This is a genomic window from Halapricum hydrolyticum (genome assembly GCF_025517535.1).
In the GTDB taxonomy this organism is placed as follows: Archaea; Halobacteriota; Halobacteria; order Halobacteriales; family Haloarculaceae; genus Halapricum; species Halapricum hydrolyticum.
Genome location: NZ_JAOPKC010000001.1, coordinates 55,566 through 113,236 on the forward strand (window position 1 = coordinate 55,566; position 57,671 = coordinate 113,236).

Here is a 57,671-nt window from a genome sequence, read left to right on the forward strand (position 1 = left end):
TCGGAAACGATCGACCCCGTATCGATCTTGTCGTCCAGTTTCGCTTCGAGTTCGTCCTCCGTGGACAGCTCGACGCCGAACACCTTACTCAGGGACCTTTGCGGGACGCGCTCGAAGTTCGGCACGTCCTCCGGGCCGGCCTCTCCGCCGCTCTCGTATACGTGCTCGGTCCCGAGATCGTCGACCTGCGTGCGCTGGCTGTGCTTGGCGTCGATGTCGACGTCGGACTCGAAGGTTACGTTACGCGTGGCCGTCGTTGTGGTGGTGTTGACACGAACGTTCTGCCCGTTTCCCTCCATACGCCGCCACTTTCGGACGTGCTTAAGCTCGTTTTCTATCGTAGCGGCCACGTTGCGCAGGTCTGACCACCTGTCTCCCTCGATGTTCGTATCGGGACCCCGCTCGGTCGTGACTTCCACATCGTCCGCATCGACGACCTCGTAGCGCCGCTCGCTTTCGACCTCCGTCCAGTTGTCCCCGGGCGGTTCCGGTGCCCAGGGTCGTGGCCCGTCTCTGCTTACGTCTTCGGAGACGTCGACCTCGACATCGTAGACGTGGCCGATCACCTCGTCAAATCTCGTGTCAGGGTCAAGTTCCATCCCGCTCAGCAGGTCTTCACTGTCTTCGCCGGATCCATCGACGTTGTCTTTGACGTCGCTCCACGCGTCGTCGCCTTCAGGATCGGTCTCGCCAGGCGGCCAGTCCACGCTGATATCATCGCGATTATTGAGATCAGTCAGCGACTCCGCTCGATCGCCGTAGCGTATCCCGTAGTAGGACGCATCGGCGAAGGGATTGACCTCGATCTCGACCGCTCCTCCGACGTTCCCGGCCTTGTCTTTGATGAACCCCTCGGTCATCTTCCGGATACTCGGTGGATCACCGAGTCCGCCCTCGGAGTTACCCATCATGTACCGTGTCGCCCGACAGAGCGTGTCTTCGTTTACTTGTATTCTTCCGTCATCGGACGACGCATCGGTTGCGTTTTCGAGTGCGGCCTCGCTGACGTCCCCAACATCGGATACGTCACTCGTGGTTGTGCCGTTTTTCGATACGGCATCGTACACCTTGTAGCCGGTCGATAGCGCGAAACACGTCATTCGCTCGCGCCTGATTCGATCGACGGCGGGATCCGCCGTTCCGAACGTCGCTTGCTGCACGTCGAACGCGGCGAGGTTGGCGAGGATCTCGGTCGATCGGTCGTCGTGGATCGGTTCGAAAGCGCGGTCCCATTTCTTCGGCCCGAACCGATCGAAATACGTCTTCGCCCAGGAGACGGGATACTGTCGGACCGCGAACTTCCTGCCGAAGCCGTAGTACAGCCGGTCGCCGTCGAAACCTGGCTCGAAGAAGCCGACGTTGAGTCGCCGCTCGTACTCCTGGGTTTTCTCGTGCATCTCGAAGACTGTCGTGGGGACGGTCAACTCGAACGTCCGCTGTGCTGTCTCGCGTCCGGCGTCGCTTTCGACTGTGAGAGTGACGTTTTCGATCGTCACGGCGACGACGCCGGTTTCGAGATCGCTGTCGTAATAGCCCGCGCTCATTTCGACGCGGTCGAGCGCTGCCTCAATACTGTCTGCGCCGCCTTCGACCGGCGGGAGCGACGCGCTCGCGGTCACGCCGTTGCCGACCGCTTGATCAGTTCGTGCGAGTTTCTCTCTGGCAGCCAGGTAGATCCGGAGCCTGACGTAATTCCTGAACGTATCGTCGGCACTGCCTCCCTTAATAGCATTTCCCAGGGCTGTATCAGCCGTCTCGGTCACTGGAGCGGCTGCTGCGTCCCTGAGCCCCGTCGTGGCCGCCTCTCGGAGGGTCACGTGCGTCGTCGTCTCTATCCGATCGAACGCCGTCGCGACGTCAGTGTCGGCTCTGGGATCCGTTCTGGTCTGGAGGGACACGACGGCGATGGAACTCGTTGCAAGCAGGACGACGCCGATCAGTGCGAACGGAATCCGGCCGCGATCGCTCTCTGCGATCGTGACTGTCGACGGTCGCTCGTTCGTCATGCGCGCCACACCCGAACTGTGATGACTATCTCTTCGATCGACGAAGATTCGTCGAAGGATTTCATTTCTTCATGGGAAATCGTTTCTTTGAGATCGTCCTCGATGACACCTCTCAGTCCGTCAGCCTCGCCCGCAGCCGACGGACCCAGCCCGTCAGTCCCGCGAGCGAGATACGCGTTCGCTTTCGTCGCGTTGGCTCCGCTTCGACCCAGCACGTTCTCGTCCGTCGCGGGATCAAAGTGGTAATACTCGTCCCCCCAGTCGGAGTCCGCCTCAGTCTCCGCCAGTATGGATTCGATTCGGAGGTATCTGTAGACGGCCAGATCTCTCCTGAACCACTGTCCTTCGAGTGCGACCTGCGTCTCGCCGGCCGGGAGATAGCGTTCGACGATCGTTTCGGCGAGGACACCCGCGGCTCGTTCGTACTTCTGATCGCTGCGCCCCGTACCGTATCCATCCTCGTATGCGTCTTCGACGTCTTCGCTGACTGGCTGCACCCCGCTCGGAACGCGCAGCGTCGCGAGTTGTACGTCTGCGTCTCCCGGGGGCGGGGACCCGTACGTCCCCGTGGCCGCGATAGACGCACCGTCGTACGGCTGCCACCGGCCAGTGACGTACGCGTCGTATCCCAGCCCCGTCAGTGCTTCCATGAGAGATCCTTCGACAGCGTCGGCGTAGATCTCCCCCTCTCTGGTCAACTGCCGCCCCTCGATCGTGACGTTGAGCATCGTACTGCTCGCGACCAGGTCGGCGACCGATCCGTACCGCTGGCGCTGGAAGACGCTGTTACTGTACGCATCGTCTTCGAAGTCAACGTCGTCGATGTCGTCGACGACGGGTCTCAGCGAGTAGCTCACGTTCGCAGTCGAGATGGATACCGTTTCGGAAACGTGATCGGACGCTTCCAGATCCATCCCGGGCTGGTCGGCCGCGAGCGAGGTCGCGACGACGAGGATACTCGCGGAGATGAGCAACAACGCGAGCGTCGCATCCACGACTGTCGAGATACCGCGCTGGCTCATGGTGGCTGCTGTATCGATTCCCCGATCCGACCTGTTTCGACACGGTCCATACCGTGCCTCCTTCCGTGATGGTATTTAAAATCTGACTTCGGGGTTGCTCGAAACGCGAGCGTGCTGAACGACGGGTATCGTCTGCTCTCGGAAGGGTCCCCTCGAATCGCTGGATATCTCGCTTCTAGTACGTTTCAGTGATCCGGTCCAGTAGCGGCGAAGACGTCGCAACCGCGGGTGGAGAACAGACGCTTATCGGCCGCCCTTGGCGTGTTCAGGCGGACCGCGTCGACGGCCGTCGTCCTCAGCTTCGTCGTCTTCGTCGTCGGATGGACCAACGTCCTCAGGCGGACCCTGAGTCGTGTTCCCGGATGGTCCGGCATGCTCGGGTGGCCCCTGAGTCGTGTTTCCGGATGGACCGGCATGCTCGGGCGGGCCCTGAGTCGTGTTTCCGGATGGACCGGCATGCTCGGGCGGACCCTGGCCGGGGTTGAACGTCGTCACGAACGCTGAGACGGTCTGTCCCATCGGACCGGAGACGTTCTCGCCCATGATCGTGTGCACGAATGAACTGACGTACAGCCCGAACGGCTCGCTGTCGTCGACAGTGACGTTACTGTAATCTGCCGTTCCGTTGTCGACGGTGAGATTGAGGTCGATGTCGAACGGCCGGTCGGTCTCGTTCTCTTCGAAATCTTCTTCAGTCTCGTTTTCGTCGAGGTCGGTCTCGTTCTCCTCCTCAGTCTCGTTTTCTGCGATCGACTCGGCGATTAGATCGGCCGTCGCTGACGCCGAGTCGTTGTCTGCGTAGGCGGTGACCGTCACCGTCACGTTCTCCTCGGGAGCCGAAAGCTCGACGAGTCCCTCGTCGTCGGTGGTGTAGTTCCCGGCCTCGTCGTAGGTTACATTACCGTCGTCGACGGTGACGTTGGCCCCGGCGACGCTGGTGTTGTTCGCTGTCACTGTGACGGTGACGTCGTCACCGTCCTGGGTGACTGACACGTCCAGTCCGTCTGCGGCTGCTGCTGGCCCGATAACAGACAGGGCCACGACAGCGGCCACGGCGACTGTCAGAAGCTGTTTCGCGTGCATCTCGTACGCCACTCCCCTCTGTATCTACATAAACCCGGAATCCCGTTTACTCCGTTCAACCGAACCTCCTTTCTGATACGGCCCTCTCAAAACTGTTTTTATCGTTCAAAATTCTCTCTCGATGTTTATTTCGGCCACTCCAACAGCCGCCGTAGATGTCGTCACGTTTTTGTTCGTCGATAGGTCCTGACTAACTAGTCAGTATGTTGGTCGCGAGTCGATGGTGTCGACGGTCAGGAGGTGACAGACGTGGAAGCTGACGAATCCGGGCACTCGGTCAATCTGACTGAGGGACCGCTGTTGCGGCCGCTGATCGCGCTGTCGCTGCCGATCGTCGCCTCCCAGTTGCTGCAGGTGACGTACAATCTGGCGGATACGTTCTGGGTTGGACGGCTGGGTCAGAACGCGGTGACTGCGCTGTCGCTGTCGCTGCCGTTCGTCTTTCTGATGGTCAGTCTCGGTGGCGGGTTGACCGTCGCCGGCACAGTACTGGTCTCACAGAACACCGGTGCGGGCAACACCGAGCGAGTGAGTCACGTCGCCGGCCAGACCATCGCGTTCGTCTCGCTGGTCTCGATCGGGCTGGCGTCGCTCGGGTTCGTCCTCTCGCCGGTGCTGTTGCCGCTGATCGGTGGTTCGGCCGACCCCGAGGCGATCCGGCTGGCGGTCGTCTACACGCGGATCATCTTCGTCGGCGTCGTCTTCATGTTCGGTTTCCAGATCTTTCAGGCGCTGTTGCGGGGGTACGGCGACACGGTGACGCCGATGTACCTGATGGGCGCGAGCGTGACGCTGAACGTCCTACTCGATCCGTTCCTCATCCTGGGGTTCCGAAACAATCTCCTGTTCGAGTGGGCACAGTGGCTCCCCGTCGGCGTCGACTTCCTCGCGCTGCAGACGGACCTCTACGCGGCGACGGGCTTTGCCGGACTGGGCGTGACGGGTGCGGCAGTCGCGACGGTCGTCTCCAGGGGAATCGCTGCGGCGATCGGGTTCTGGCTGATCTTCACCGACCGGGTCGGACTGACGGTCTCGCTGTCGGATCTGCGCCTCCAGCTCGACACGGTCAAGAAAATCATCGACATCGGCGTGCCGACGGCCGCGGAACAGAGCGCCAACTCCCTGGCCTACACCGTCATGACGGCGCTTGCGGCGATGGTCAGCGGCCCTGCCGTCGCCGCCTACGGGATTGGCAACCGAATCAACACGTTCGTCTTTCTGCCGGCGATCGGGCTTGCCCGCGGGACCGAGACGGCTGTCGGGCAGAACCTCGGTGCCGGGAAGAACGACCGGGCGAAACGTGCGGTCCTGCTTTCGACGGGGATCGTCGGCGTAGTCTTCGGGGTCGTGAGCGTGCTCGTGTTCCTGCTCGCGCGTCCGCTCGTGACGGCTTTCATTCCCGGCGACCCCGGGGTCATTCGTCTGGGGACGGACTACTTCAAGATCATCGGCCCGACCTACGTCTTCATGGGCGCGTTCCAGGTCATCAACGCCGGGTTCCGCGGTGCCGGTTCCACGCGGACGGCGATGGTCTTCTCGATCATCTCTCAGTGGGGCGTTCGCATCCCGCCGACGTATCTGCTGATCACCGTCGCCGGCATCGGCGCGATGGGCGTCTGGGGCGGCATCGCCTTCTCGCACGTCGCCGCCGCGGCGGCCGTGGCCGTCTGGTACGTCTACGGCGACTGGGCGGAGAACGTCTTGGAAGAAGACGAATCATCGCCGGGTATGACCGACGACGAACAACTCTCCGAACCAGACGGCGACGAACTGCCTATCGAGGAAGAACCGTCCGTCGATGACTGATCACTTCCGACTGTGGTGTGAGTCCCGCAACTCACCGTCACACTCAGGGCACGCTGCCCAGTAGGACGCTGGAACGACCGATTTCCCACAATTAACATACTCGAAACGCGGTCGACTGGACGTATGTTTCGAACTCACGCGAGATCGTCCGACGTTGCCCGTGATAAGCGTTTTCGGAAAATAGGTATATCTGGTAATATCCCCTAGTATCCTACTCGGCACGTTCGACAAGCGCACTCGCGCGCTCGCTCGCCCGTTCCCGGACGGCCCGTTCGTCGAACACCTGGACGTCGCGATCGCGCATCAACACCTGCCCGTCACAGACGGTGTGTCGGACGTCACTCCCGCGGGCAGCGTATGTGAGGTGGCTCACGAGATCGTGAGCGGGGGTCAGGTGCGGGGCGTCGAGATCGATCACGGCCAGGTCGGCGTTCGCCCCTCGCTCTATTCGCCCGGAGTCGAATCCGAGAATCTCGGCACTGCCGCGGGTCGCCATCTCGACGACGCTTTCGGCGTCGACCGCGCTGGCGTCGTCGGCCGCGAGTTTGCCGAGCATCGCGGCGTCGCGCATCTCGTCGAACATATCAAGATCGTTGTTCGAGGCCGCGCCGTCGGTGCCGAGCCCGACCGGCACGCCCGCATCGAGCAAGTCCTGGACGGGTGCCATCCCGGAGGCGAGCTTCATGTTCGAGGCTGGGCAGTGGACCACGCCCGTGCCCCGGTCGGCAAGCAACTCGATCTCGCTGCCGTCGAGGTGGACGCCGTGTGCGAGGTAGTCACCCGGTTCGAGCAGTCCCAGACGGGCAGCGTATTCCAGCGGCCGCTCGCCGTGTTCGTCGACGATCGGATCGACCTCGTCAGTCGTCTCGTTGGCATGGAGGTGGACCGGTACGTCCGCTTCACGGGCTTGTGGCACGAACTCCCGGTAGTACTCTGCACCGACAGTCGTCAGCGAGTGGGGCATGAACGCGGTTCGAATCCGTCCGTCGGCCGCACCGTCGTACTCGCGAGCGAACGCGAGACCGTCGCGCATCTCCTCGCGAGCGGCGTCGTCGTCCTTTCCGACTGTGATCGCTCCGTACCCCAGCCGCGCGCGCATGCCGGCCGACTCGACGGTCTCGACGACCTCCGGCATGAAGAAGTACATGTCGTTCAGGGCGGTCGTCCCCGATTTGAGCATCTCGATCAGTCCCAGTTCCGTGCCGACGCGGACGTCCTCGGCGGTGAGTTCGGCCTCGACCGGCCAGATGTCCTCTTGCAGCCACGCGTCCAGCGGTTTGTCGTCGGCGTAGCCGCGAAGCAGCGTCATCGCGACGTGGGTGTGGGCGTTGACGAGCCCGGGAATGACGAGTCCGCCCGACGCGTCGAGTTCGTCGTCGCCGGAGAGATCACCCACGTCGACGATCTCGCCGCTGTCCTGATCGAGCAGTACGTCCGCACGCTCGACTGAGTGGTCCGGGAGCAAGACCTGACCGCCCGAAACGAGGAGTTCGCTCATAGCCGTTCGTTCGTCGGGGGAGGCTTTGACCGTTGGGTTCGTCGCTCGCCGACGCCGCCGGAGGGAAAAGCAATTGCCCTCCCGTCTCTACGTTCCGGTATGCGCATCGCCGTGCCCAACAAGGGCCGCCTGCACGAGCCGAGCGTTGAGTTGCTCGAACGCGCGGGACTGCACGTCGTCGACGGGGCCGACCGCAAACTCCACGCCGAGACTGTCGATCCCGAGGTGACGATTCTGTTCGCCCGCGCCGCCGACATCCCCGAGTACGTCTCCGACGGCGCCGCCGACGTGGGCATCACCGGCTTCGATCAGGTCGTCGAAGCCCAGCGGGAGAACCTCGTCGAACTGCTCGACCTCGAGTTCGGCCGCTGCAAGCTCGTCCTCGCTGCGCCCGAAGACGGCGATATCGACGCCGTTTCTAACCTCGACGGCGGGAGAATCGCGACCGAGTTCCCGAACGTCACCCGAGAGTTCCTCGACGAGCAAGGAGTCGACGCCGATATCACCGAGGTCTCGGGTGCGACCGAACTCACGCCGCACGTCGACATCGCCGACGCCATCGTCGACATCACCTCGACTGGAACGACTCTGCGGATGAACCGCCTTTCGGTCGTCGCCGATGTTCTCGAATCGTCGGTGCGGCTGTTCGCCCGCGAAGACGTTCGTGCCGACGAGAAAGTCCAGCAGATCGAGACGGCACTGGGTTCGGTGCTGTCCGCCGAGGGGAAACGCTATCTCATGATGAACGTCCCCACGGACGCACTCGACGAGGTCGAAGAAGTGCTCCCCGGCATGGGCGGACCGACCGTGATGGACATCGCCGGAAAGGAAGACGTCGCCGTCCACGCCGTCGTGGACGACAGCGAGGTCTTCGAGACGATCAACGCGCTGAAATCGGTCGGAGCCAGTGACATCCTCGTGACCGAGATCGAGCGTCTCGTCGAGTGACGGCTCCCGCACCGACGATCGGCCACTCGACGACGTCCGTCGACGCGGCGGTCTCTGTCACTCGACGATGTCGGTCGATGCCGTCGTATCTGCCTGAACGTCGGTGTCGAGGTCGATATCCTGGATGAGTTCGACCAGCTCCCGCAGGCGGGGAAACGTGTACGCGGTGAGTTCGACGTTCGTGTCTTCGGCGACGATGTCCGAGTCGACGACGAAGACTATGTCCTCGTCGGGCCAGCCGCCCATCTCGTCGACGATGTCGCTGGCGGGCCCGTACACGAACGACGGCGTCGAGATGTCGATCGTCGTGTCGAGGACGTTCGCCCACCCGTCGATGTAGCCGGAGGTCATGATGTTGCCGATCTCTTGCATGGCCGATCGCTCCATATCGGTGAACAGGCCGTCAGCGGGCTCCCCGCCGCCCATGTCGCCGACGAGTTGCCCGACGAGTTGCTTGCTGTCGCGGGGCTCCAGCAGGAAGAGCACGTATCCGTGGGGCGGATCGACCAGTTCGACGAAGATGCCGACCTGTTTCTGGGAACCGAGATGCGTTCTGACGTCCTCGATGTCGAGAAAGTTGATCTTCGAGACCTCGATCCCGGCGTCGAGTCCGGCCATCTGGTTGAGGTGTTCGGTGACCGTCTCCGAGCCCTCCCTGGCCATCTTGTTGAACAGATCCAGCTTCCGCACGTCGACTCGAAGGCTCATACCGACTACTCCGACTGCAGGATTGTAATACTGCCGCCCGGTCTACGGGCGGGGCGGGATCACGGGCGCAGGTCGTCGGCCTCGAGTCGCCTGGCCGTCCGCCAGTAGTGATCGAACGTGTCGCTCGCCCACGAGCGGACGGCCTCGTCGTCGGTGTCGATCGACGCGCGCAGGACGCCGGTTTCGTCGCGCAAGAGCATGTGAACCGTGTCGTCGGCGATGGTGACCGCGAGCGGGATCCCCTCTTCCCGGACGTGAATTTCGGTGTCCGGCGCGTCGAGCAGCGACAGCAGCCGATCGCGAAGGTCGGGATCGTCCGCCAGCGCCTCGATCGCGTTCCGCGAGAGCACGCCCGAGAACGCCAGTTCGCCGTCGCTCGCTCGCCGTTCGACGACTGTCAGGTTCTGCTCGTTGAACGCGTGCGAGAACGCCTTGACTTCGCTGGCTCTGCCGACGAGATCGAGCAGGCGCTGGACGGGCGCGTTCGGCCGCGTCTGAGTGGGCGTCGTGATCGTCGCGTCCGCGAGATGGCGCAGATCGAAGTCCATCGCGTGCGTGGGGAGATACCGCACCAGGCCCCGGAGTTCACACTCCGTTTCGAGGATTTCGAGGAGGTCGGTCAGTCCCCGGGCGACGAGTTTGCCGGTCGCGGTGGCGACGTACTCGCTGCCGTCCTTGCGGACCCACGACCGCTCCTGGAAATCGCCGAGGATCCGCCCGAGCGTCGCCTGCGACGCGTCCGTCTCGGCTTCGAGGTCGCGCCGTGTCCGGCGCTGTTCTGCCAGCGCCGTCAGCACCTCCACGCGGTTCTCCGAGCGTGCGAGGAATTCGATCTCTTCCAGCACCGAGTCCATATCCGTTGGTCTGTCTACGGAGCAAAAACGCTGTCCGTTCCGACAGTGATCGCGCCGTTCGTGTTCTCCCTTCGCTGTACCTGCTCAGCTTTTCCTCTCGGCCCGTATCCCACTTCAGTCCGTGCAATCGTTGCACGCCGCGTTCGTCCTTGCAACCCCTGCGGTGGCTGCACAGAATCGGCCGATTCAGCCCCGTGAAAGCCTTTCTGAAGCCATCTATGGGGTTCCAGCACGTCTAGATAGATATGATCTCAGTCTCAGTTTCGGAGGTGTCGCGCTGAATGGTCGGCCGCCGCACGCTCGCGCTATTTGCCGCCGCAAGTCTGCTGTTCGGCGGAACCTTTGTCGCCGCGAAGGCCGGACTGGCGTACTTTCCGCCGCTTCTGTTCGTCGCCTTTCGGTTCGACATCGCCGCGCTCGCGCTGGCCGCGTTCGCCATCGCGACGATTCCGCGGTCGGAACTCGTCCCGCGAACCCGCGGGGATCTGCTCGGTATCGTCGCGACGGGCGCGTTCGTGATCGGACTGGCCAACGCGCTGCTGTTCGTCGGCCAGCAGTACGCGACCAGCGCAGTCGGGGCGATCGTCTTCGGACTCAACCCGATCCTGACGCCCGTGTTCGCCGCCGTCCTGCTGTCCGACGAACGCCTCTCGGCCCGCGGTGCGGCCGGGATGGCGCTCGGACTGCTCGGGGTCGTCCTCGTGGTCGATCCCGATCCGGCGACGCTGCTCGCTGGCGGGGTCGGCAAGCTCCTCATCCTCGTCGGGGCCGCCAGCGGCGCGCTCGGGACGGTGCTCGTCCGGCGGGCGGACGCGACGCTCTCCAGCACGGCCCGGACCGCCTGGGGGCTGCCGCTGGCCGCGCTGCTCACCCACGGGATGAGCCTGGCCGCCGGCGAGTCCGCGTCGACGGTCGTCTGGTCGAGCGAAGCGCTGATCGCGCTCGGGTACGTCGGAATCTTCGCCGGCGCGGTCGCCTACATCGCCTACTTCGGTCTCATCGACGCCACGGGCGCGATCAGGGCGAACCTGATCTTCTACGTCGTCCCCGTGGTCGCGACGCTGGGCGGCTGGCTCCTGCTGGGCGAGACGGTCTCGACGATGACGGTCGCCGGCTTCCTGACGATCTTCGCCGGGTTCGCACTACTGGGCAGTGAGTCGATCGCCGCCTGGTGGGGGTCCGTCAGGCCCACGTCCGCCGGCGGCGACAGCGAGTCGGTGTCGTTCCCATCGCGCGCGGACTGACCACAGTCACTCTGCTGTCGCAGGTGTAGCAGTCGCTCCGCTCGTTGCTCGGCACGAAAAATGTCGGCAGTTCGGAAACGACTCGTCGAGCGGCGTACCGTCGCTTAGACCTGCTCTTCGATGCGGATGAGTTCGTTCAGCTTGGCGGTGCGTTCGCCGGCGACAGTGCCGGTCTTGATGAAGTCAGCGGCGGTGCCCACGGCGAGGTGAGCGATCGTCGTGTCTTCGGTCTCACCGCTGCGGTGTGAGACTGCCGCCACGATGCCGTTCTCCGCACCGAGTTCGATCGCGTCGACGGCGTCCGAGAGCGTCCCGATCTGGTTGGGCTTGATCAGGATGCTGTTCGAGGAGCCCTTGTCGATACCTGTCTGCAGGCGTTCGACGTTGGTGACGTAGAGGTCGTCGCCACAGATGACTGTCTCGTCGCCGACTTCGTCGGTGAGCTTCGCGAACCCTTCGAAGTCGTTCTCGTCCATCGGGTCCTCGACGAACTCCAGATCGTACTCGCGGACCATCTCGGCGACGTACTCGATCTGCTCGTCAGTCGACTTGACGCCGTCGTCGTAGACGTAGCCACCCTCGTCCTCGTCGTAGAGCTCCGCGGCGGCCATGTCCATCCCGAAGCCGATCTCGAAGCCCAGCTTGTCACTGATCTCGCTGGTGGCCTGGTCGACGATCTCGAAGGCTTTGGCGTCGCCGATCGGCGGCGCCCAGGCACCCTCGTCGCCCTTGTTCGTCGGGATGTCCTCCTCGTTCAGCAGTTCCTTGATCCGTGCGTGGACCTTGGCGTTCGCGAAGACCGCCTCGGTGACGCTCGGTGCACCGACCGGCGCGGAGAGGAACTCCTGGATGTTCGTCGCTTCTTCGGCGTGTTCCCCCCCGCCGACGACGTTCCCGATCGGTGTCGGGAACTGATCGCCGCGGAAGGTTCCGCCCAGGTGCTGGAAGAGCGGGAGTCCGAGTTCGTCGGCACCGGCCTTGGCGGCGGCCATGCTGATCGCGACCGCGCTGTTGGCACCGATTCCTGAGAAGTCGTCGGTTCCGTCTACCTCGCGCAGCGTGTCGTCGACCGCGCGCTGGTCGGTCGCGTCGACCTCGCCGACGAGGGCGGGGACGGCTTCGGCTTCGGCCTTCTCGATGGCTTCCTCGGCCGGTAGTTCGAGCGCTTCGTGTTCGCCCGTGCTCGCACCGCTCGGGGCGGCACCGCGACCGAAACCACCGGCTTCGGTGGTGACTTCGGCTTCGACCGTGGCGTTACCTCGCGAGTCCAGTATCCGTCGGAGCGTGATGTCCGTGATGAGTGTCATCTGTGTTCGCCTCCGTTTGTCGCGTTGCCGTCGTCCGGCGGTCCGTCCTGGGACCGACCGGTGCACGTCGTCCGGCACCGGCGTCGCATCCGGGAGTACGGGAGCGGACTGCCCCAATCCGGGACGTGACCCACGTCCGTACTCCACCGGACCCGACGAGACGTTCCGGCACACCTACCTGGTTTACTCGCCTCCGAAGTAAGATTATCTATTTCGTTTTGATCGGTTCGTTTACTGTCATTACTTGTGGGCATACTTCGTTGGGTTATCCTTCCACGCGATCCTCTCGTCGATTCCGCAGAATGTTCGAGCCGGTCCAGTGAAACGCTCAAGGCCGTCGCCCCCGAACCCGCAGGCATGACAGGCGGCGACGGGGTGGAGTTGACAGTTGCGGGCGCGCGAAAACGCGACGCCGGTCGCGGGATCGCGCGCCTTCCCGAATCGGTGCGCAGCAAACTGGGCGTGTTGAGTGGTGACTCCATCGTCATCGATGGAGACCAGCAGACGGTCGCGAAGGTCTGGCCCGGCAACGGTGACGACGACGCCATCAGGATCGACGCCGACACCCGGGCGAACGCGGGCGCGACGATCGGCGACACCGTCCGCGTTCGCCCGGCGACGGTGTCTCACGCCCGCTCGGTCACGGCCCGGCCGACCGAGGATCTGGGCGAGTTCGGCGGCGAGTCAGTCGCACCGCTCGTCAAAGACGGGCTGCTCGACCGGCCGCTGCGCCAGGGTGAACAGTTCCACGTCGAGGGGGTCGGCGGGTTCGAGGTGCTCGATACCGAGCCTGGTGGATCGGTCCGGGTTGAGGACACGACCGACGTCACGGTCGCCCCGCGAGAGTCAGACGACGGCACGAGCGGCGACGAAGCAACGGCCGACGAATCCACCGACGACGCCGAGGCAGAATCGACGACCTACGAGGACATCGGCGGGCTGGACGACGAACTGGAGAAGGTGCGGGAGATGATCGAACTCCCGCTGTCGAGACCTGAAATCTTCCAGCGGCTCTCGATATCGCCGCCCAGCGGCGTCCTGCTGTACGGGCCGCCGGGCACTGGCAAGACGCTGATCGCCCGTGCGGTCGCCAACGAGGTCGACGCCTACTTCGACGTCATCTCCGGCCCCGAGATCGTCTCGAAGTACAAAGGCGAGAGCGAGGAGCGATTGCGCGAGGCGTTCGATCGGGCGACCGAGAACGCGCCCGCCATCCTGTTCATCGACGAAGTGGATTCGATCGCTGGTGCGCGAGACGACGACAGCGACATGGAGAACCGCGTGGTCGCCCAGCTGCTGACGCTGATGGACGGGCTGGAGGACCGCGGACGCGTGGTGGTCATCGGCGCGACCAATCGCGTGGACGCGGTCGATCCCGCACTGCGGCGTGGCGGCCGGTTCGATCGCGAGATCGAGATCGGCGTCCCGGGCGTCGAGGGGCGTCGAGAGATCCTCGACGTCCACACTCGCGGGATGCCGCTGGCCGACGACGTGAATCTCGATCGTCTGGCCGAACGAACCCATGGCTTCGTCGGCGCGGACATCGAGAGCCTGACGACCGAGGCCGCGATGCACGCGCTCCGGCGCGACGATGAACAGCCGACGGTCGGCCGCGAGGACTTCGAGTCGGCACTCGCGTCGGTCGACCCCTCCGCTATGCGGGAGTACGTCGCCGAATCGCCGAGCGTCGACTTCGACGACGTCGGCGGACTGGACGATGCCAAGGCGACGCTCGAACGGGCCGTCGAGTGGCCACTGCTGTACGGGCCGCTGTTCGAGGCTACCGATACCGAACCACCTAGCGGCGTCCTACTGCACGGGCCGCCGGGGACCGGGAAGACGTTGCTCGCGCGGGCCCTGGCCGGCGAAAGCGGCGTCAACTTCATCCACGTCAACGGCCCCGAACTCCTGGACCGGTACGTCGGCGAGTCCGAAGAGTCCGTCCGGGAGGTGTTCGACCGTGCCCGCCAGACCGCGCCGACGATCGTCTTCCTCGACGAGATCGACGCCATCGCGGGCAGGCGCGGCGACTCCAACGAGGTGACCGAGCGCGTCGTCTCCCAGTTGCTGACGGAACTGGACGGCGTCGCCGAGAACCCGAACCTCGTTGTCGTCGCCGCGACCAACCGCAAGGCCGCGATCGACGACGCGCTGTTGCGGCCCGGACGACTCGAGGAGCACATCGAGGTTCCCCTGCCCGACGCGGACGCCCGGCGGAAGATATTCGAAGTCCACACGCGGGACAAGCCTCTCGGTGAGGACGTCGATCTCGAAGAGCTAGTGACAAGGACAGAAGGGCACTCCGGCGCGGAGATCGAGGCACTGGTCCGAAAGGCCACGATAGCTGCCATCGACGACATCGTGTTCGCTCACGCACCCGAGGAGGCCAACGAGTACGCCGACGAAATATCGGTCACGGCCGCACATTTCGAGAACGCACTCGAAGAATGACCGTCTCCCCGGGAGGCGATCGAGACCTCGGTATGTCCGGGGAGGCGATCAAGGTCTCGTGTGCCACAGGTTTGCGCTCGGGCAGGCGGGACGCACGCCGGCCACAGCTATTTCACTCGCCCTCGCGTGTTACAGAGACACATGGAGCCTCCGATCGACTTTCAGGTACCCAGCGACAAGGACGCGATCGCGAGTACACCGGCGGGTGACGGCCAGGACGTGCTGGTGTCGGCCAATTGCTACGCTGCGAACCCCCGGGTCGACGCCGAGGGGGCGATCATCGAGGAGACGTCCGCGTTCCGCTCTGACGTCGAACTGTTCTACGACTACCATACGTTGCTGTGGGATCCCGAGCGCGAGCAGACACTGGACAACCGAGATGACGCCGTCGCGAGCGACGTCGACTGGGCGTCCAGCCGCGTCCCCGAGATCCATCTCGACAACGAGTTCGTCTTCGCCGATGGGATGGGTGTGACCCTCTCCCAGCGGGTCGTCGAGAGCGTCGATCGCTGCTCGATGACGATCCACAGCGAGGCCACCTTCGAGGAAGCCGGCGACCGGACGCTGTACACGTTGCTCAACTTCGGAATCAACGGCCACAGTCACGAGGATCCCAACGCCGTCCACGAGGCGCAGGCGCGGTGCACCCCCGACCACGACGTGATCGTGGCCGATGACGACGACCGCTTTCTGGCGATCGTTCAGGAACACGACGGAAAGCGGCGCTTCGACGGCTATCGGATCGGTCACGCTGGCGAGTCGACCGGCCGCGAGCGCAGCGCCTGGGCAGAGATCTACGAGGACAACAACGGCTGGCTCACCAATTCCACAGCAGGCGCGGGCGATCTGGACGGCGGGTTCGGCCTGTTCGTCGAGGACGTCGAGCGGGTCGAGTGGACGACCGCCATCGGCTTCGCCCACGACGCCGAGTCGGCTATCGATCACGCAGTCGCGGCTCTCGACGCCGGGTACGAGACCGATCGAGCGGCCTTCGCCGACGCCTGGGAATCCTGGCACGCGAGCGTCACAACTGCACCCACCGGCGAGGAAGCGGTCGACGATCGCTACGAGCGGTCGTTGACCGCTCTCCGGGCCGCTCGCGACAACTCCGGAGGGATGGTCGCCGGCGCGTTCAAGCCCAAGAACATGACCTACAGGTTTATCTGGCCGCGCGATCAGGTGATCATGATCCAGGCGCTGCTGGCGGCTGGCGCTGATCGGGAAGCTCGGGACGCCGTCGCGTGGCTGGATGACGTCCAGATCACCGGTGACGTGGTAGACGACCGCGGAATCGAACGTCACGGCACCTGGTGGCAGAACTACTATACGGACGGCTCGTCCCACTGGACTGCCCTCCAACTCGACCAGGTCGGCGGGCCGATCTACGCCCACTGGCTGACCTGGCAGGCGACCGGCGACGACGACGTCCTCGATGCACACTACGATATGTCTCGCCGTGCTGCGGAGTTCCTGCTGGGGTGGGACAACGGCTGGGGGTTTCCTGACGCTCATCAGGACCCCTGGGAAGAGACATGGGGCCACTCCACGGAGGGATCGGCGGCCGCCATCGCGGGCCTGCGGTGTATGGCCGAGCTGGCCGAGGCCCGGGGTGAGGACGAGTTCGCAGTCCGGTGTCGCAAGCAGGCTGACGTGTGGGCGGACAACTTCGAGACGTACTGCTACCGGACGGGGACGCCCTACGGAGACCACTTCGTGACTGCCGACAGACCGGAACACGGTGGCGACCCTGCACCCGACGCCCGGCCCGACGCGGCCGCGTTCATGGCCTACTGGCCGTGGAACGTCGTCGCTGCGGACGCCGACACGATGCGCTCGACGGTCGAACTGACCGAGGATCCGGCGTGGGTGGCCGAAGAGACGCCTTGCATCGGTCGCTATCCTGGTGACCGATACACGCCAACCGGCGGACCGGACGATGGCGGCTGGCCCCTGTGTGAAGCCTACGCCGACGTGGTCCGCTGGCAGAGCGGTCTCGATCCGGACGCGGTAACAACACATGTCCGCGAGCACGCCAGTGAGTGGACGACCACGGCAAACCTGCTCCCCGAGCGGGTCGCGAGTGACGGCACGGTCGACTGGAACTCGAACCTCCAGTGGAGTCAGGCGACGTACGTCTTGCTGGTCGAGAGCCACCTCCGCGGGGAGCCGTACGGGCTCGCTCCGGGACGGACCGATAGCTCGTGAGACTGCGCCTGACGAGAATGTAGCAAACGTGCCGAAGATGGGAGAGCGGACGAGGTGTGGGGTTGACCGGGAGTGGCCGTCCGGACGGCCGTAGCGGCGTGGCCGAGCAGCGAGGCGGGTCGAGTCTATGCCGGCGTTGACGAGAAAAGCGTCGTACCGGCATTCGCCTCTAGGGACCACCGGCTTATAAAAGACAGTGTCTCACTGCCCTCATCGGCGGTCGGCCAGAGCCGGGAACTCCGAGCGCACCTCGGCGATCCGTTCGGGAACGGCTTCCGCCGTCACGAGCGTCGGTTCGTCGCCGGAACTCGAGAGCCTGGTCCCCCAGGGGTCAAAGACCGTCGAACGACCGAGCAACTCGGCTTCCTCGAAGCGACCGACGCCGTTGGCGGCTGCGACGTACGCGAGGTTCTCGACGGCCCGCGCCCGGGGCAGTAGCTGCCAGTGCTCGACGCGGGGGTACGGCCACGCACTCGGGACGACTATCAGTTCTGCGCCGTCGGCCACGAGGTCACGGTACAGCTCCGGAAACCGGAGGTCGTAGCAGGTCGTCACGCCGATCGTCAGCTCACCGAGTTCGGCGACTGGAAGTCGCTCCCCGGGCGTCAGCAACTCCTGCTCGGCGGAGTCGTATCCGAACAGGTGATGCTTTCGATACACCAGTCGTCGCTGGCCGTCGGCGTCGAACAGCACGGCAGTGTTGGCCAGTCCTTCCTCGCTCGGAACCGTCACATCGGTCTCCGCGGCGGTTGCCTCCAGCTCTTCGACGATGGTTCCAGCGAGGACGGCGACGTTCTCCGCCGTTGCGACGGCCCTGATGCGTTCGAGCGTCGGGCCCCCCAGCGACTCGGCGCTGCGGGCATAGTCTCCGAAGGAGAAGTAACTGACCGTGAACAGTTCGGGCAGGACTACCAGTTCGGCACCGTCGTCGGCTGCCCGCTCTACTGCGTCAACGGCCCGCTCGAGGTTCGCGTCCGTGGCCGCCGGCTCGATCTCGATCTGTGCGAGTGTGAGTTTCATAGCCTGAGACCGAGATCCTCGAACAGGGCGTCTTCGAGGTTGTCGAACTCCGCTTCGAGGTTCCGCTTGAAGAAGCGTTCGACGCCCGGGACGCGTCCTTCGACGGTGAAGCGGTTGGTCAGTTGCGTCCCCTCTTCGGTTCGTTCGAGTTCGTGTTCGCCGGTGACGTGCATCACCTTCGAGCGGCCAGTAAACTTAACGTATTCTGGTGGGTCGCGTGTCACGTCCTCGGTCTCGACATTGATCGTCCGGTTGATCAGCGGGATCGGGAGCTTGATCTTCCAGGTCGCCTTGCGACCGTCATCGTCGTCGAGCTGGAAGTCAGTCACCACGCTGATCGGGCGAGCCCGTTTCTCGGGATCGACGATGAATGCCCAGACGCGCTCCGGCGGTGCCGGCACGGACACGACACGCTCGACCCGAATCGTCATACCCGGCCTACGGACCGCGGGAGCAAAAAAGGCCGCCTATCCTCGTGTGACTCGCCAGGTCGTCGATCGGGCGCGCCCCCACTTTTCGATGTCGACCTCATCGGCCTTCTCGGCGAGCTTCGGCAGGCGTACGCCGACCTGCTTCGCCGAGAGCCCGATCCCTTCGGCGATCTGTTTCGCCCGGAGATAGGCTTCGCCACCTGCGGCACGCTCGCGGACGTACTCCAGGATCCGCTGTTCTTCCTCGCTGAACTCGCCCATGCACGACGATACGTGCTGTACGGTAAAAATCGTTTGCTACTCGCCGTAGACGTGTAGCGCGCCGATCGCGATCGATCCCGCGATCACAGCGACGGCGAACCCTGTCGCCGCGAACACTTGATCGTCGACAGCGAGATACATCACTGCGGCACCGGCCAGTGCGAGTGTGCCGAACAACATACCGAGGCCGATCCCCATGTCCGAACTCCCGGCAGTTTCGCTCATGCCCTTCGATACCGGCAGTCGCTACTTAACTCATTCGCCGGTCGGCGTCCGGATCGTCGTGTGCTCGCTCTCCTCGTTGAGCGCGAGGTTCGTCGCGATCTCGGCGTTCCGGACGGCGTATTCGGCCGTCTGCTGGAGGCTGACGAGCACCTCTCTGATCTCGAGGAGGTCCGTGTTGCTCATCTCGGGCAGGTCCGCGAGGATGTTCTGGACGCAGTCCTCGACCTCCGCGTACTGCTTGCGGACCTCGATCGCGGCGTTGTAATCGCGCTCGACGGCGGCGTGAGCGGCCTGCTCGGTCATCTCGTTCACCTGATCGGTGAAATCGCGGATCCGCTTCATCGTCGAGGAATCGACCGTCAGCGAGTGGTCTTCGGCTCCCAGCGCGATCTCGGCGATGTCCTCGGCGTTGTCGGCAGTCAGTTCGAGGTTCTTCGCGATCGAGCGGTAGCCGATCAGCGGGAAGCCGTCCTCCAGTCCAACGGCCCGCGCGAGGTTGGGGTTCTGGTAAGCAGTGAAGATCAACCGGAGCATGAGCACGAAGATCTTGTTGGCCTGCCGCTCCCGGTTGAGCGCACGCTGTGCGAGGTCGGGGTTGCCGTGTGCGAGCGCCTTGATCCCCTCGTTGCGCATCGTCGATCCCGTCGATTCCAGGCGCTCGATGAGGTTGTCGAGCGTGAAGTCCTCGGCGTCGACCGAACACCGGATCGCGATCCGATCGGGCGTCTCCTCGATGACGCCTAGCCCCATCAGCTGGGTCTCGGCGTTGTAGACGGCGTTGATGTGCTCGCTGGACAGTGTCTCTCCCTCGCCAGCGTCGACGTGGATGATCCGCCGTCCGAGCACGTACTGGGCGACGATCGCCCGTTCCAGACTGTCGGCGTCCAGATCCGCGACGTGAATGACTGCTTCCGACTCCTCGGACTGGACGGACTCGGGCAGCACCGTCAGCGTTCCCTTGTCGCCGATCCGCAACGAGACCTCGTCGCCCTTCTCGACGCCCTGGTTCGTGGTCCATTCCGCCGGCAACGTCATCGCGAGCGTCGACGGCCCCAGTCGCTGTACTTTCCGGGTTTCCATATGCCCTTTATGATCGGCAGTATATCTTAACCTTGTGCATATACGTCCATATTTGGTCATTTGTCAACCCATGTCTATACATCTCGTATTGCGCGCACGGTGCGGGCTCCCCGGCGGTCGCAGCGTGTCGCTCCCTGACTAGACGATTTCCATGAGACGGCGCTCGAAGCGCCCGACGCGGACCCGTTGCCACCCGCGCAACTGCTCGTCCAGGTCGGCGTCTCCGGTATCGACCCGGAGCACGCCCAGCTGGTCGGCTTTCCGCCGTGACGCGACGATCTCGATCTCGCACTGGCGGATCACGGACGGCGAGAGCTGCTGGTTCCCGCGGCCGAAGACGAACCCCTGCCCGCCGATCGGCGAGACGACGATGACGTTGTCCTCGCCGAGCGCGTCGAGGATCTCGCTCTCGCGTGCGTCTTCGGCCAGTAATTCGCCGTCACGCCAGACGTCGACTCCCAGCGGCGCCCCCTCGAATCCGAGTTCCGTCTTGATCGCACCGACGGTGCCGCCGGGTCCGAGCACGTACGTAACGTCGGGCCGGACCTCTTCGGCGAACCCCTCGGCGACGGCCTCGACCGTCCCGCCAGCGAGTTGCTTGCTCGACTGGCGCTGTTGGGCCCGTGGGACGGTCACGACGGCGTGTAACTCCGAGCGGACCCGTCCGTCCCGGTAGGCGTCCTCGTCGATGTCGTTGACTTCGCCGTCCGTGACAGCCTCGAAGGTCGCGGCGACCCGCCCGGCGGCGCGTGGCGTCACGCCGAAGACCGACGAGTAGACCTTGACGCCCGCGGGCACGCCGAAGACTGGCACGTCCGCACCGTCGAGTGCTTCGGCGACGTCGACAGCCGTCCCGTCGCCGCCGACGAAAACGATCAGATCGACGTCACGGTCGAGAAGCGATCGGACGGCCGCGCGCGTGTCGGCGGCAGTCGTCTCGCCGATGTCGGCGTCGGGACCGGCTTCGGGCTCGCCGACGACCTCGGGATCGAACCCCGCATCGCGCGCCACGGATTCTCCCATGACGCCGGCATACGTCAGGAGCGCGATGTCGACGCCGGTCGCGGCCATCGCGTCGAGCGCTTCTCGCACGCGGTCGGGGGCACGTGGTCGGGCACCACGCTCCCGGGCCTGCTGCAGTCTATCGTCGGTGCCTTTCAGCCCGACGCGCCCGCCCATGCCGGCGATGGGATTGACGACGAACCCGATAGTGCGCATACTCGTACCACGGAGGCTCACCGGGAAAACGCCACGGTGTCCCACGGCGGGACAGCGCCCAGCCCGATCCCTTCAGGAGTAGGTCGCCGACATTTTTATACCTCGCTTGCGGAGTAGATGATATGCTCGTGCCACTCGCCGAAACAGCCGTCAACGGGGACGTGATCAATCTCGCCGGGGCGATCGTCGCCATCGGGGGGCTCGTGTTGACCTACGCCTGGCTGCAGGAACTCTATCTTGACTGACCGTCCGGCGCCTCGACGCGCTCGCGGAGCCACGACGCGGCGCTTTCGACGGTCGCGGCGTCGAAGCCGGTGATCTTCACCCTGACATCCTCGCCGGGATAGACGCCGACAGCGACGTCGAAGCGCTCGCGGAGGTCCTCGATCCGATCGAGCAGCGCGCTCTCCGGCTCGTCGGCAGTCACTGTCCTGGTGTGTTTGACCGTTCCGCTGAACTGCTCGGCGATCTCGCCGAACATCCCGCGCATCTCTTCGGGGACGCCGGGAAGCACGTAGATATTCTCGACGTGACAGCCCGGCGCAACCCCGACCGGGTTCGGGATGAACTCCCCGTCAGCAGGAATCTCGGCCGTCCCTTCCGTCAGGTCCTCGCGAGCGTACCCGCGCTGGGTTTCGATGTACTCCAGGGCCGCTTCGCTCGGTTCCATCGACTGGCCGACGGCCGCTGCGACCGCGTCCATCGTCACGTCGTCGTGCGTGGGCCCGATCCCCCCGGTGACTAACACGGTGTCATATTCAGCGCGGTACTCGTTGACGACCCGGGCGATGTCATCGACGCGATCCGGCACGACGGTGACGCGTTCGACGTCGACGCCCCGATCCGTTAGCTGGCGGGCGAGCCACGCAGCGTTCGTGTTGACGGTGTCGCCGACAAGCAACTCGTCGCCGACAGACACCAGCGCGACGCGCATGCTCGACCGTTGTGGTCTCGACAGCAAAGGCGTGTCGCCCGATGGCCATCTCGATCGGGCCGGAACCTACCGACCCATCCCCGGCGGTGGCCCTTCGTCGCGCAGGTCGTCGTCTTCGTCCTCGACGTCGAGTCCCACTTCTTCGCGCCGGTCCTGCAGCGTGCGGATCTGGAACCAGTAGTAGAGCCCGCCACCGAGTCCGACGAGTGCGAGCAGCGCGAACAGACCGCCGAACAGCCACAGATCGCGCTCGAGATAGTACTCGACCGCCAGCTCGTCGCTATCGATGTCGTCCCAGGTGATGTGGACCCGCCCGTCGATCGTCTCGGTCTCGTAGCCGCCGGGAGAGACGTTCGAGAGGATCGGCACGCCGACGTCTGTCTTCGGCGGGAGTACGACCTCGTAGCTGCCGTCGACGAACGTCGCCGTCTGCACGGTCTTGCCACTCTGCTCGACGGTGTACGCGAGTTTACCGGTGCGATTGGGGAGTTCCAGCCGGATCCGCTCGGCGTTTCTCGACACCTCGAACGCTTCGGCGTCGACGACCGTCCCGTCGGGATAGCGGAACTGCAACGCCCTGATCGGGAGCGGTTCGCGGTTGTTGAACATGTCCCGCTGGTGGAGTGACAGCGTCGATGTGTTGTGGATCTCATAGACGGCAGTGTAGCTGTCCCCGCCGATTCGGATCGTCCCGTTCGCAGTGGTGTCCCAGTCGTACTCGGCGTCTTCCTGTAACTGGTCGTCAGACGGGCCGGAGCCGCCGAGACAACCCGCCAGAACGACGAGGGCGCCGAGACCGAAGAGTGCGAGGAGCCGACGATTCATGATAGCTGTTGTAAGCCAATTCCGCGTCGGCTGTCACGCAGCAGGCGGTCGCACCGGTGCATAACGGTCACTATCATGGAACGACAGCGAGCAACTCCGCGGAGAGATACGACCCGATACTCGAGAGCAGCCCCGGCGGGTCGGTATCTTCCGTGCAGACGATACTCTGTTCAAGCAGTCCAAGCCGTTCGACGGTGACGATGTCCTGGGCGTGGCCGGCGCGGTTGACCGTCGCCCGGACTTCGGCCCGCGTGGCGCTGTTGACGTTGACCCGGCCGTTGCCGCGCGTCCACTCGTAGAGGCGATCGCGTTCCTCGTCTGCCAGTCGCGTCGGACCGTCTTCCTGGGGAACGAACCGTAGTGGGAGATGCTGGACGAGGCCGAACCGCGTCCGGATCTGCTCGGGCGATCCCGGTCCGAGACCAAGCTCGGAAGCCGGCACGTGGACCTCTCGGCCAGCGTCGAGATAGAACCCATCGTCGTCCCATCGTTCGAGCGTGCCGACGTGTCCCTCTCCTGGCGTGAGGTGTGGCGTAATCTCGCCGAACTCCTCGCGCAGGAGGTTTTGAGCGACCGTTTCGTCGTCTCCCTCGACTGTCACCGACGGGAAGTCGTCGTCGCGAACACCGACGTCGTAGGTCACGTCCAGCTCGCCCAGCAGGTTCTCGACCTGCGAGGTCAGCGAGTCGAGCGCTCGCTGGCGGGCGTCGCCGGCGACGTAACACTTGGTTGCAAGGATGACCATCAGGCTTGTACTTCCGAGTCGGGTTCGACGTTGAGTTCGTCGCGCAGCTGTTCGATCCGCTCTTCCATCGCTTCGAGCAACATCGTGTTCTCCATCGCGTCGAGCTGCGAGCCACATTCGGGACACTCGAAGCCGAAGTCCATCGCTTCGCCGAACTCGAAGCGGATCCCGCAGTTCTCACAGAGGTAGAACTCGTGTTCGAACTCGTATTCCCGACGTTCTTCGAGCCCTTCGAGCAACCGGTGCATCTCGTGTTCGAGTTGCTCCGGGACGTTATCGTAGTGGAACGTCCACAGATACGTCAGCCAGCCCGAATCCTCGTCGCGCAGTCGGCGGTAGCTCGCCAGGTCGTTCTCGTAGAGGATGAAAAGCGCTCGACGGACGTCGTTGAGTTCGAGTCCCAACTCCTCCGCCAGTTCCTCGTCCGTCACTTCGCCGTCCGGCGGCGCGGCGGCGACGGGCATCCCCTTCGGTCCGACGAGTTCGTGGAGGTACTTCTGTATGACCGGGTCCTCCAGGAGATCCTCAAAAGCCATTGTGCGTACCTGGGCCTGTGACGCGGTTAAGTCTTTAGCTTTTCCCGTGTCGAACAGGAAAAGCGCTGTCTACTCCTCGTCTTCGTCGCCGCCGAGTCGTCGCCTGGCCACGTAAGCGGTCCCGCCGGCAGCCCCGACCAGGCCGGTCACCACACCGAAGCCGGGTCCGAAGCCGTCGCCCTCTTCCGTTTCGGTTTCGGTCGTGGTCGTTCCGTCACCGTCGCCCGTGCTGCGGACGGTAATCGTGACGGAGTCGGTGGCGGTCTTGCCCTGGCCATCGTCGACGGTCAGTTCGAAGACGAGGCCGGTGTCTTCCTCGACCTCCGGGACCTTGAACGCTGCACCGATGCTGTCCGCGCCGGTGAGTTCGACGTCGGGACCGGTGGTCTGCTCCCACTGGTAGGAGAGCGTCCCGCCGTTGGGGTCTTCGGAACTGACCGCCTGCAGCGAGACCATCTCGCCCGGATCGACCGTCCGATCCTCGCCGGCGTCGGCGATCGGCGCGTCGTTTGCCGACTGTGGACGGACGGTGACGGTCGCGGTCGCCGTCGCGCTGTTGCTGTCCGGATCGGTGACGGCGAGTTCGAACTCCAGTTCGGTCTCTTCGTCGACGTCCGGCGCGGTGAAGGTCGGCTGGACCGCGGCCGCGTCAGACAGATCGACGTCCGGGCCGGCGATCTGAACCCATTCGTAGGTCAGCTCCTGGCCCTCCGGATCGCTCGAACCGGATCCGTCAAGTTCGACGTCGGTCGACGCAAATACCGTCCGATCGGCGCTGGCGACGGCCATCGGCTGACCCGGCTCGCCTTCGATCTTCGGCACGTACGGGAGCTTTGCCTGCTGGTCTGGCGAGTACTCGAGGGCCTCCGACTGGGTGGTGCCTTCGGGTGTGATCATGTCGATGACCCCGGGGTCGTTCGTTCCGGTGCCGCCGCCGAACTCCCACTTGCCGCCGTCTTCCGAGACCGCTCTGACGGCCCCGGTCCCGTAGTTGTCGTGTCCGAGGATGAGCGGCATAAAGTGGTGATCGGCGAGATCGCGCTCGAATGCGTCGCCCGGCATGTCGAATGCGATCGCACCGAGATCGGGGTGGGCCTGCGCCTCGACGTCCTGTGTGATAGTCTCGCCGTCGCCCGCGACGACGCTTCGCAGACTGTAGCCGTCGACAACGACCCGATAGTGATACGGTCGGCTGAACGCCACGTTGACGCCCTCGCGCGCTTCCGTTCCGGACGGGAGGTCTGTCGCGTTCGGATCGTGGATGTACACCTGGAAGTTGTGTAGGGAGAATCCATCGCTGCCGCTCCAGGGATTGGTGATCGGGCCGTTCAGGTAGTAGACGAACCGATACCTGTCTCCGACCTCATACAGTTCGACTTTCGTGATGTCATAGACGTCCGCTGGAATGTCCTCGGCGGTCGGATAGGTATAACTGCCCGGACCGTGGTCGTCGCCGACCTCGTCGTCCCAGCTGTGGAGGAGGGTCCCGGAGAAGCCCGCAAGAGAGAGGTACGGCAGCGCGTCGCCGGACTCCAGGACGTCGCTCTGGGACGCTCCTTCGGGAACGAGCATGTCGATGACTGCCGGATCGTCGTCCGTCGTGCCACCGCCGAACTGCATCTCCGTCGCCGCTGGTCTGACCTGACGGACGCGACCCGGCCCTTCGGGGTCGAATCCGAAGGCCAGCGGCGCGATCTCGGCGCTATCGATCTCGCCGCCGAGAGCCGATTTCGGGACCGAGAACGCGATCGTGTCCATCGACCGGTAGGCCCCGACGGTCACGTCGTCGGTGACGACCTCGCCGGCGGCGTTCTCGACCACGCTGTGGCCCTCGTACCCTTCGATTTTGATCCGGTAGTGATAGGGGTCGGCGAAGGCGACGTTCGTCCCTGGCCGTCCGTTCGTCGCCGTCGGCGCGTCGCTGGCGGGGTTGCGGACGTACAACTGCAGGTGCTGGGCCGAGAAGCCGTACTCGCCACTCCAGGGGTTGGTCAGATCGCCCGCGAAGCGGTACGCGAACCGGTAGCGATCGCCGTCATCGTAGACGGTCACCGACTCGACGTCGAGATCGCCTGCGGACATGTCCTCGTCGTCGGGGTACGTGTAGGATCCGGGGCCGTGGTCGTCGCCGACCTCGTCCTCGAACCGCTCGATGACCTCGCCGTCGAAGGGATCGCCCAGGACGACGTAGGGGATTTCTGCCAGATCCTCGCCCGGATCGAGTGCCTCGGCCTGTGTGATTCCCTCGGGGGCGATCATGTCGATCACCTGCGGGGCGTTCTCGCCGGATCGGCCACCGAACTGTCCCTCGTCTGCGGACTCGCCGACACCCATTACATTGCCCGGCGCGTCGGGATCGTAGCCGAGCAACAGCGGCGCGAGTTCGAGTTCGGTGGGGTCGCCCGGGATCGCGTGATCCGGAATGTCGATCCTGATCGAGTTCGTCGACGGACTCGCGAAGACCGATCCTTCGGCGACGGTCTCTCCTTCCGGCGTCTCGACGCGGGCTCCGTGCTCGCCGTCGGCGACGATCCGGCACTGGTAGGGGTCCGCGAGCAGCGCGTCAAGCCCCTCGCGGGCGAACTCACCGCCGTCCGGATCCGTCGGATCGCGGACGTACACCTGGACGTGCTGTGCGGAGAACCCGCCGTCGTAGCCGTCGGGGTTCTCCACGGGACCGTCGACCGTGAACCGGAGCTGATACTCGGTGTCGGTCTCGTGAATGTCGAGTCCCGTCAGATCGAACGCGCCCTCGGTGTAAGCGTCGCCAGTCGGGTAGGTGTAGCCGCCGGGGCCGTGGTCGTCGCCGACCTCGTCGTCGGTTCCTGCCAGATGCGGCCCCAGGCCGGACAGCGAGAGCGTCTCCAGAACAGCGACGGAGTCGACCTCGACGTGAGTCAGGCCGTCGTCGGACTCGATCCCGACGTCGGTTCCGGAGACGAGGTCGGTCGTCGAGACGGGACCGCGCAGGGCGACCGTTTCGGTCCCCTCGCCGAAGTGCAGGACGACCACGGCTTTCTGATCGCCGGCGTCGCGGCCGTAGGCGACGACCTGTTCGGAGTCGCTCTCGTAATACGCTCCGCGGAGGGCAGCGTCGTGCTGGAGTGCGGGCACCTCCTTGCGGGCGTCGACGAGCGACTTGTAGAACGCCAGGTGCTCGGCGTCGTACTCGTCCCAGTTCATGAACGACCGGAAGTGACCGCGTTCTTCCAGTCGGGGTTCGCTGTATTCGGCGATCGCGCGCTCTTGCCCGTAATAGAGCATCGGCACGCCGGGCAGCGTGAACGTCGCCGCGGCGGCGGCCCGCTCGGCCGTCTTCTCGGCGACGTCGAGATACCGGCTCATGTCGTGGGTCTCGACGTACTGCAGGAAGACCGTCCAGTCGGGGACGCCGCGCTGTTTTCGCTCGGTGGTCGCCTCCAGCACTCGCTCGGCGTTGACGCCACCCTGGCCGATCGCGCGGACGTTTTCGGCCAGCACCTCGTCGAAGTGCATGTCGAACTCGCCTTCGCTGAACCGCGCGTCGTAAGGGATCGCCTCGTCCAGCAGGAAGACGTCGCTGTCCTTGGCGCGGATCAACTGCCGGATTTCCTTCCAGAAGTCGTGGGGTACGCCGTAGGCGATGTCACACCGGAAGCCGTCGACGATGTCCGTCCAGAAGTCGACGGCTGCGAGGATGTGCTCGCGCATCGCGACCGACTGGTAGTTGATGTTCATCAGGTTCGTCCAGCCGAAGTAGTGGTTGGGGGTGCCGTCTTCGAGCCGTTCGAACCACTCGTAGTACTTCGAGTCCGTGCCGTTCGCGTCGGCGTCGGCGAAGAACGGGTGCTGGATGTCCGTGTGGTTGATCACCAGGTCGAAACAGACCTTGATGTCCTGCTCGTGGCAGGCGTCGACGAACGCCTCGTACTCTTCGACTGATCCCAGCGGGTCTGCGGTCTCGAAGTAGTTGGTCGTATCGTAGCCGTGGGGCCCACCCGCCGGATCGTCTTTGACGTGTGTCGACGCCTCGACGATCGGCGTGAGCCAGACGATATCGACGCCGAGATCGGCGAGGTAGTCGACCCGGTCCTGCAGGTACTGGAAGTCGACCTCGCCCGCTTCGGAGCCGAACGACCGCGTGAAAATCGTGTACATCACCGAATCGTGGATCCACTCCGGCGGGGTGTCGGGTCGTGCCGTCTCGCCAGCGTCGGCGTCGAGTTCGGCCGTCCCGATGATTCCAGGCTGGTCGTCAGCAGCGACGACGTGGACGCGTGCCGTCCCCTCGATCGCGTCGGCCGGTACGGTCGCGGTCGCACCTTCGACGGTCAGATCGTCCGCCGATAGCCCGTCGCGGTCGTCGGTGAGAAATTCGACGGTCAGTTCCGTCGGGGCGGTCCTGCTGTCCGGTGCAGGGGTCGCGTTGGCCTCGATCACGAACTCGCCGTCGCCGTATTCGCTGACGGGATCGACCCGAGGCGGGCCGGCTGCGCCGTCCGGCGGCTCCGGAAACACCCGGACTGTCAGCTGGTGCGTTCCGTCGGGCGCGTCGAGTGCCAGCGTGTACGTCCCGGGCACGTCGGGATCGAACTCCTCGACACCCGTTCCGTAGTCGTACTCCCCGGGATTCGAGTAGAACCCGGAGACGTCGCTGTCGTCTGGCGTGTCGACGACGCGCCAGGTGAACGCCTCGGACCCGTAGTTGTCGGGATCCCGTTCGGGTTCGGGAATCCGTGGGGCGAGCGTATTCCGCCCGTCGGGTGCCCCGTCACCTCTGTAATCCGGCGTGAGCGGATCGACGAGTTTCTCGCCGGCGTGCATCACGCGTGGTGGACCGGGGTGGTGGCTATCACCCACCGATCGCGTCGTTGCCAGTGACTGTGCACCTTCCGTAACTGCAGGCACGGCCGAAAACGTACCGAGGGTGGCCATGCCGCCAAGGTACTGTCGTCGTTTCATTCCCTGTGGGGGCTTCGCGCAGCGGCTGGCTCCGGGACCGCACCGGGAACCAACGGGAACTGCGTCGTAGCCCCTGGGTTAGCCGACGATTCTAATAAAAGTGTCCATCGATAGTGATGGACGGCCGGTGGAATAACGGAGCGTCCGTTACTCTTCGCCTTCGTCGCCGCCGAGACGGCGCTTGGCCGCGTAAGCGGCCCCGCCGGCAGCACCGACCAGACCGGTCACCGCACCGAAGCCGGGTCCGAAGCCGTCACCGGTGTCTTCTTCGGTCTCGGTTTCAGTTTCGGTTGGGGTCTCGGTCTCTTCGGGCCCGCGGACGGTGATCGTGACCGAGTCGGTCGCGGTCTTGCCCTGGCCGTCGTTGACGGTCAGTTCGAAGACGAAGTCGGTGTCTTCCTCGACTTCCGGCGCCTTGAATGCCGCGCCGATGCTGTCCGGACCGACGAGGTCGATGTCGGGGCCGGAGGTCTGCTCCCACTGATAGGAGAGCGTCCCGCCGTTGGGGTCCTCGGAGTTGACCGCCTGCAGCGAAACCATCTCGCCCGGATCGACCGTCTGGTTCTCGCCGGCGTCGGCGGTCGGCGCGTCGTTTGCCGACTGCGGGATGACCATCGCCGTCGTCGTGTCGGACGCCTCGTTCCCGTCCGGATCGCTAATCGTCAGCGTGAACTCCAGTTCGGTCTCTTCGTCGACGTCCGGCGCAGTGAACGTCGCCTCGGCCGCGCTCGGATCGGCGATTTCGGCTTCGGGACCGGAGGTCTGCTCCCACTGGTAGCTCAGCTCGACGCCCTCGGGACCGGAGGAGTTCGTGCCGTCGAGCGTGCCCTCCAGGGTCCCCCAGACTTCCCCGATCGGGGCCGCGACTGGCGACAGGGAGATGCTGACTTCTCCTGTGACCAGCGATTTCGTATCGAACAACGGTACCGTAGGCACCGAGTCAGCGCTGTAGGCCAGCGACTCTTCCTGTTTGACGACGTCTTCCGGCCCGACGAGTTCCATCGCCTTGGGCGCGTTCTCGACGGCGTCGGGGTTGGCACCGCCGATGGCCCACTCGCCGGCGTTCTCGCCGACGCTCTGGCGGATGCCACCCACGCCGAAGCCGTCCTGGCTGAACACCAGCATCGTCATCTTCAGGTCGTCGAGGGAGTCCGAGTCGAACGGCTCCTTGGGGATACTGAAGGAGATGGTGTTGTTCTCGGTGTCGCCGGAGGCGGGAATCCCCTCGGCGAGGACGTTGCCCTCGGCGTCTTCGACCACGCGCTGGCCGGTCATGACGTGTACGCGGTAGTGATACTCTTCTTGGAAGGTCGAGGTGACGCCCTCGCGGCCTTCGGCGGTCGCGGGCGCGTCGTCCGGCGCGTTCGTGTCGTGGATGTACAGCTGGAAGACCTGGACGCTGAACCCTTCGTCGCCGCCGAAGGAGTTCGGTACCGTCCCCATGTGGTTGGTGAACTCCCAGTGATCCGCCGTGCTCTGGAGTTCGACACCGGTGACGTCGAAACAGCCCTCAGGAAGCTGGTCATTCGTCGGATACGTGTACGTGCCCGGACCGTTATCGTCGCCTTCCGGATCGCTGATCGTGTCGCCAGCGATCAGATCGGCGACGCTGTACAGCGGGATCGAGGGCGCTGCGTCCGTGCTGTAGGAGAGCGCGTCCTCCTGGTCGACGATCGTCTCCGGCCCGACCAGATCCATCGCCTTGGGCGCGTTCTCGACGGCGTCGGGGTTGGCACCGCCGATGGCCCACTCGCCGGCGTTCTCGCCGACGCTCTGGCGGATGCCACCCACGCCGAAGCCGTCCTGGCTGAACACCAGCATCGTCATCTTCAGGTCGTCGAGGGAGTCCGAGTCGAACGGCTCCTTGGGGATACTGAAGGAGATGGTGTTGTTCTCGGTGTCGCCGGAGGCGGGAATCCCCTCGGCGAGGACGTTGCCCTCGGCGTCTTCGACCACGCGCTGGCCGGTCATGACGTGCACGCGGTAGTGATACTCTTCCTGGAAGGTCGAGGTGACGCCTTCGCGACCCTCCGAGGTCGAGGGTGCGTCGTCCGGCGCGTTGGGGTCCTGGATGTACAGCTGGAAGACCTGAACGCTGAACCCTTCGTCGCCGCCGAAGGAGTTCGGTACCGTTCCCATGTGGTTGGTGAACTCCCAGTGATCGCCGGTGTCTTCGACCTCGATGCCGGTGACGTCGAAACAGCCCTCAGGAAGCTGATCATTCGTCGGATACGTGTATGTGCCGGGTCCGTAGTCGTCGCCCTCCCGATCGCCGATTGTCATGGTGCCGTCAGTCTGGGCAGCCAGACTCGACAACCGGCCTGTGTCTGCTCCGACCGACTGGACGCCAAGTGCTGAAACGGCACCGATGCTTGCGACACTGCTGAGGTACTGTCTCCGTCTCATGACTAAAGATGATAATACGCGAAGAACAAAAACATCACGATTCTCTGCTACATCGAGAGAACACGTGTTTGAGGGTCATAGGGCCCGTCATACCGGGGATTCGCCTAATGGATGCACTCACTCTCGGTCGAGCAGTGCCTGGACCTGCACGGGTTCGTCACGTTCGCTCGATCGCATCGCGGCCTCGATGAGTGCCATCGACTGGAGGTTTCGTTCGACGCGGGTCGCCATCGGTTCGCCACCGGCCCGCCACTGGACGAACCGTTCGATGAGCCACGTGTTCATCCACTTCTCGCCGTCTCCCAGCGGGATCGACTTGCCCTCGGGCGGACCTTCGGCGTTGTGCCTGGGCTCGGCCTCGGGATCGTACGGATAGACTGTCAGTTCGCGGGCGTCGAGTTCCAGCGTCGCATCGCGACACTCCGCGCGAATGTACTCGTTTTCCCAGCCGTTGAGTGCGACGGCGTTCGTCGTCGCACCCTCGTAGGTCGCGTGGACGCCGTTCTCGAAGTCCATCGTCACCAGCACCTGCGAGTCACCGCTGAAATCGCTCCATTCTGGGTTCCACGTACGCGCGTAGAGTCGTTCACATTTCGCGTCCGCGAGCGACGCCAGCAGGTCGAGATGATGCACGCCACCCTCGACCAGCAGCGGGTGCTCCATCTCGTAGGGACGCCCGGCGACCCACTCGTCGCGCTGGCGATACCGCTGGGTGAACCGCATCACCAGGTAGTCCAGCGGCCCGTACTCGCCATTCTGGAGTCGACTTCGGAGGGTCACCTTGTCGCGGTCGAACCGGTGACTCATCGTTACGGCCATCTTCGCACCGGCGTCGGCAACCATTTCGGCGATCTCGGTCGCCTCCGCGAGCGTCGGCGCGATCGGTTTCTCGGTGAGCAGGTCCAGACCGTGTTCGAGGGCGGTCTCGACCAGCGGTTTTCGCGCTTCGGGCGGCACGACCAGCGTCGCGAACTCGGCGTCGTGGGCGGCGAACGCACGTTCGACGTCAGTGTAGCAGCGCTCTTCGGACAGTCCGAGCCCCTCACGGGCGTTCTCCAGCGCGTCGGGGTTCCGGTCGACAGCCGCGACGACTTCGATCGTGCCGTCTTCGACGTTCGCCGGGAGGAACTCGTGACACCACATCGCGCCCCAGCCGCCACAGCCGACGTGAATGACTCGCTGTGCCATGTTCGACGTGGGACGTGCGTCGGACAAAAGCTCGACGGATTTCGACAACTGTCGTAACAGGAGTCGACAAACACTTAACCCAGATACCCGTCTCAACAGGTGAACATGACAGACGTAGGCATCGACGCCGTCGAGATCCGATCAGGGAAGCTCAAGCTCGATCTCCCGGAGACGTTCGCAGAAGTGAAAGACGAAGACCCGGCGAAGTACACGAAGGGGCTGGGGCTGTACGCGAGTTCGTTCCCGGACGCCTACGAGGACATCGTGACGATGGCGGCCAACGCCTCGAAGCGGTTGATGGACCGCAAGGGGCTAGATCCGGACGACATCGGCCGGATCGACGTCGCGACCGAGAGCGCGTTCGACCATTCCAAGCCGGTTTCGACGTACGTGGCCGGCTGTCTGGAACAGGTCTACGACGGCGACTTCCGCCACGCGAACAAGGGCGAGCGCAAGTTCGCCTGCATCGCCGGCACCCAGAGTATCGACGACGCCGTCAACTGGATCGCCGCCGACAAGAACCGCGGCCGTGCCGCGATAGTCATCGCGACCGACACTGCGCTTTACGAGCGTGGCGATTCGGGCGAGGCGACCCAGGGCGCCGGTGCCGTGGCGATGCTCATCGACGAGGATCCCGATCTCGTCACGATCGAACCCGAGCAGGGTGTCGGTAGTGTCGACGAGACGGACTTCCTCAAGCCCAACCAGCAGTTCCCCTCGGTCGACGGCAAGCGCTCGATGCAGGTCTATCTCATGCGGATGCGCGAGGCGCTGGAGGACTACGAGACGCAGGTCGAGACCCATCCCGACGACTTCGCGTTCATCCCGTTCCACACGCCGTTCCCGGGGATGGTCCGGAAGGCCGCGGCGCTGGGCTATCGACACGTTGTCCGTGATACCGACATCGAGGACGAACTGGCCGAAGAGATCGGTCCGCAGCCCCGGCCCGAAGCGTTCGATGACGACGAGGAGTACCGCGAGGCACTCAAAGAGTACACTGACAAGCTGACCGAGACGGAGCTCTATCGCGAGTGGTACGACCGCGCGATCGCGCCGACGATCGAGATCTCCTCGCGCGTCGGCAACTGGTATACGGGATCGGTCCACGTCGCCCGGGTCTCCGCACTCAAGCACGCCCGGGAGAACGGGATCGACCTCGACGACGCGCGGTTGCTGGTCGGCTCGTACGGATCGGGTGCACAGGCCGAGATCCACGGCGAGACGGTCCAGCCTGGCTGGGAGGACGAGATCGCGCAGCTGAACGTCGACGACCAGCTCGTCGAGCGCTACGACCTCTCGTGGGACGAGTACGAACTGATCCACGACGTGCACAACCACGACGAAACGACCGATGTCGACGCCTTCACCACGCCCGAAGAAGAATTCGTCTTCGACGGCTGGGGTCGAATGGGCGAGCGGAAATATACGTACGTGGAGTAGCGAGACTTCGAGCAGCGCGAGAAGTCTCGAACCGGAGCGGGGAACGGATGTGACCCGCGAAGGAGTAGCGAGACTTCGAGCAGCGCGAGAAGTCTCGAACAAGCCGAGCGGTGACGTGAGGAGCCGCGAGGCAGAGTAGCGAGATTCCGAGTGTAACGAGGAATCTCGAACCGGAGCGGCAAAGCCGCAAGAGAGCGAGCCGTCGAGCGTTTCTCGCGACTTCGACGACCTGTGCGGACGGGATGCGGTGGATAGAGTTATAACCGACTCGCCGAAATAGCCGTGGCACATGCCGCGACCGGGCCGAAAAACCGTCGGGACGATCGTCGTAGCCGTCCTCGTACTGACGGTCACGGGGACGCTACCCCGCATCCTCGGTGCGGCGTACGAGCTTGTCCGGACACAGTGGCAGGGTGTCCGTCTCGAAGCGCCTGAATGGGTGCTTCTCGGAGCGGTTCTCGTGGCCATTTCCGTCGTGTCGTTGCTGATCCTGGCCGGGTTCGTGCGGCTGCTCACCTCGATCGGCGTCGTCGGTCCCCGGATCGCGAACGGGATCGACCGACTCCGGCCGGATTCGCCCGCGACGTCGGCACTCGTGTTCATGGTCGCGTTCGTCGTCGTGCTGTTCGTCGGACTCGCGGTCGCCCTCCCGTGGTTCGGGGCTGCACTGACCGAAAACACCGGTATGGACGACATCGTCGAAGACATCCGACAGGGGGACGTGGCGATCGCGATCGAAGACCACTTTGCGGACGACGCGGTGCGGCGCGGCAACGGGACTGACATCCCCCGCGGGCGTTTCTACACGGACGGGGACGCGGACGGGCTTGCCGACGAGTGGGAACGTACCGGACGCACACCGGGCGGTGCACCGCTCCCGGACGCCGACCCGGGCAGGCTGGATCTGTACGTGCAGATTGACTACGGCGACAGTGTGTCGCGACTCAGCGACGCCGAACGAGCGCAGCTTGGGGACGTCTGGGCCTCGATGCCGGTCGAAAACCCGGATGGAACGAGCGGGATCTCGCTACACCTCGTTGATAGCGGCGACAGCGGCGGGACACTCGACCGCCCGGTTTCGATCACTGACGACACCGGCGCCGATCAGTTCTACACGAGACAGCGACTCGGCGATCGGTTCTGCACGTACAACCAGGTCACGCTCGCCAGCGCCCGAGAGACGGCGCCAGTCGGATACGCCGAGACGCCCGGCTACGCGTCGGTCGTCGACGGCACCGAATTCACGGACTACGAGGGGAACGTCTCGATCCGCGTCGCGACGATCACGCATGCACTCTTGCACAACGTCGTTGGCGAAATCGACGGCCGGACCCACAGCGACGGCGGCTGGCTCGACTATCCCGCCCCCGAGAACGAACGACTCTCCGATCCTGTCGCCGCGCGACTCGAGACCGACGGGTTCGTCACGTCGTCCGATCACCTGCAGCGGTGCACCAAGTGAGCGTCGTTGCCGAAACCGCCCAGTAACAACCGATGTGATACGGACTGCTGTGCGCCCGTTTCGAAGCGACCGCACGAACGCGTCGGTCGAAACGGAAATCGGTATAGCGGTCCGTATGAACCCGCAAGCGTTTACTTCCGTCCCACGTAACCGCAGGTACGATGCCGGACTGTCCACTCGCGGACGACTGCCCCGAATTCACCGAGCGTATCTCCGGGATGGGGTGTCAACACTACGGCGACCGCGGCGGTGCCGAGTGGTGCAACCACTACAACCAGCCGATCGAAGACCTGCAGTCCAAGCCGGTCACCGTCGGCGAGGAAGTCGTCATCGACGTCGAGGACATCCACGAGAGCGGTGCTGGCGTCGGCCGGACCGACGACGGGTTCATCGTGCTCGTCGACGGTGTGCTCCCCGACGCCCGCGCTCGCGTAAAGATAACGAACGTCCACTCAAACCATGCCAAGGCCAGGGAACTCGAACGGCTGCCGATGGACGACGCGTCCGACGCCGACGCTGGCGACGACGCTGACGCCGACGACGACCGTTCCGAAGCGGACGCAGACGAGAGGGGTCCGCGACTGGGCAGTCGCGACAACTTCTGGGGGAGCTAGGGCAAACCGTGACAGAGACCGACGCCGATACGATCCTCGACCGTGCGGGTTTCGATCCGGAGGAGTCGATTCTGACGCGCAGACAGGCCGAGGTGCTGGCGCTGCGCGAACGCGGACTCACGCAGTCGGCGATCGCCGATCGGTTCGGCACCTCCCGGGCGAACGTCGCGAGTATCGAATCGAGCGCGCGCGAAAACGTCCGCAAGGCTCGCGATACGGTCGCCGTCGCGGAAGCGCTCCGATCGCCGGTGCAAGTCGAGATCGAGGCTGGAACCGACCTCTACGACGTGCCGGCCGACGTCTTCGACGCCTGTGACGACGCCGACGTCAAGGTCCCGTATACGGCACCCGAACTGCTCGGCACGATCGCCGAGGAAGCCGGCGACGCCGTCGTCGGCCGACAGGTCCGGACCGACCTGCTGGTCTGTGTCGGGGCCGACGGGACAGTTCGAGTTAGACACCAGCAGACTGATACTTGACCCCCTCTCACGACTAAAGTCGTGGGCTTTCTCCTCGAATCTCTGTAAGCTACCGTTCTCCCGGTCCCGGCTCCGGGACGACGCCGTCTTCGTCCTCGCCCTCGAGATCGTACGTCTCCCGGAGTTCGCGGATCCGGTCGCGGATGTCCGCAGCGAGTTCGAACTCGAGGTTGTCGGCTGCGGCTTCCATTCGCTCTTCGAGTTCTTCGATCAGTCGGGCAGCCTCCGCTGAGTCGTCTGGTTCCATCCCTGCCGTGCCACCGGTGTCGGTCTTGCTCCCGGGGAGGTTCGTTTCGCCGATCTCCTTGTCGATGGTCGTCGGCTCGAAGCCGTGTTTCTCGTTGTACTCCCGCTGGATCCGCCGCCGGCGGCGCGTCTCCTCGATGGCCGATTCCATCGCGTCGCTTGGCTCGTCCGCGTAGAGGACGACCTGCCCGTTGACGTTGCGCGCGGCCCGTCCCATCGTCTGGACGAGCGTCGTCTCGCTCCGGAGGAACCCCTCCTGGTCGGCGTCCAGAATGGCCACGAGCGACACCTCGGGGATGTCCAGCCCCTCCCGCAGGAGGTTGATCCCCACCAGCACGTCGAACTCACCGGCTCGGAGCCCGCGAACGAGTTCGTGTCGCTCCAGCGTGTCGGTCTCGTCGTGCATGTACTCGACGGCGACGCCCGCCTCTTCGAGGTATTCGGTCAGGTCCTCGGCCATGCGCTTTGTCAGCGTCGTCACCAGCACGCGCTCGTCCTGTTCGACCCGATCGTCTATCCGAGTCAGCAGGTCCTCGACCTGGCTCTGGGCCGGACTGACCTCGATCTCCGGATCGACCAGGTGCGTGGGTCGGACGATCTGCTCGACGATCTGATCGCTGATCTCGCGCTCGTAGTCGCCCGGGGTCGCGCTGACGTACAGCGTCCGGTCGGTCTTTTCCTCGAACTCGTCAAACGTCAGCGGCCGGTTGTCGTAGGCGGTGGGCAGCCGGAAACCGTTCTCGACCAGCGAGTCCTTGCGGGACTTGTCGCCCTCGTATTGCCCGCGGATCTGGGGGATCGTCTGGTGTGACTCGTCGATGACAGTCAGGAAGTCGTCCGGGAAGTAATCCAGCAGTGTGTAGGGTGCTTCCCCGGAGTCGCGATCCGAGAGGTGGACCGAGTAATTCTCGATTCCCGAACAGTAGCCCGTCTCTTTGAGCATTTCCAGGTCGAAGGTTGTCCGCTCCTCGATCCGCTGAGCGGCCACGAGATCGCCCTGCCGTTCGAAGTAGGCGACGCGCTCCTCTTTCAGATCCTCGATCTCGGCGATGGCCCGTTCGAGACGCTCCTCGGGGATCGAGTAGTGTTCCGCAGGGTGGACCAGCACGGCCGGCTCTTCGCTTTTGATCTCGCCCTCCAGGGGGTCGATCTTCACGAGGCGGTCGATCTCGTCGCCCCACATCTCGACGCGCACGGCGTAGCGGCCGTACATCGGATAGATCTCGACGGTGTCCCCGCGCACCCGGAACGTTCCCTGGGTAAAGTCGACGTCGTTGCGCTCGTAGTTTAGATCGACCAGCCGGCCGAGCAACTCGTCGCGGTCGATTCGCTGGCCGCGTTCGAGCCGCAGCGACATGTCGACGTAGTTCCGCGGGTCGCCCAGACCGTAGATCGCCGACACCGACGCGACGACGATGACATCCTCGCGGGTCAAAAGCGATCGCGTCGCCGAGTGGCGAAGGCGATCGATCTCCTCGTTGATCGAGGCGTCTTTCTCGATGTACTTGTCGGTCTGCTCGACGTAGGCCTCGGGCTGGTAGTAGTCGTAGTAGGAGACGAAATACTCGACGGCGTTGTTCGGGAACAGCTCCCGAAACTCCTCGTAGAGCTGGGCGGCCAGCGTCTTGTTATGGGCGATGACCAGCGTGGGTTTCTGGATCTCTTCGATGACCCACGAGACCGTATTCGTCTTGCCGGATCCGGTCACCCCCAGCAGCGTCTGTTGGTCCATGCCCTGCTGGAAGCCGGACGCCAGCTGTTCGATCGCCTCGGGCTGGTCGCCTGCCGGCTCGAACGGCGCGTCGACCTCGAAGGGCCGTTCCGCTTCCGGTCGATCCGGAGACAGCGGACTCCCGGTGTCACTCATCGAGGATAGCCAGGGCCCCCACTCACTTCAGGTGCTCGGTGACCGATTGGATCGGTCGTGACCGCGATCGCTTTCGTCTCGGATTCGGGGACTCGCACAGACGTCCGATGAACTCACCCTCTGGAGTCGAGTTCTTGATAAATGATCTGGCCACAGGCTTTACAATGTGATGCGTCCGGGTCGTGATATTCAAGCCCACATTGTGGACACGTGACGTTGACTTTCCCCTTGGAAGTCCACTCCCTGACGAACTTACTCGCCTGCCGCGGGATGACAATGATGGCGGCTAGAATTGAGCCGACCGTCACCCACCTGCCCGTGGTCGTAACCGGGATGATATCGCCAAATCCCGTCGTCGACAGTGATATCACGGCGTAATAGAACGCGTCACCGTACGTCGCAACGTCAGGGTTTACCGCCTGCTCGACACTGTAGAACAACCCGGCTGAGATGAACAGGAGAACCAAGATCGTCAACAGGAGCCTCCCGGCGCGCAAGGTGTTGTCTGTAACCGTCCCGAAGAAAAACTCCGTGTCCTCGGTGAACCGGTAAAACCGAAGCACACGGATGACCCGAATCACACGTAAAAACCCGATCTGCAACGCGCTAACGGGCACCGGAAACACGAATACTAAAAGCGTCGGTAAAATCGCGATCAGATCTATCATCGTGTATCCGTTGAAAAATTCGGCCCTGCGATCGGGAGCTCCGTACAACCGTGCTATATATTCCACGGCGAAAACGAAGGCAATGCTGACTTCGAGACTCCAAAGGAGGGCTCGTAAATCGTCGGCAATCGGATACGTTTCGACGATGAATATGCCAACGAACACCAGATTCAGTCCCAGCAAGACGATATCGATGGCCTTCCCTAACCCAGTCTCGTGATCCAGAAGGTAGAACTGAACTACCTCACGAAGGTTCCGTTCGTCTGGAACGGATGCGTCGCGGCCCATATACAACATAGTGGTCAATCGAACATAAAGAAGCAGCCGGGTCCACATTGCGGAAATTCCGAGGCGAACGCCTTGCGCTTCAGTGCGGGAAAGACCGCAAGAAGCCACGTCCGACGGTGTGAAAAAGGTGGTTTCAAACCCCCGCCCGGCCAAGCGGTACGTATGCTAGAGGGCGTCAACGTCGCGCTCGGAATCACGGGATCGATCGCGGCCGTCAGGACCGTCGAGTTCGTCCACGAACTCAGGCGTCACGGTGCGAACGTGCGGGCCGTGATGACCTCCGAGGCGGCGAACATCATCCATCCGTGGTCCGTCGAGTTCGCGACCGAGAGAGACGTCGTCACCGAGATCACCGGCGCTGTCGAACACGTCGATCTCTGCGGCGTCGAAGGCTGGGCGGACGTGTATCTGGTCTCGCCGGCCACGGCCAACACCGTCGGCAAGATGGCCAGCGCCGTTGACGACACGCCGGTGACGACGTGTGCGACGACCGCGCTCGGCTCCGGGCTGCCGGTCGTCGTCGTACCGGCGATGCACAAGCCGATGTACGACCACCCGGGCGTGCTCGAGGCCATCGAGCAACTCGAATCGTGGGGCGTCCACTTCGTCGAGCCCCGGATCGAAGAGGGCAAGGCGAAGATCGCCAGCGACGAGGCGATCGCGACCGGCGTCGCCCGCGCCGTCGACGACCGTCCCCTCGACGGCCGGCACGTGGTCGTCACGGCCGGCGCGACAACGGAATCGATCGATCCGATTCGGGTGCTCACGAACCGCGCGAGCGGGGCGACCGGCCGGGCGGTCGCGCGGGCCTGCTACGTTCGCGGTGCCGACGTGACGCTGATCCACGACGGCCCGGACGTTCCGTACGCAACCGTCGAATCCGTCGAGAGTGCTGCGGAGATGACCGCGGCCGCCGAAGACGCTGCTGCGGACGCGGACGCGCTCGTCTCGGCGGCCGCGATCGCCGACTACACAGTCGAGACGGCCGCGGAGAAGATCCGGTCGGGGAAGGAGTCGCTGACGCTCGAACTCGAGCCGACGCCCAAACTACTGGATACGATCCGAGAGGCGTATCCGGACCTGCCGATGGTCGGATTCAAAGCCGAGACGACGGGAGACGACGACGCCCTGATCGAACGGGCCCGCGACCTGCGTGATCGGGTGGGGCTGGAGTTCGTCGTGGCGAACGACGCGGACGTGATGGATGAGGCCGAGACGCGAGCGTTGCTCGTCGACGACGACGTCGAGGTCGTCAGCGGCTCGAAACAGCAGCTCGGAGACGCAATCGCGGATCGATTGGCGCGCAGCTAGCGCTGTTCGCGTTCTTCTTCGGGCCAGTCGGCGCGACCGTAGAACGGGACGCCCATCTTGTGAGCGGCCCGGGAGATGACGTGTGCCCCCGTCGGGGCCGTCAGAAACAGGAAGACGATCCCGACCAGCGACACCAGCCCCGGACCTTTCGGCCCGAAGTAGACGGCCCCGGCGAGAAACAGCGACGCCGCGCCGAGCGTCGTCGCCTTGCTCGTGGCGTGCATCCGGTTGTAGACGTCCGGCAGTCTGAGCAGTCCGACCGTTCCGACGATCAGGAAGAACGACCCGATCGCGAGCAGCGCGGCCAGGACAGCGACTCGAAGTACGTGCATGGTCATTCGATGATGTCACCCTCCGTAACGAAGCGTGCGACGGCGATCGTACTCACGAACCCGATGATCGCGAGGACGAGACTCACGGTCACGAACAGCCCCTCGCCGGTCTGGAGCGCGTAGAGGACGGCGATCGCGACGACGTTCGTCCCGATCGTGTCCAGCGCGACCACGCGGTCCGGCGTCGTCGGCCCGACGATGACTCGATAGCCGGCGAGTAGCGTCAGTCCGCTTGCGAGCACGAGCGCGGCGAAGACTGCCGTATCGAGGAGCGCCGGAAGCTCACTCGCCATCGTGGTCACCTCCGTCTATGTCGGTCGGATCGGGGACGGGATCGTCCGGGCCGCGCTCCTCGTCGAAGATCCGTAGCGCGTAGTCCTCCCAGCGCCGGATCGGTTCGAGGACCGCGTTCCTGTCCGCGCCCGTGATCCCGTGTACGTACAGCATGTTTCGGTCGCGGTCGTAGTCCATCGTGAGCGTTCCCGGGGTGAGCGTGATACTGTTCGCGATCGTCGTGACGGCGAGGTCGGACTCCACGCGCAGCGGCACCTCGACGACGTCCGGTTTGATCGGCATCGACGGCGACAGCACGCGCCAGGCGACGTCCAGATTCGCGACCAGCAGCTCGCGGACGAACAGCAGCACGTACAGCACCCCGAACGGAGCGGCCACCAGTCCGCCGCGAACGTTCATCTCGGCGGCGTAGAACCGCCGGAGGAGGTACGCGATCGGGAATCCGACGAGCGATCCGACCAGCAGCGTCGTCGCGACCCCGGTCGGCGTGAGCGTTGCCCCGTTGACGAACAGCCACAGGACGGCAAGCGTCAGCCCGATGACTGGCCAGCGTTTCATGATTGCACCTCCGCGTAACTCGGGCCGACGGCATCGATGTATGCGCCGCGGTCGAGCGCCGCGCTGGCGGCCCCGTGTGCGCCCTCGTAGACCGGATCGAGGCCGATTCCGAGGACGACCAGCACGAGCGCGAGCACGACCACGATCGACAGCAATGCGAGGGGCTGGGCCGTCGCCCGCACGACAGCCATGCTTTCTGTGCCCCAGAAGGCGTCGTTCCAGGCCTTCGAGACGTACGCGATCGTGAGGATCGCACCGCCGAGCGCGGTGACTGCGGCGATCTCGCCGACGGTACCGTTCGTGGCCATCGCGGTCGCTGCCGTGTCGAACACCGTGAGCTTGCCGAAAAAGCCCATCAGCGGTGGGATACCGACGAGGCTCAGGCCGCCGATCAGGAACGCACCCGAGAGGTAGGGCCGACTGCGCGTCAACCCGCCGAGTTCGTCTGTCTCGATCGTCCCGACAGCGGCGTTGATCGTGCCGCTCACCAGGAACAGAAGCGACTTCGCGACGGCGTGGTTCAGCGCGTACAGCAACGCGGCGACGATCCCCAGCACGCGCAGCCCGTCCGTTCCAGCCCCCGTCGGGACGGTGAATTCACCGCCGAGGACGGCCACTGTCCCGCCGTCTGTGAGCGGAATCGTCGCGACGATCGCCAGCGGGAGTACGATGAATCCGACCTGTGCGATCGAGGAGTACGCCAGCAGGCGGTCCAGGTTCGACTGGCCGACGGCGCCGAACCCGCCGAGGAACGCGCTCGCGATCGCCATCACGAGCAGTATCGGTCCGAAGAAAAGCAGCATCGATCCGTCGCCGAACGGTCCGAGATCCAGCTGTGCGGCTCCGAAGACTGTAAAGAGTAGTCGGATAATCGCGTAGACGCCGACCTTCTTCGTCACGCCAGCCAGCATCGCCGAGACCGGTGCGGGTGCCGCCTCGTAGGCGCTGGGCACCCAGAAGTGGAACGGCACGATCCCGGCCTTGAGTGCGAACACAGCAAACAGCAGTGCTGCGAGCCCGACGACCGGCCCGACGGTGATACCGAACGCCTCTGGATTGGACAGCCTGACGGCCAGATCGGCCATGTTGAGCGTCCCGGTCGTGGCGTAGATGCCACCGATCGCCAGCAGCATCACGGCACTGCCGATCAGGTTCAGGACCGTATACTGCAGGGCCGCTCTGGTGTGATCCGGGCCGCTGTAAAAGACAACGAGCACGTAACTCGGCATGAGCATCACTTCGAACCACACGAAGAGGTTGAAGATGTCGCCCGTGAGGAACGCACCAGTCACGCCGACGACCATGAGGTGGAACAGCGGATGGTAGACGATCTGCTGTCCGAACGCCTCGATGTAGTCCGTCGAGAACGCGAGTGCTGCGATCGTGACGACGGCACTCATCGCGAGCATGAACGCCGCGAGCTGGTCGGCGACGAGCGTGATCCCGTACGGTGCCGTCCAGCCCGAGAGCTGATAGGTCAGTACCGGTCCCGAGAAGACCCGCCACGTGAGCACCCCGACGGCGACGACGTACCCGCCGCCGCCGAAGAGGCTGACGGTCCGTTGCAGCCGCGGACGAGCGCGCGTGACGAGCGTCAGAATGGCCGTAACCAGTGCGACCAGCATCGGCGCAATGACGACGTTACTCATGGGTATCACCTATCTCAGTAAGGTCGATGGTTCCGTGTTCTTCGTACACCCGGTAGGTCAGCACCAGCGCGAACGCGGTTGTCCCGAACCCGATGACGATCGCCGTCAGCACGAGCGCCTGGACGAGCGGATCGGTCGTCGCCGTCGCGCCGTGATCCCCGTGGCCGACGAACGGGACCGATCCGGCGAGCCCGCCCATCGTCACGAGATAGACGTTCGCCGCCTGGCTGAGGATCGTGATTCCCCAGACGACCCGGACGATGTCACGCCGGAGGACCAGAAACGTCCCCAGCGCGAACAGCAGTCCGAGCACGACTGCCAGCACGAACTGTGGCTCCCGGGCCGGGACGTAGGCCCCGGCCTCGCCGCCGGCAGCAAGAACGCTCCCCATCATTCCGCACCCACCACCGCGACGATCGTCAGCAATCCACCGACGACGACGAAGTAGACGCCGAGGTCGAACACCAGCGCCGAGGCGACCTCGATCTCGTGAAACAGCGGGATCCCCTCGACGAACGCGACGGCCTGGCTGAGGAACGGGTATCCGAGCGCGATCGCGGCGATTCCGCCACCAGCAGCGATGGCCAGCCCGATCGCCAGCACTTCGCTGAACTCCTTGGTCACGCCGGGGCGCTGCTGTGTCTCGTCTTCGACCGGCTCACCCGGGAGCGCCCGTGGCAGAGCCGTGCGACCGAGAATCTCCGTCTCGAAGTAATCCAGGCCGTAGATGATGTAGATGAGCGCGAACGCGACGGCGGTCAGGACGCCGCCGATGAACCCGCCACCGGGGGCGTTGTGTCCCTGCAACAGCAGCGTGATGGCTGTCACCAGGATGATGGGGACGACGATCCGAACGACTGTGCGGGCGATAACCGTCGGTTCGTTCTCTGTCACTGTGTCTCACCTCGTTCGCGCATCGCGATCAGCGCGATGACGGACAGCGCGGCCATCGCGATCACCGAAATCTCGCCCAGCGTATCGAACGCGCGGAAGTCGACGAGGATGACGTTCACGATGTTGGCCCCGCCGCCGTAATCGAGAATCCACGTACCGTGTTCGGCCGGGACGCCACCGCGTTCGAGGAAGAAGTTCGCGATCCTGTTCTCAGGGTTCGCGGCCGTCGTGACCAGCACGGTCACAAAGACCGTGATACCGACGATCCCCGACGCGATCGCGTCGCGGGCGAGGATCGACCGACGTGCCTCGCCGTAGAACGGGGGGAGCTTGTCCAGCACCAGCAGGAAGAGCACGAGCACCAGCGTCTCGATGAGCAACTGCGTCAGCGCCAGGTCGGGCGCGTCCCCCAGGATGTAGAAGATCGCAACCATGAATCCCAGGATCGAGAGGGTCAGCACCCCTGCGACGTGCGACGGGGCTCGCGTGACCGCGAACGCGGCCACGACCGCGACGCCGAGGACGATCACCATCGGAACCGGGCTCACGATACCGCTAAAGGAGGGGAGTCCGACAGCTGTCGCAGCGTACGCGAACAGGGTCATCACACTTACAGCGAGTAGCAACACCAGCGCGTAGGTGCGCAACAGTCCCGTCTGAATCGTCGATTCGACCACTCTCGAGCGATCGAGGCCGTCGACGGCCGAATCGTAGTACCAGTTCGCGCTGAGGACCGGAACCGAACGAAGCCGGACTATCGTGTCCCGGAGCTGGCCGTAGAACGGATAAACGACGGCGCCGAGTCCGATCGTCGTTGCGCTCATTAGCACGGGAACCGTGAGTTCGGTCGGCAGATAGTACTCGAAGTGCGCGCCGTGCTCGCCGCCGTGCTCGATCGCCGTCGCGTCGACGACCTGGCTCACGAACGCCTCGAGCGGCTCGATGTGGACGCCGGCTGCCCCGGTTATGCCCCCGATCCCGATGATCCCGGCGACGACGGCCAGCACGACTGCCGGAAGCCGCATCGACCACGGTGGCGCATGCACGTGGCCCAGCGCGTCGGGCTTCTCGCCGAAGAACAGCATCAGAAACCGGATCGAATACAGGAACGTGAACACGCTCCCGAAGACGGCGACCGCCGGCAGGATCCACCACAGTCCGCCCGAAGCGTGTGCGAGTTCGTAGGTCGCCTCGAAGAGGAACTCCTTGGAGTAAAAGCCGTTGAACGGGGGGACGCCGGCCATCCCGAGCGCGGCGACGACCGTGACGGCGGCGGCGATCGGCAGCTCACGCCACAGCCCGCCGAGATCGTCGATCATCCGGGTCCCGGCCTCGTGTGCGATGATCCCGGCCACGAGGAAGAGTGCGGCCTTGAACGCCGCGTGGTTGAGGATGTGGAACGCTCCGGTCTCGGCCCCGTACGTGTTCGCTCCGGCTCCGATGACGCCGAACCCGGCGATTATCAGTCCCAGGTGTGACGCCGTCGAGTAGGCCAGCAGTTCCTTGATATCGCTCGCTCCGACAGCCAGGATCGCCGCGACGGTCATCGTCACCAGTCCCATCGTGACGAACAGCAGTTGCCACTCGTCGGAGACCAGAAGCGGCCGGAAGCGTCCGACGAGATAGACGCCCGCCTTGACCATCGTCGCCGAGTGCAGAAACGCCGAAACCGGCGTCGGTGCCTCCATCGCGTTCGGCAGCCAGATGTGAAGCGGGACCTGCGCGGATTTGGCGGCGGCTCCGATGCCGATCAACACGAGCGCGGGCACGAACAGCCCGTCCGCACGGAGCCCCTCGCGGATCGATTCGGCCTGCGCGATCAGCGCCTGGTCCGTCCCGAGCAGCTGGAAGGTCCCGCCCTCGCCGGCAACGAGCAGAAACCCGAGTAACATGAACAGCCCGCCCGCGACCGTGATGAGCATCGACTTGCGGGCGGCGTACTGCGAGGACGTCTCGCCGGTATAGTGACCGATCAGGATGAACGAGGAGATGCTGGTGAGCTCCCAGAAGACGAAGAGGACGATGAGGTCGGCAGCGAACGCCACGCCGAGCATCGATCCCATGAACGCGAGCAACGTGGCGTAGAACTTCATCTTCCCCGGCTCCTCGTGCATGTACCCGCCGGAATAGGTGAGGATCAGGATGCCGATTCCGCTGGCCAGAAAGCCGATCAGAAGCGAGAGCCCGTCGACGTAAAACGACAGCGCCACGTCGAATCCGGGCGCGTCGATCCACGTCCAGGAGACGAGCCCTCTCGCGTCGGTTATCGCCAGCTGACCGACGAGCACGAACGAGACAGCCGCAACCGCTGCGGAAGCGTAGGCAGTTCGCTCGCCGAGCAGCCGATAGACGAGCGGCGTCAGGGCTGCGGCGAGGAACGGAAGTCCCACGATAGCCGCCATGACCCACTGGTTCGGTTGCACATCGGGGCTTTGCCCCAGTCCGGATTTAACTCTTCTCAAATCCGAACACAGACCGAGTATTACCGGTGATCTTCTATCGAGAAATCCGGCTACCCGTGCGTGCTGCTCGGGTCACTCCCACTTCGCTGCCGGGTTCGTCACCGCACCGTTCGCCGCGGAGCCGAAGTCCCGATGGTACTTCGCCAGGAAGCCGCCCTCGTAGTTCGGTTCCGGTTCGTCACGCGCTTCGAGCCGGCGTTCGATCTCCTCGTCGCTCAGGTCGATCGACAGTTCGAGGTCGTCGATGTCGATCGTGATCCGATCGCCGTCCTCGAGTGCGGCGATGGGGCCGCCGACGTACGCCTCGGGCGCGACGTGGCCGATCGAGAAGCCGCGAGTCGCACCCGAGAACCGTCCGTCGGTCAGCAGTGCCACGTCCTCGGCGTGTCCCTGGCCGGCGACCGCCGAGGTGACGCCGAGCATCTCCCGCATCCCGGGGCCCCCGCGGGGTCCCTCGTTGCGGATGACGATCGCGTCACCGGACTCGACGTGCCCTTCCTGGACGTATTCCATCGCCTCGGATTCCTCCTCGAAGACTCTGACCGGCCCCTCGTGGTGGAGGTGGTCCGACCCGGTGATCTTGATGACCGCACCGTGGGGCGCGAGGTTACCCGAGAGGATACGGATGGCACCGCGCTCGTGGAACGGATCCTCGACCGGTCGGAGGTACTCGACGTCGAGTTCCTCGATCGTCGGCAGTTCCATCGCGGCCAGTTCCTCCCCGATCGTGTTGCCCGTGACCGTCAGGGCGTCGCCGTCGACCAGGTCCGCGTCGTGCAGGGCCTGCAGCACGACCGGGACGCCGCCGACCTCGTGGAGGTCGTTCATCACTCGCTCACCGCCGGGCTGGAAGTCGGCGATCTTTGGGGTGCGTGCGCTGATCCGGTTGAAGTCCTCGATGTCGAGGTCGACGTCCGCCTCGGCGGCCATCGCGAGCAGGTGCAACACGGCGTTGGTCGAACCGCCGATCGCGACCTGCAGGGCGATGGCGTTCTCGAAGCTCGCCTCGCTGAGAAAGTCCGAGGGGCGGCGCTGCTCCTGGACGACCTCGACGGCAAGTTCGCCGCTCTCGCGGGCGACCGTGTATCGCGACCACTCTTCGGCCGGCGGCGCGGCGCTACCCAGCGGCGCGAACCCGAGCGCCTCGGAGATCGAGGCCATCGTGTTGGCCGTGAACATCCCGCCACAGGAGCCGGCACCGGGGCAGGCGTGGCGTTCCATCTCGTCGAGTTCCTCCTCGGACATCTCGCCCTGCGCGACCGCACCGACGCCCTCGAAGACGTTCTGGATCGTCACCTCGCGGCCGTCGTGATCGCCGGGCATGATCGACCCGCCGTAGAGGAACACCGAGGGGAGATCCGTCCGGATCGAGGCCATCATCATCCCCGGCATGTTCTTGTCACAGCCGCCGATCGTCACCAGGCCGTCCATCCGCTCGGCGAAGCTCACCAGTTCGACCGAGTCGGCGATCATCTCCCGGGAGATCAGCGACGCTTTCATTCCCTCGGTCCCCATCGAGATCGCATCGGAGACGGTGATCGTTCCGAACTCGATCGGCATGCCGCCGGACTCGTCGATCCCTTCGTAGGCCGATTCGGCGACCTCGTCGAGATGGACGTTACACGGCGTGATGTCCGCTGCCGGGTTGGCGATCCCGACCATCGGCGAGGAGAGGTCCTCGTCGTCGTAGCCCATCGCGCGGAACATCGCCCGATGCGGTGCGCGTTCTGTCCCCTCCGTGACCTCGCTACTCCTGAGGTCCGGGTCCTTCGTGGTTTCGTTCTCCATGTACACTCCGTGCGCGTCCGCAGTCTTAAGCACGAGGTCCTCGACAAGGCGAGGAGTCCGCGACGAGCCACCCTGTTGTAAAGTTTGTATGACGATCCCTTCCTAAGTCATAAGATTTAATAATTAAGGTATTGGCACCGAGGGACGTGTCACCGGGGAACAATCGGTGTCACGTCGTGAGGTAGACTATTCCTGCGCGATACTCCCCGAACGAGCAGGAATAGCGTACTGAAAGGAATCGGAGCGGCAGCGCTCGGTGCACTCGGCTTCGGATCGGCAGGGAGTTCACCTGTCGTCGCAGCAGGCGAGCCCGTCATGATGCAGTACTTCCACGCCCCGTACTGGTCTACTGGTCCCCTGCCTGCGCCGGCTCGACGGCGCACACGGTCGGCTACTCGTAGATCTCGTTGCAGCGCGCTGCGAGGTCTATGTCTTTTTCGGTGATTCCGCCCGCGTCGTGGGTGGTCAGTCGGACCTCCACCTCGCCCCAGGTGATGGTGATCTCGGGATGGTGCCAGGCCGCCTCGGCGAGGCCGGCGACCCCGGAGGCGAATCCCACGCCCGGGAGATACGAGTCGAACTCGAACGTCCGGACGATCTCTTCGCCGTCCTGTTCCCATCCGTCCGGTAGCTGGCGGTCTATCTCCTCGTCGGACAGTGTGTCGCTCATGTCCGTATCGTCGGCAGCCAGACGAAAATAGATTCGGCTGGCGGCAGTCCGGACTGTCACCTCATCGCAACAGCCCACACTGCCTCCCATCTGTGACAGCCCACGCTGCCTCCCACCTGCGACGGCCCACACTGCCGCCCCAGCCGCGACAGCCCATCCTGTCACTCGACCCGTGACAGCCCACACTGCCTCCCTATGGCGATAGCGGTGCCGGATCGCTGCTGGTGGTACTGTCCTGCCGAGTCGTGACCGACAGTACCGCCCCGCCGGATCGCGACTGGCGGTGCTTCCGAGGGATGGATCGACGGAATACTTTTTTCGAGGGGCGACGCTGATACCGTTACGTGGCCGCTTCGGCTACGGGAGATGACACATGACCGATCACTCGCATACTGATACCCATCACCCTGGTCCGCCGCGGTTCGTCCAGGTCGGCGAGCGGATCGTCGATCCGATCTTCGTCGACATGGCCCACGGGTACGACCGGGACAATCTCGCACCGACGATCGCGGGGACGCCCGATCGTGATCCGGACAACTACGACCGGACCGACTTCACGTGGCGACTCGTGGCGAAGCCCGACGGGAGCTCGACCGGACTGGAGTACGCGCCGACGCCCTACAGCGACCTCACCCAGTACGACGAAGGGCTGCACAACACCGTCGAGTTCCAGCCCGACGCCCCCGGAGTCTACCGGTTCGAACTCGATGCCCCCGACGGGACTCACGAGCTGACCATCGAGGCGTTCCCCGCGCCGGGCGGCGACGACGAGGTCCAGGTGTTCGACATCGAGGGCGAGGTCGCCGGCGGCGCGGGCAACGACGTCGGCGGCCCGCCGCGTCTCGAACTCGTCGGCGAGTTCGATCCCGACGCCGGCGAATTCGTCGTCGAGTCCAACCCCGAACTCGCCTCGGACAGCTTCGCCGTCGAGGACGACCTGACGGTCTCGTTTCGGCCCCACGACGCCGCGTCCCTCTCGGTCGAGGACGTCGTCGTCGAGGGCACGACCGCCCGGATCCCGGTCGAGGCCGTCGACGAGCCGACGAGCCTGTTCGCGGCCCCCTTCGACGGGGTCCGGGTAGGTGCGACCGACGAGATCGTCCTCCGTCCCGACGGTGAGATCGAGTATCCAAACCGTCCGCCGGAATGGCTGGACGACGCCGTGATGTACGAGATCTTCCCGCGGTCGTTCGCGAGCGAGGACGGCGAGGCCGACTTCCAGTACCTGACGGAGAAGGTCGACTACCTCGCTGGTCTGGGCGTCGACATCGTCTGGCTGACGCCGATCGTCCCCGCCTGGAGCGCGGAGATCGACACGCCCCCCGGCGGCCCTCACGGCTACAGTACCGGCGACTACTTCGACGTGGCCGACGATCTGGGCACCCTGGAAGACTTCGAGGCGTTCGTCGACGCCTGCCACGAGGCAGACATCCGCGTCTGTTTCGACCTCGTGGTCAACCACTGCGGGTGGACCAACGAGAAGTGGCAGGACACCATCGCACAGCTGGGCGAACAGCCCGAGGATCCCTACGCGTTCCCCGACGTGGAGGCCTGGAACACCGACTCGAAGTACTTCGACTGGTTCGACCGCCAGACCACCGCCAGCGAGCACGACGTGGCACCGGCCCAGACGAGCTTCTTCAACGTCCGCCTGCAGCCCAACCTCAACTACGGCAACCTCGCGCTCCGGGAGCACATCCTGGCCGCGGTGGACTTCTGGTCGGAGTACGTCGACGCCTTCCGGTGTGACATCGCCTGGGGCGTCCCCCACAGCTTCTGGAAGGAGGCCCGGCGGCTCACCCGCGAGAAGGACGCCGAGTTCATGTGGCTCGACGAGTCGGTCCCCTACCTCACCTCGATGGGCGAGTCGGAGTTCGATCTGCACTTCGACACGACCGAGTTCATGTTCACCGCTCACGCCGTCGCCCGGGGCGAGCGACCGCCGAGCGACCTGCTGGACGCGATCGAGGCCCGCGACGAACACGGCTTCCCGACCTACAGCCGGATCCTCAACACGACCGAGAACCACGACGAGTCCCGCATCTACTGGGAGGCCAAGGCCGAGGGCCACCGCGAGGACCCCGCCCAGGCCGAGCGTGCCGCGCTGGCGGCCGCGTTCACGCTGCCCGGCGTGCCCTTCCTCTACTACGGGCAGGAACGGCTCATCGCCGAGTACGGCACTCGCCGGGAGAGCCCCTTCGCGGACCGGGACGATCGCTTCGACGACCTCGAGAAAGACCCCTACAAGCGGGCGTTCATGAACTGGGACCTCGACGACCTGGTCGACGACTCGGACGAGGCCGACACCGAGGCCCGTCGGGCCGTCGAGGAGCGCCTCGAGTTCGTCAGCGGCCTGGTCGACTTCTACCACGAGTCCGACGTCCTCGGCCCGAACGCGAACCTGGTCCGGGAAGGCTACCGGACCGACGCCACCGACGACGTACTCGCGTTCGGCCTCGAGGCCGGCGACCAGAAGCGCGTCGTCGTGATCAACTTCGGTCCCGAGCCGCGACAGGTCCAGCTTCGGCCGTCGGTCGACACCACCGATCTGTTCACCGGCGACGATCTGGCCGTCGACTCGTCCGACGACGCTGTTACCGTTGCGGTCGAGACGCTTGCGGTCTTCGAGACCGACTCGCTGTTCGGGCAAGGGAACTGATCGGATCGATCACAGTTTTGGTGACAATCCGTTCTTGTGTCCAATCTTCGTGGGGTCGACGAAATTAGTGAACTACCCCTGCCTACTCACTCGCGGCGTAGCCGCTCGCTCCGTGAGGAAGGGGCTTCCTGCTTCCAAGACGCGCTTTGCAGGAACCGGGGTGGTTCTCGCAGGGAGCGCAGTCTCCACAGGCGTACCTTCGGAGTGACCCACTCCTAGGTCGGTGAGTCCGCGAAGAAGAATGTTCCACGCTGCGTTTGCGTCTCTGTCCGCCTCGAAGCCACAGGCAGGACAGGAATGTTCACGCACCCATAGCGGTTTGTCGGTCTCGACGCCACACTGAGCGCACTCTTTGGTGGTGCCTTCCTCGACGAGGACCTCGACGCCGCGACGCTTGAGCCGGTCGAGGACTGACTGATCATATCTCTGAATATGTTCGCGGATGGGTTTATACACCCACCGTCGATAATTACCCGACGGGTGGCTTCTGACCTCGGCTGGTTGCCACCCGACGGAAGCCAGACGTGGCCTGTGACCACGGCGTCTCCTGCCACCACCCCTCACTTCCCCCACCCCATTCCGTTTACCACTGATCACGGGACATCCCCCACGAGCCCGCTGGCCTGCTCACGGACCCAGGCCGGCGGCTCCCCCTCGAGTTCGGCGCGGGAGGGGCTCATCGGCCGACTACCTCTCCGGGGATTACTGAGTGATTTGGGTGCGTCTGCTATTCCGGCGAATACGGCGCTTCGAGCGTCTATGCTCCTGAATACGGATTGACCAGAGATTAGGGAGGCTCGGTCGTGCAACTTCGTCTTTTATAACGCCCCACCTCTTATTCTGGAGAATCCAGACACTCCAGGCGCAATGGGCATATTAGAACTGATCATTGCAATAATCCGCGGAACCGGCATTACGATCAACCTCTCAGGCGACGAGATCTTCGGCAGCGACGAGAGTGACAGTGATGACGACGAGGATGAAGGCGAGCCTGGTGCGTTCGTCATCACGGGTGATCGACGAGATCGACGAGATCTGCGACGTCGACGATAGCTCATCGCCCGACCACCTCCGCGATCTGTTCGGGTTCGGTGACGCCGACATCGGTCGGGTTCGTCGTCCCGCAGCGGCACTTTGTCCGGACGTCGGACCCACCGTCGCCGGCGGCGACCGGCGCACGGACGGCATACGACCGCCCGCAGCCCCGACACTCCTCGACGATCCAGTAGTTGATCGTCGTGTGCTTGGCGCTGTTCTCAAGCATCGATCGACACCTCCACGAACTGGTCGAGCGTCCGCTCGCGACGACAGCCGGGACACTCGACGCGGACCTGGCCGCGGGCCCGATCAGCAGGAATCGCGGTCCCGCAGGCCGGACATTCGAGGCGAGGGGCGTAGCTCACGCCGATGCACCCCCTTGAGCGGCCGAAACAGCCGGAGAAACCTCTATTACCTTAGACGATGAATCCCCGCGACGAACGCGTTCTACTGTGCGGCCACATACCTGAATACTGTTGGCATGTAAGAAAAATGACTGAAGCCTGGGGTAGGAGTTTGAATAACGTCCGGAAATGCTCACTACGTTGCGCCTTTCCGGTCTCGCTCAAATCCCACTTTTCGCTCCGTTCGAGAAACAGAGCCAGGGGTGGGGATTGTGAACCGGAGGAAGACGTTCGCGCTCACGTTGTTCGCGCGCTGCGACTTCCAGGGTTCAAATCCCACTTTTCGCTCCGTTCTCTCACGTCCGTTCGAGAAACAGAGCCAGGGGTGGGATTTGAACCCACGAACTCCCGATTACAAGTCGGGTGCTTGGACCACCCAAGCTCCCCTGGCGCACGTGGGGGTAGTGGGGTGAGGGTTTAAGGCGTATCGCTTTCGACTGGCTTTTCGAAGGTGACGCGATGGGGGCGATAGCCCCGATCCCGGTAGAACTGTCGGGCCGGTTCGTTGTCCGCCATCGCTTCGAGCGAGATTACGTCCGCGCCCGCGTCCGCGAGCACACGCTCGGCGGCCGCGAGCAGCTGTGTTCCGACCCCTTCGCCGCGCATTTCGGGCACGACGTAGAGGTTCTGCACGACGCCCCGGCGGACGGACTTCGCGAACGTACTGCCCTCCATCGTGAACGTGACGAAGCCGACGATCCGGTCACCGCTCCGGGCGAGGTGTGTCTGCTCGCGGGCGATCCGCCTGGCGAACGATTCCCGTATCCGACTCCGGTTGGCGGCCGTCTGCAAGTGTGATCCGTACTCGCGCTGGCCCGCGGCCAGTTCGAGCCAGCACTCGACCAGCCGGTCCAGGTCGTCCATCGTCGCTCGCTCGACCGTGACGGAACTCCGATCGCTCATGGTGGATATCGGTGACGTCGCCGGCGAGCTGACAGCCCGACTGTCGCGCTGGCGAACGCTACCATCAGACCTCGCGACAGTCCGGACAGAGAAGCTGGCCGTTGAACGAGACGAGATCGGACGTGAGCGCGCCGCATCGCTCGCAGATTCCCTGCTCGCTGTAGCCGCCGTCGGCGTCGGCAGGCGCCTGTGGTTCGGATTCGAGACGCGCTGGTTCGACCTCCTGGTCGGTCGCCGTATCGGTCGGCGTGAAGGTCGTGGCCGCGATCACGTCGCGCTGGGTGAGGACGCCGAGCGGCTTGCCGCCGTTGTCGGTCACGACCAGCAGCGTCGCCGACTGGGCGAACAGTTCGTCGACGGCGGCTTCGATCGGCTGCTCGGGTGCGACCTCTGGCACGGTGTCGGTCATACACTCCGTCACGGACGCGTCAGCGCTCCCGCCACGGACGAGCCACGAGAGCGCGTCACCGGCCGTGACGATCCCGATCGGCTCCTGGCCCTTGAGCACGACTGCGCCCGGCGTGTCCTCCTCGAGCAACAGCTGTGCCGTATCGCGGATGCTATCCGAACCACTCACCCCCACGAAGTCACGGGTCATCGCCTCCTGTACTGTGACGTCACCGTTCATACCTGCTATTTTGCGCGACGGCGTCTAAAAGCTACCTGCAGTACGCTTATAGTGCTCTCGCACGTATGCTCAACGTTGCCACGGGCGACGCTGACACTGTACTCGTCTGACGCCTGCGTCCCGGCCGGCCCGGACTCGAACATCGCTCACTGATTTGATCTTCAGCGTTCGAATTAAGCCGGATCCATAACAATCCGTATCAGAGGCAGACGATCGATCCGGTTTCGAGGCGCCCTAGCAGTCCAGTTCGACGTCCACACCTGTCGCTCGACACTCTTCGAGGGCGTGTTTTGCAGCCATGCCGGCCTCGTCGGCGCGGCGACCCTCGCCCACGCCGACTTTGAGTTCGACACCGACGTCGTCGCGAACGTGATCGATCGCGTCCTGGTAGTCTTCGGCGTCCATCTCCGGACAGACCGCGATGATGTTGTCGCCGCCGACGAAAAACGAGAGACTGTCGTAGGCCTGTCGCATGTATTTCATCAGCGATGCGTAGCCCTGCTCGATCCGGATGAACGTGTCGAACTCGCTGAGCTGATCGGTGTACTTGCCGGTCGCGTCGTTGACGTCGAAGTGAGCGATGCGGAGGTCCTCGTCGGTCCGGAATTCGTCGTCGATGTGGCGGCCACGCAGGATCTCCCGACGGGACTTGTCCTGGGCACTGCCAGCGTCCTGGAGCTGTTCGGTCGCGGTCTCGAGTGCGTTCGCGGGCGTCTGACCGGTCGCGACGCTCAGACTCATCGTCACGGGATAGCGATTGGCGACCGATTCCTGGAGCATGTCGTGGTCGTCCATCGTCAACCCGTTCGAGACGGCGATCATGTTGTCGAACCGGGTAAAGAACGTGTAGCCACCGCGGTTGCCGAAAAACTGCGCGAGATCGGCGTACAGCCGCGACTGGAGCGTCTGGAGGTCGACTTCCCGGCGCGGTTCGGGCGTCACTGTCCAGGGACCGTAGTTGTCGATCTGGATGTGGGTGAGCTGCGTGTTCGTCACAACTGTCTGTGCGTAATGGATCGGCTGATATTGGTGTGTCGATCCACTACGCCCGGTCGAGTTCGTACGGCCAGTAGCCGTTCTCACGCATCGCCCGACCGACTGCCCTGTGGAACTCGGAGAACGTCTCGAACTGTTCGTCCTCGACGTGTTCGAAGATGTCCGCGACGCTAACGACCGTTTCGTAGTCGATTCGGACCGGATGATCGCCGTACTGTTCGACGTACTCCGTGGCCGTCAGCGGGAAGTCCTCCTCGGATACTTTCTTCGCGAGGACGGCGTGGCCGTACTTGCGTCGTCCCTCGCTGCCCTCCTCGCCGTCGGGATCGTGTGGCCAGTCCATACTCGCAACTATTCCGGTCGAGCCAAAAGGATTGCCCTGGTCCGTCGACAGGTTGATCCGGCCGCTCTTCGAGCGACGAGATACATGGAGCGCAGTACTGACGCACGGTGGACGCGTCGGGGGGTGTTGACGACCGCTGCCGGGGCGGTGCTCACGGGGTGTTCCAGCGGCGAAACGACGCCGACGGATACGATTTCGACAGCCGAGGGGACGGCGACACCGTCGTCGGACAGTGGCGAAACCACGACGACACGGCCACCGTCGTCGGACAGTATCGGGACGACGCCGACAGAAGGCGACGATACCGGGACAGAATCAGACAGTGACCGGCGAGACGTCGTCTTCCAGGAGACGCCGGAACGGGAACTGAAGCTCGATCTCTATCTGCCGGGCGAAGGTGAGGATCACCCGTTCGTCGTGTTCGCACACGGCGGTGGCTGGATCGGCGGCGACAAGGGACACCGTCTGATGTTCGACCGACTGACGGCGAACGGATACGCGGTCGCGGACGTCCAGTATCGACTGGCACAGGAGCGACGCTATCCCGCCGCGGTTCGCGACGTCGTCGCGGCGGTCGCGTGGGTTCGGGCCAACGCGGACACGTACGACATCGACGGCTCGCGCAGCGCGCTCGCTGGCTACTCCGCGGGTGCTCACCTCGCGACGCTGGTCGCGCTCGCCCCCGGCTACGAGCGCTTCCAGCCACGGGATTTCGAGCTCGACGCCTCGGCGGCTG

Annotated in this window: 51 protein-coding genes, 1 tRNA gene and 1 pseudogene (2 of these 53 cut by a window edge); 14 read left to right on the forward strand and 39 right to left on the reverse strand. The window is 64.5% G+C overall.

What is annotated here, in order from left to right:
- From OB916_RS00295 to OB916_RS00305, 3 genes are all read right to left on the reverse strand, one after another.
- A protein-coding gene (locus OB916_RS00295; protein ID WP_315907279.1) for a DUF7286 family protein crosses the window boundary here: on the reverse strand, positions 1-2,006 show its 5' portion. It extends 1,060 nt beyond the left edge of the window; the window shows 2,006 of its 3,066 coding nt (coding positions 1-2,006); the start codon lies at positions 2,004-2,006; its stop codon lies beyond the left edge, outside the window.
- Positions 2,003-3,028: a DUF7284 family protein gene (locus OB916_RS00300; protein WP_315907280.1), complete on the reverse strand. Its 1,026-nt coding sequence runs from the start codon at positions 3,026-3,028 to the stop codon at positions 2,003-2,005. The genes OB916_RS00295 and OB916_RS00300 overlap by 4 nt, the downstream gene beginning before the upstream one ends.
- Positions 3,029-3,271: 243 nt before the next feature.
- Positions 3,272-4,111, reverse strand: coding sequence for a proline-rich domain-containing protein (locus OB916_RS00305; protein WP_315907281.1), 840 nt, complete (start codon positions 4,109-4,111; stop codon positions 3,272-3,274).
- A gap of 249 nt (positions 4,112-4,360) precedes the next feature.
- Between OB916_RS00305 and OB916_RS00310 the strand changes: the two genes are divergently transcribed.
- On the forward strand, positions 4,361-5,917 hold the full coding sequence (locus tag OB916_RS00310) for an MATE family efflux transporter (RefSeq protein ID WP_315907282.1): 1,557 nt from the start codon (positions 4,361-4,363) through the stop codon (positions 5,915-5,917).
- A 211-nt stretch (positions 5,918-6,128) separates the two neighbouring features.
- Here OB916_RS00310 and OB916_RS00315 read toward each other — a convergent pair whose 3' ends face one another.
- Positions 6,129-7,415, reverse strand: coding sequence for an amidohydrolase (locus OB916_RS00315; RefSeq protein ID WP_315907283.1), 1,287 nt, complete (start codon positions 7,413-7,415; stop codon positions 6,129-6,131).
- 99 nt (positions 7,416-7,514) lie between these two features.
- Here OB916_RS00315 and hisG point away from each other — a divergent pair, with 99 nt between their 5' ends.
- Entirely contained in the window at positions 7,515-8,363 is an 849-nt protein-coding gene (hisG, locus tag OB916_RS00320; RefSeq protein ID WP_315907284.1) for an ATP phosphoribosyltransferase, read from the forward strand.
- Positions 8,364-8,420: 57 nt separating this feature from the next.
- Here hisG and OB916_RS00325 read toward each other — a convergent pair whose 3' ends face one another.
- Positions 8,421-9,071: a chemotaxis protein CheC gene (locus OB916_RS00325; protein ID WP_315907285.1), complete on the reverse strand. Its 651-nt coding sequence runs from the start codon at positions 9,069-9,071 to the stop codon at positions 8,421-8,423.
- 59 nt (positions 9,072-9,130) lie between these two features.
- Complete coding sequence (locus OB916_RS00330) at positions 9,131-9,925, reverse strand: helix-turn-helix transcriptional regulator (protein ID WP_315907286.1); 795 nt, start codon at positions 9,923-9,925, stop codon at positions 9,131-9,133.
- Between the two features lie 281 nt (positions 9,926-10,206).
- Here OB916_RS00330 and OB916_RS00335 point away from each other — a divergent pair, with 281 nt between their 5' ends.
- Positions 10,207-11,169, forward strand: a complete 963-nt coding sequence (locus OB916_RS00335) for a DMT family transporter (protein ID WP_315907287.1) — start codon at positions 10,207-10,209, stop codon at positions 11,167-11,169.
- 104 nt (positions 11,170-11,273) lie between these two features.
- Here the strand turns inward: OB916_RS00335 and eno are convergent, their stop codons facing one another.
- A complete protein-coding gene (eno, locus tag OB916_RS00340; RefSeq protein WP_315907288.1) occupies positions 11,274-12,476 on the reverse strand; it encodes a phosphopyruvate hydratase in 1,203 nt (400 codons plus the stop codon).
- A gap of 357 nt (positions 12,477-12,833) precedes the next feature.
- Between eno and OB916_RS00345 the strand changes: the two genes are divergently transcribed.
- Together OB916_RS00345 and OB916_RS00350 are read left to right on the forward strand one after the other, a co-directional pair.
- Positions 12,834-14,927, forward strand: coding sequence for a CDC48 family AAA ATPase (locus tag OB916_RS00345; RefSeq protein ID WP_315907289.1), 2,094 nt, complete (start codon positions 12,834-12,836; stop codon positions 14,925-14,927).
- Positions 14,928-15,068: 141 nt separating this feature from the next.
- Positions 15,069-17,132 carry a glycoside hydrolase family 15 protein gene (locus OB916_RS00350; RefSeq protein WP_315907290.1) on the forward strand — a complete coding sequence of 688 codons (2,064 nt, stop codon included), beginning with the start codon at positions 15,069-15,071 and terminating at the stop codon, positions 17,130-17,132.
- Between the two features lie 210 nt (positions 17,133-17,342).
- Here OB916_RS00350 and OB916_RS00355 read toward each other — a convergent pair whose 3' ends face one another.
- From OB916_RS00355 to OB916_RS00380, 6 genes are all read right to left on the reverse strand, one after another.
- Positions 17,343-18,152, reverse strand: coding sequence for a carbon-nitrogen family hydrolase (locus OB916_RS00355; RefSeq protein WP_315907291.1), 810 nt, complete (start codon positions 18,150-18,152; stop codon positions 17,343-17,345).
- Positions 18,149-18,583 (reverse strand): SRPBCC family protein, encoded by a 435-nt coding sequence (locus OB916_RS00360; protein ID WP_315907292.1) that lies wholly within the window; start codon positions 18,581-18,583, stop codon positions 18,149-18,151. Before OB916_RS00360 ends, OB916_RS00355 begins: the two co-directional genes overlap by 4 nt.
- Positions 18,584-18,619: 36 nt before the next feature.
- The gene (locus tag OB916_RS00365) at positions 18,620-18,844 is read right to left on the reverse strand and encodes a DUF7123 family protein (RefSeq protein ID WP_229109426.1); all 225 of its coding nucleotides are present in this window, start codon (positions 18,842-18,844) and stop codon (positions 18,620-18,622) included.
- Between the two features lie 36 nt (positions 18,845-18,880).
- Entirely contained in the window at positions 18,881-19,069 is a 189-nt protein-coding gene (locus OB916_RS00370; protein WP_315907293.1) for a DUF7525 family protein, read from the reverse strand.
- A 30-nt stretch (positions 19,070-19,099) separates the two neighbouring features.
- Complete coding sequence (locus OB916_RS00375; RefSeq protein WP_315907294.1) at positions 19,100-20,149, reverse strand: phosphate uptake regulator PhoU; 1,050 nt, start codon at positions 20,147-20,149, stop codon at positions 19,100-19,102.
- 138 nt (positions 20,150-20,287) lie between these two features.
- A complete protein-coding gene (locus OB916_RS00380; protein ID WP_315907295.1) occupies positions 20,288-21,367 on the reverse strand; it encodes an ATP-NAD kinase family protein in 1,080 nt (359 codons plus the stop codon).
- 122 nt (positions 21,368-21,489) lie between these two features.
- On the opposite strand from OB916_RS00380, the gene OB916_RS00385 reads away from it, so the two are divergent.
- The gene (locus tag OB916_RS00385; protein WP_315907296.1) at positions 21,490-21,612 is read left to right on the forward strand and encodes a hypothetical protein; all 123 of its coding nucleotides are present in this window, start codon (positions 21,490-21,492) and stop codon (positions 21,610-21,612) included.
- On the opposite strand, the gene OB916_RS00390 is transcribed toward OB916_RS00385, so the two are convergent.
- The 7 genes from OB916_RS00390 to OB916_RS00420 form a co-directional block, all read right to left on the reverse strand.
- The gene (locus OB916_RS00390; protein WP_315907297.1) at positions 21,600-22,301 is read right to left on the reverse strand and encodes a competence/damage-inducible protein A; all 702 of its coding nucleotides are present in this window, start codon (positions 22,299-22,301) and stop codon (positions 21,600-21,602) included. The two genes, OB916_RS00385 and OB916_RS00390, sit on opposite strands and share 13 nt — an antisense overlap.
- Positions 22,302-22,367: 66 nt before the next feature.
- Positions 22,368-23,126, reverse strand: a complete 759-nt coding sequence (locus OB916_RS00395; protein WP_315907298.1) for a DUF5803 family protein — start codon at positions 23,124-23,126, stop codon at positions 22,368-22,370.
- 73 nt (positions 23,127-23,199) lie between these two features.
- A complete protein-coding gene (locus OB916_RS00400; protein ID WP_315907299.1) occupies positions 23,200-23,871 on the reverse strand; it encodes a DUF2110 family protein in 672 nt (223 codons plus the stop codon).
- Positions 23,871-24,407 carry a transcription factor E gene (gene tfe / locus OB916_RS00405; RefSeq protein ID WP_315907300.1) on the reverse strand — a complete coding sequence of 179 codons (537 nt, stop codon included), beginning with the start codon at positions 24,405-24,407 and terminating at the stop codon, positions 23,871-23,873. The genes OB916_RS00400 and tfe overlap by 1 nt, the downstream gene beginning before the upstream one ends.
- 69 nt (positions 24,408-24,476) lie before the next feature.
- Positions 24,477-29,348, reverse strand: coding sequence for a glucodextranase DOMON-like domain-containing protein (locus OB916_RS00410; RefSeq protein ID WP_315907301.1), 4,872 nt, complete (start codon positions 29,346-29,348; stop codon positions 24,477-24,479).
- A 147-nt stretch (positions 29,349-29,495) separates the two neighbouring features.
- Complete coding sequence (locus tag OB916_RS00415) at positions 29,496-31,754, reverse strand: glucodextranase DOMON-like domain-containing protein (RefSeq protein ID WP_315907302.1); 2,259 nt, start codon at positions 31,752-31,754, stop codon at positions 29,496-29,498.
- A 117-nt stretch (positions 31,755-31,871) separates the two neighbouring features.
- Entirely contained in the window at positions 31,872-32,942 is a 1,071-nt protein-coding gene (locus OB916_RS00420) for a Gfo/Idh/MocA family protein (protein WP_315907303.1), read from the reverse strand.
- 105 nt (positions 32,943-33,047) lie between these two features.
- On the opposite strand from OB916_RS00420, the gene hmgB reads away from it, so the two are divergent.
- The 4 genes from hmgB to OB916_RS00440 all read left to right on the forward strand — a co-directional run bounded on the left by hmgB (position 33,048) and on the right by OB916_RS00440 (position 36,937).
- Positions 33,048-34,382, forward strand: coding sequence for a hydroxymethylglutaryl-CoA synthase (gene hmgB / locus OB916_RS00425; protein WP_315907304.1), 1,335 nt, complete (start codon positions 33,048-33,050; stop codon positions 34,380-34,382).
- A gap of 289 nt (positions 34,383-34,671) precedes the next feature.
- Positions 34,672-35,844: a hypothetical protein gene (locus OB916_RS00430; protein ID WP_315907305.1), complete on the forward strand. Its 1,173-nt coding sequence runs from the start codon at positions 34,672-34,674 to the stop codon at positions 35,842-35,844.
- Between the two features lie 161 nt (positions 35,845-36,005).
- Positions 36,006-36,458 (forward strand): TRAM domain-containing protein, encoded by a 453-nt coding sequence (locus OB916_RS00435; RefSeq protein WP_315907306.1) that lies wholly within the window; start codon positions 36,006-36,008, stop codon positions 36,456-36,458.
- An 8-nt stretch (positions 36,459-36,466) separates the two neighbouring features.
- On the forward strand, positions 36,467-36,937 hold the full coding sequence (locus OB916_RS00440) for a Tfx family DNA-binding protein (RefSeq protein ID WP_315907307.1): 471 nt from the start codon (positions 36,467-36,469) through the stop codon (positions 36,935-36,937).
- Between the two features lie 49 nt (positions 36,938-36,986).
- Here the strand turns inward: OB916_RS00440 and uvrB are convergent, their stop codons facing one another.
- Positions 36,987-39,050, reverse strand: a complete 2,064-nt coding sequence (gene uvrB, locus OB916_RS00445; RefSeq protein WP_315907308.1) for an excinuclease ABC subunit UvrB — start codon at positions 39,048-39,050, stop codon at positions 36,987-36,989.
- 113 nt (positions 39,051-39,163) lie between these two features.
- Positions 39,164-40,006 carry an ion transporter gene (locus OB916_RS00450; protein ID WP_315907309.1) on the reverse strand — a complete coding sequence of 281 codons (843 nt, stop codon included), beginning with the start codon at positions 40,004-40,006 and terminating at the stop codon, positions 39,164-39,166.
- Positions 40,007-40,168: 162 nt separating this feature from the next.
- Between OB916_RS00450 and coaBC the strand changes: the two genes are divergently transcribed.
- On the forward strand, positions 40,169-41,317 hold the full coding sequence (coaBC, locus tag OB916_RS00455) for a bifunctional phosphopantothenoylcysteine decarboxylase/phosphopantothenate--cysteine ligase CoaBC (RefSeq protein WP_315907310.1): 1,149 nt from the start codon (positions 40,169-40,171) through the stop codon (positions 41,315-41,317).
- Here coaBC and mnhG read toward each other — a convergent pair.
- The 9 genes from mnhG to OB916_RS00500 form a co-directional block, all read right to left on the reverse strand.
- Positions 41,314-41,649 (reverse strand): monovalent cation/H(+) antiporter subunit G, encoded by a 336-nt coding sequence (gene mnhG / locus OB916_RS00460; RefSeq protein ID WP_315907311.1) that lies wholly within the window; start codon positions 41,647-41,649, stop codon positions 41,314-41,316. The genes coaBC and mnhG overlap by 4 nt on opposite strands.
- A 2-nt stretch (positions 41,650-41,651) precedes the next feature.
- A complete protein-coding gene (locus OB916_RS00465; protein ID WP_315907312.1) occupies positions 41,652-41,942 on the reverse strand; it encodes a monovalent cation/H+ antiporter complex subunit F in 291 nt (96 codons plus the stop codon).
- Positions 41,932-42,501 carry a Na+/H+ antiporter subunit E gene (locus OB916_RS00470; protein WP_315907313.1) on the reverse strand — a complete coding sequence of 190 codons (570 nt, stop codon included), beginning with the start codon at positions 42,499-42,501 and terminating at the stop codon, positions 41,932-41,934. The genes OB916_RS00465 and OB916_RS00470 overlap by 11 nt, the downstream gene beginning before the upstream one ends.
- Positions 42,498-44,150: a complex I subunit 5 family protein gene (locus OB916_RS00475; protein ID WP_315907314.1), complete on the reverse strand. Its 1,653-nt coding sequence runs from the start codon at positions 44,148-44,150 to the stop codon at positions 42,498-42,500. The genes OB916_RS00470 and OB916_RS00475 overlap by 4 nt, the downstream gene beginning before the upstream one ends.
- Complete coding sequence (locus tag OB916_RS00480) at positions 44,143-44,541, reverse strand: sodium:proton antiporter (protein ID WP_315907797.1); 399 nt, start codon at positions 44,539-44,541, stop codon at positions 44,143-44,145. Before OB916_RS00480 ends, OB916_RS00475 begins: the two co-directional genes overlap by 8 nt.
- Complete coding sequence (locus OB916_RS00485; RefSeq protein ID WP_315907315.1) at positions 44,541-45,044, reverse strand: MnhB domain-containing protein; 504 nt, start codon at positions 45,042-45,044, stop codon at positions 44,541-44,543. Before OB916_RS00485 ends, OB916_RS00480 begins: the two co-directional genes overlap by 1 nt.
- Positions 45,041-47,467, reverse strand: coding sequence for a hydrogen gas-evolving membrane-bound hydrogenase subunit E (mbhE, locus tag OB916_RS00490; protein WP_390884000.1), 2,427 nt, complete (start codon positions 47,465-47,467; stop codon positions 45,041-45,043). Before mbhE ends, OB916_RS00485 begins: the two co-directional genes overlap by 4 nt.
- Positions 47,468-47,578: 111 nt before the next feature.
- Positions 47,579-49,294 carry a dihydroxy-acid dehydratase gene (gene ilvD, locus OB916_RS00495; RefSeq protein WP_315907316.1) on the reverse strand — a complete coding sequence of 572 codons (1,716 nt, stop codon included), beginning with the start codon at positions 49,292-49,294 and terminating at the stop codon, positions 47,579-47,581.
- 391 nt (positions 49,295-49,685) lie between these two features.
- Positions 49,686-49,964, reverse strand: coding sequence for a 4a-hydroxytetrahydrobiopterin dehydratase (locus tag OB916_RS00500; protein ID WP_315907317.1), 279 nt, complete (start codon positions 49,962-49,964; stop codon positions 49,686-49,688).
- A 373-nt stretch (positions 49,965-50,337) separates the two neighbouring features.
- Here OB916_RS00500 and OB916_RS00505 point away from each other — a divergent pair, with 373 nt between their 5' ends.
- Complete coding sequence (locus tag OB916_RS00505) at positions 50,338-52,623, forward strand: alpha-amylase family glycosyl hydrolase (protein ID WP_315907318.1); 2,286 nt, start codon at positions 50,338-50,340, stop codon at positions 52,621-52,623.
- 72 nt (positions 52,624-52,695) lie between these two features.
- Here OB916_RS00505 and OB916_RS00510 read toward each other — a convergent pair.
- Positions 52,696-53,025: pseudogene (locus OB916_RS00510) on the reverse strand (zinc ribbon domain-containing protein); the annotation flags it as partial.
- Positions 53,026-53,490: 465 nt separating this feature from the next.
- Between OB916_RS00510 and OB916_RS00515 the strand changes: the two are divergent.
- Complete coding sequence (locus tag OB916_RS00515; protein WP_315907319.1) at positions 53,491-53,676, forward strand: hypothetical protein; 186 nt, start codon at positions 53,491-53,493, stop codon at positions 53,674-53,676.
- Position 53,677: 1 nt separating this feature from the next.
- On the opposite strand, the gene OB916_RS00520 is transcribed toward OB916_RS00515, so the two are convergent.
- The 7 genes from OB916_RS00520 to OB916_RS00550 form a co-directional block, all read right to left on the reverse strand.
- Positions 53,678-53,887, reverse strand: a complete 210-nt coding sequence (locus OB916_RS00520) for a hypothetical protein (protein ID WP_315907320.1) — start codon at positions 53,885-53,887, stop codon at positions 53,678-53,680.
- Entirely contained in the window at positions 53,880-54,026 is a 147-nt protein-coding gene (locus OB916_RS00525; protein ID WP_315907321.1) for a hypothetical protein, read from the reverse strand. Before OB916_RS00525 ends, OB916_RS00520 begins: the two co-directional genes overlap by 8 nt.
- 356 nt (positions 54,027-54,382) lie before the next feature.
- A tRNA-Thr gene (locus tag OB916_RS00530) sits at positions 54,383-54,456 on the reverse strand.
- Between the two features lie 26 nt (positions 54,457-54,482).
- A complete protein-coding gene (locus tag OB916_RS00535; RefSeq protein ID WP_315907322.1) occupies positions 54,483-54,968 on the reverse strand; it encodes a GNAT family N-acetyltransferase in 486 nt (161 codons plus the stop codon).
- A gap of 64 nt (positions 54,969-55,032) precedes the next feature.
- Positions 55,033-55,596 (reverse strand): CBS domain-containing protein, encoded by a 564-nt coding sequence (locus OB916_RS00540; RefSeq protein ID WP_315907323.1) that lies wholly within the window; start codon positions 55,594-55,596, stop codon positions 55,033-55,035.
- 234 nt (positions 55,597-55,830) lie between these two features.
- The gene (locus OB916_RS00545) at positions 55,831-56,592 is read right to left on the reverse strand and encodes a GTP cyclohydrolase III (protein WP_315907324.1); all 762 of its coding nucleotides are present in this window, start codon (positions 56,590-56,592) and stop codon (positions 55,831-55,833) included.
- A gap of 46 nt (positions 56,593-56,638) precedes the next feature.
- Complete coding sequence (locus OB916_RS00550) at positions 56,639-56,935, reverse strand: DUF5785 family protein (protein ID WP_315907325.1); 297 nt, start codon at positions 56,933-56,935, stop codon at positions 56,639-56,641.
- An 84-nt stretch (positions 56,936-57,019) separates the two neighbouring features.
- On the opposite strand from OB916_RS00550, the gene OB916_RS00555 reads away from it, so the two are divergent.
- Positions 57,020-57,671, forward strand: the 5' portion of a protein-coding gene (locus tag OB916_RS00555; RefSeq protein WP_315907326.1) for an alpha/beta hydrolase. Its footprint extends 353 nt past the window's final position; the window shows 652 of its 1,005 coding nt (coding positions 1-652); the start codon lies at positions 57,020-57,022; the stop codon falls past the right edge of the window.

Coding starts and splice junctions, on each gene's coding strand:
- OB916_RS00475 (WP_315907314.1), bottom strand. CDS start 44,150: ATGAGTAACGTCGTCATTGCGCCGATGCTGGTCGCACTGGTTACGGCC.
- hisG (WP_315907284.1), top strand. CDS start 7,515: ATGCGCATCGCCGTGCCCAACAAGGGCCGCCTGCACGAGCCGAGCGTT.
- eno (WP_315907288.1), bottom strand. CDS start 12,476: ATGACACTCATCACGGACATCACGCTCCGACGGATACTGGACTCGCGA.
- OB916_RS00325 (WP_315907285.1), bottom strand. CDS start 9,071: ATGAGCCTTCGAGTCGACGTGCGGAAGCTGGATCTGTTCAACAAGATG.
- OB916_RS00315 (WP_315907283.1), bottom strand. CDS start 7,415: ATGAGCGAACTCCTCGTTTCGGGCGGTCAGGTCTTGCTCCCGGACCAC.
- OB916_RS00375 (WP_315907294.1), bottom strand. CDS start 20,149: ATGGAAACCCGGAAAGTACAGCGACTGGGGCCGTCGACGCTCGCGATG.
- OB916_RS00520 (WP_315907320.1), bottom strand. CDS start 53,887: ATGCTTGAGAACAGCGCCAAGCACACGACGATCAACTACTGGATCGTC.
- hmgB (WP_315907304.1), top strand. CDS start 33,048: ATGACAGACGTAGGCATCGACGCCGTCGAGATCCGATCAGGGAAGCTC.
- OB916_RS00480 (WP_315907797.1), bottom strand. CDS start 44,541: ATGGGGAGCGTTCTTGCTGCCGGCGGCGAGGCCGGGGCCTACGTCCCG.
- OB916_RS00350 (WP_315907290.1), top strand. CDS start 15,069: ATGGAGCCTCCGATCGACTTTCAGGTACCCAGCGACAAGGACGCGATC.
- OB916_RS00435 (WP_315907306.1), top strand. CDS start 36,006: ATGCCGGACTGTCCACTCGCGGACGACTGCCCCGAATTCACCGAGCGT.
- OB916_RS00420 (WP_315907303.1), bottom strand. CDS start 32,942: ATGGCACAGCGAGTCATTCACGTCGGCTGTGGCGGCTGGGGCGCGATG.
- OB916_RS00535 (WP_315907322.1), bottom strand. CDS start 54,968: ATGAGCGATCGGAGTTCCGTCACGGTCGAGCGAGCGACGATGGACGAC.
- uvrB (WP_315907308.1), bottom strand. CDS start 39,050: ATGAGTGACACCGGGAGTCCGCTGTCTCCGGATCGACCGGAAGCGGAA.
- mnhG (WP_315907311.1), bottom strand. CDS start 41,649: ATGCACGTACTTCGAGTCGCTGTCCTGGCCGCGCTGCTCGCGATCGGG.
- OB916_RS00550 (WP_315907325.1), bottom strand. CDS start 56,935: ATGGACTGGCCACACGATCCCGACGGCGAGGAGGGCAGCGAGGGACGA.
- coaBC (WP_315907310.1), top strand. CDS start 40,169: ATGCTAGAGGGCGTCAACGTCGCGCTCGGAATCACGGGATCGATCGCG.
- OB916_RS00300 (WP_315907280.1), bottom strand. CDS start 3,028: ATGAGCCAGCGCGGTATCTCGACAGTCGTGGATGCGACGCTCGCGTTG.
- OB916_RS00415 (WP_315907302.1), bottom strand. CDS start 31,754: ATGAGACGGAGACAGTACCTCAGCAGTGTCGCAAGCATCGGTGCCGTT.
- ilvD (WP_315907316.1), bottom strand. CDS start 49,294: ATGGAGAACGAAACCACGAAGGACCCGGACCTCAGGAGTAGCGAGGTC.
- OB916_RS00505 (WP_315907318.1), top strand. CDS start 50,338: ATGACCGATCACTCGCATACTGATACCCATCACCCTGGTCCGCCGCGG.
- OB916_RS00515 (WP_315907319.1), top strand. CDS start 53,491: ATGGGCATATTAGAACTGATCATTGCAATAATCCGCGGAACCGGCATT.
- OB916_RS00400 (WP_315907299.1), bottom strand. CDS start 23,871: ATGGTCATCCTTGCAACCAAGTGTTACGTCGCCGGCGACGCCCGCCAG.
- OB916_RS00360 (WP_315907292.1), bottom strand. CDS start 18,583: ATGACGATTCGGGTCGAGCGTGTCGTGTCCGTGCCGGCACCGCCGGAG.
- OB916_RS00335 (WP_315907287.1), top strand. CDS start 10,207: ATGGTCGGCCGCCGCACGCTCGCGCTATTTGCCGCCGCAAGTCTGCTG.
- OB916_RS00305 (WP_315907281.1), bottom strand. CDS start 4,111: ATGCACGCGAAACAGCTTCTGACAGTCGCCGTGGCCGCTGTCGTGGCC.
- OB916_RS00370 (WP_315907293.1), bottom strand. CDS start 19,069: ATGAGCGAAACTGCCGGGAGTTCGGACATGGGGATCGGCCTCGGTATG.
- OB916_RS00385 (WP_315907296.1), top strand. CDS start 21,490: ATGCTCGTGCCACTCGCCGAAACAGCCGTCAACGGGGACGTGATCAAT.
- tfe (WP_315907300.1), bottom strand. CDS start 24,407: ATGGCTTTTGAGGATCTCCTGGAGGACCCGGTCATACAGAAGTACCTC.
- OB916_RS00465 (WP_315907312.1), bottom strand. CDS start 41,942: ATGGCGAGTGAGCTTCCGGCGCTCCTCGATACGGCAGTCTTCGCCGCG.
- OB916_RS00390 (WP_315907297.1), bottom strand. CDS start 22,301: ATGCGCGTCGCGCTGGTGTCTGTCGGCGACGAGTTGCTTGTCGGCGAC.
- OB916_RS00380 (WP_315907295.1), bottom strand. CDS start 21,367: ATGCGCACTATCGGGTTCGTCGTCAATCCCATCGCCGGCATGGGCGGG.
- OB916_RS00345 (WP_315907289.1), top strand. CDS start 12,834: ATGACAGGCGGCGACGGGGTGGAGTTGACAGTTGCGGGCGCGCGAAAA.
- OB916_RS00365 (WP_229109426.1), bottom strand. CDS start 18,844: ATGGGCGAGTTCAGCGAGGAAGAACAGCGGATCCTGGAGTACGTCCGC.
- OB916_RS00410 (WP_315907301.1), bottom strand. CDS start 29,348: ATGAAACGACGACAGTACCTTGGCGGCATGGCCACCCTCGGTACGTTT.
- OB916_RS00355 (WP_315907291.1), bottom strand. CDS start 18,152: ATGAAACTCACACTCGCACAGATCGAGATCGAGCCGGCGGCCACGGAC.
- OB916_RS00395 (WP_315907298.1), bottom strand. CDS start 23,126: ATGAATCGTCGGCTCCTCGCACTCTTCGGTCTCGGCGCCCTCGTCGTT.
- OB916_RS00500 (WP_315907317.1), bottom strand. CDS start 49,964: ATGAGCGACACACTGTCCGACGAGGAGATAGACCGCCAGCTACCGGAC.
- OB916_RS00470 (WP_315907313.1), bottom strand. CDS start 42,501: ATGAAACGCTGGCCAGTCATCGGGCTGACGCTTGCCGTCCTGTGGCTG.
- OB916_RS00430 (WP_315907305.1), top strand. CDS start 34,672: ATGCCGCGACCGGGCCGAAAAACCGTCGGGACGATCGTCGTAGCCGTC.
- OB916_RS00330 (WP_315907286.1), bottom strand. CDS start 9,925: ATGGACTCGGTGCTGGAAGAGATCGAATTCCTCGCACGCTCGGAGAAC.
- OB916_RS00450 (WP_315907309.1), bottom strand. CDS start 40,006: ATGGGCCGCGACGCATCCGTTCCAGACGAACGGAACCTTCGTGAGGTA.
- OB916_RS00540 (WP_315907323.1), bottom strand. CDS start 55,596: ATGAACGGTGACGTCACAGTACAGGAGGCGATGACCCGTGACTTCGTG.